This is a genomic window from Kineococcus deserti, assembly GCF_050871945.1.
Classification (GTDB): domain Bacteria; phylum Actinomycetota; class Actinomycetes; order Actinomycetales; family Kineococcaceae; genus Kineococcus.
On the sequence record NZ_JBJLSI010000039.1, the window covers coordinates 1 to 43688 of the forward strand.

Sequence of the window (43688 nt, forward strand, 5' to 3'; positions counted from 1 at the left end):
CAAAAGGGGGGGGGTGCAATTGTCTGGGTTTTGGGATAACGGTACGCCCCCCACCCCCCCCCCGCCGGCCGCCCCCCCCGGGGGGGGGGGGCCCGCGGTGCGACGTCTCCCGAGCGCCGGATGAGTAGGGTTCGTGGTCCGGCCCGCAAGGGCTCCCCGTGAACAGGAAGCTGACTGGTGATCCTCAAGACCTACCGCTGGTCGTTCGTCGTGACCGCGCTGGGGCTGGTTCTCGCAGCCTGGTACGGCTTGTCCGCCCACCTGGGCATCGGACAGGCGATCGCCCTCGTCCTCATCCTCTCGATCCTCGAGATCAGCCTCTCGTTCGACAACGCCGTGGTGAACGCGACCATCCTGGAACGGATGAGCGACTTCTGGCGGAAGATCTTCCTGTCCGTCGGCATCATCATCGCCGTCTTCGGCATGCGGCTGGTCTTCCCGATCATCCTCGTCAGCGTCACCGCCGGCCTGGGGCCGGTGGAGGTGATCCGCCTGGCCCTGCAGGGCGGGGACCCGGAGACGCCGGGCACCTACGGCTACGAGCTCCACGAGGCGCACCCCACCATCGCCTCCTTCGGTGGGATGTTCCTGATGATGCTGTTCCTGAACTTCATCTTCGGGGAGAAGGAACACCACTGGCTCGGGCCGGTCGAACGCCTGCTGGAGCGCGTGGGCAAGCTCGAGTACGTGCAGGTCATCGTCGCCGGCGGGGTGCTGCTGATCGTCGCCGAGACGTTCGCCACCGACCACGGCCGCACCGTGCTGGCCTCCGGGCTGGCCGGCATCGTGACCTACCTGCTCGTCAACGGCCTCGGTGAGCTGTTCAACGTCGAGGAGCACGTCGAGCACGGCGAGCACGGCGAGCACCCCGAGGGCGCGGCGGCCGAGGGCGCCGGAGCCACGGCCAGCGGCAACCGCGGACCCAGCGGTGCGGCGAAGGCCACCGGAAAGGCGGCGTTCTTCCTCTTCCTCTACCTGGAGGTCCTGGACGCGTCCTTCTCCTTCGACGGCGTCATCGGCGCCTTCGCCATCACCTCCGACCCGGTCATCATCGCCATCGGGCTCGGTGTGGGCGCCATGTACATCCGGTCCATGACGGTGCACCTGGTCGAGGAGGGCACGCTGGCCCAGTACCCGTACCTGGAGAACGGTGCGCTGTGGGCCATCGGCGCGCTCTCGGTGATCCTGCTGCTGAGCATCGAGGTGGAGATCCCCGAGGTCGTCACCGGCCTCATCGGCCTGGCCTTCATCGTGGCCTCGCTCATCAGCTCCATCCGCTACAACCGGGCCCACCCGGAAGAAGCGCACGTCGAGCGGGACGCGGTCCACAGCAGCTGAGCAGCGGGCACGGCGCGAGCGGAGGGGAGTGGCGACAGGCAGGAGGGTGATCGGTGAGCGGGACGAGCGGGCGACCGGCCGAGGAGGTCCACAACTTCCTCGGCCGGCCCGGACGCCGGCGCAGCACGCGCACGTTCGCCGACCACCTCAACCCGCCCCGCCCCTCCGCGGCGCCCCGCGCCACGCCACCTCCTGCCCCGCGCCCGGCCCCAGCCCTGACCCCCCGCCCGACACCCAGACCGACACCCCGGGCCGCCCCTCGCCCGGCCCCGGCCGGACCCGTGAGCCCCGCGACGGCGGCACCGGTTCCCGAGGCCGCGGTCGGGCAGGCCCGGGCCAGCGAGCGCCGCGTCGTCCTGGACGACGAGGCGCCCGTCGTGACCATCCCGGCGGCCGAGCGCAGCTCCGGCAGCCTGCGGTTCACCCTGCAGTGGGAGCAGCAGGTCACCTCCTCGGGGTTGCACCGTTCCTCCGACGTCCACCTGGGGTGCCTGTGGGAGACGCGCGAGCGTCACGCCGGTGCCCTGCAGTCGCTGGGTGACCTGCTCGCGGCCCCCGGTTTCGGCGCGCGTCAGGTGCTGCGCCTGGGCGCGCGCAGCGAGCAGGCGGGCGAGGAGGTCCTGGCCGACGCCGGTCACCTGCGCCTGATGCGCCGGATGGTCTTCTACGTCTACGCCGTGGGCGCGCAGCCGCCGGACTACCGGCGGCTGGCGCCGCGGCTGACGATCGGCCGCCGCGGCGGTGGCACCGTCCAGATGTGGACGGGGGAGCCGCCGGCCGGTGCCCGCACGTGCGCCATCGCCTCCATCCACGACGTCGGCGGCGACCTGGTCGTGCGCCGCGAGAACGAGTTCTTCCCCGGGCCCGTGCGCGAGGTCGCCCTCGCCTACGGTTTCGACGACCTCGACTGGAACGCCGAGGGCACCGTCCCCCGTCCCTCCTGACCAACCGCTGTCTGTGTGAAAGGAAACGCACGTGGCCGTCAGTCTGAACAAGGGTCAGAAGCTGTCGCTGTCGAAGGCCGGAGGCGGTGACCTCACCCGCGTCTACATGGGCCTGGGCTGGGACGCCGTCGCCAAGGGCCTGTTCCGCAAGAAGTCGGTCGACATCGACCTCGACGCGAGCGTCCTGCTGTTCGACGCCGCCGGCAAGCTCGTCGACGAGGTCTGGTTCCAGCAGCTGCGCAGCAAGGACGGGTCGGTCACGCACACCGGCGACAACCTCACCGGTGAGGGCGAGGGGGACGACGAGATCGTCTACGTCGACCTGCCCGCCGTGCCGGCCAACGTCACCTCGCTGGTCTTCACCGTCTCCAGCTTCACCGGGCAGAACTTCTCGCAGGTGCAGAACGCCGTGTGCCGGCTCGTCGACGCCGCGCAGCCCCAGCAGGTCGAGCTGGCCCGGTACGAGCTGTCCGACGCCGGCCCGCACACCGCGCAGATCATGGCCAAGCTGACCCGCGAGGGCTCGGGCTGGGCCATGACCGCGATCGGTGCCGCCGCCAACGGCCGCACCATCCGCGACCTGCTGCCCGCCGTCACGCCGCACCTGTAGAGCGGCAGGGACTTCGTGCGTCACTTCGCCACCCTCGACGAGGAGCAGACGCAGCGGTTGTTCCTGCACCCGCCGCAGCCCGTCGACGTCACCGCCGGCCGCGACGAGCTGGCGGTGGCGCTGGGGGCGACGCTGTACTGCCCGGCCACCCGCGAACGCCTCGCCGGGGACCTGCTCAAGCTGGCGCGGCGCGGTGTCCTGTCCGCCGTGGCGTGCCTGGAGGACTCCGTGCCGGACCACCGGGTGGCCGAGGCCGAGGAGATCCTCGTCCGTGAGCTGGCCGGGCTGGCCCGCACCCCGGGCTGGTGCCAGGCGCCGCCGCTCATGCTGTTCCTGCGCACCCGCACCCCCCGGCAGCTGCTCGACGTCGTCGAGCGTGCCGGCGTCGGGCTGGACTGCCTGCGGGGTTTCGTCCTGCCCAAGTTCGGCGGGGCCGGTCAGCCGTCCCCGCACGAGTGGCTGGAAGCGGTGCAGCAGGCCTCCGAGCGTGCCGGCCGGCGGCTGTGGGCCATGCCGGTGCTGGAGAGCCGGGACGTCGCCCACCTCGACACCCGGCACACCGCGCTGTTCGCGATCCGCGACGTGCTCGACGAGCACCGCGACGTCGTGCTGGCCGTGCGCACCGGGGCCACCGACCTGTCGGCCGCCTACGGGTTGCGCCGTCCGCGGGGCTCGACGGTGTGGGACGTGCGGGTCGTGGCCGACGTGCTCGGCGACGTCATCAACGTGCTGGGCCGCGCCGACGGCAGCGGGTACCCGATCACCGCCCCGGTGTGGGAGCACTTCACCTCCGGGGAGCGGGTGTTCCGCACCACCCTGTCGGTGAGCCCGTTCGCCGAGTCCGGGTCGGAGGAACTGCGCGAGCAGCTCATCGCCGAGGACCTCGACGGGCTGGTGCGCGAGCTCGTCCTGGACCGCGTCAACGGCCTGCAGGGCAAGACCGTCATCCACCCCTCGCACGTCGCCGTCGTGCACGCCATGTCCGTCGTCACGCACGAGGACTACTCCGACGCCACCGACGTGCTGGCCCAGACCGGTGGCGGGGCGATGGCCTCGGCCTACCGCAACAAGATGAACGAGGCCGGACCGCACCGGGCCTGGGCCGAGCGGGTCCTGCTGCGCGCCCGGGCGTTCGGGGTGGCCCGCGAGGACGTCTCCTACGCGCACCTGCTGCAGGCGCAGGACGACGCCTGGCGGGCGTTCCGGTCCTCGCAGGAGCAGGAGCAGCAGGAGGAAGCGCTCGCGTGACGATCGAGACGACCGGTACGACGCAGCGGTGGGTGGGCGACCGGCTCGGGGTCCGGCTCGGCGGGCCGCCCGGGGTCGACGGGCTGACGGTGCACGACCTGCTGGGCCTGGCGCTGCGGCGCAACCCCAAGCGCGCGCACCTGCTGGTCAGCCGCGTCCTGGGCAAGCACGTCCCGACCGACCCCCGGCTGGTGCGCGCGGCCGGGTTGCGGCTGGGCGCCCAGGTCGCCGGCGTCCTCGGGGTGCCCGACGCCCCCGGTGCCGATCCCGCCCTCTGGCGCGCCGCCCTGGAGGGGGACGAGGCGGCCACGACCGCCGTCCTGGCCGGGGCCGTGCGCGGTCCGGCCCGCCCGGACGCGCTGGTCGTCGGCTACGCCGAGACCGCCACCGGCCTGGGGCACACCGTCGCCGACGCCCTGGGCTGCGCCGGGCTGCACTCCACCCGTCGCGACGTCCCCGCCGCGCTCGACTACGCGGGGTTCGAGGAGGAGCACTCCCACGCCACCGGTCACCGGCTGCTGCCGGCCGAACCGGCCGTCCTGGCGGCCCTGGCCGACCCCGCGGCGCCCGTCGTGCTCGTCGACGACGAACTGTCCACCGGCCGGACCGTGGCGAACACCGTCCGGGCCCTGCACGCGCTGACCCCGCGCCGGCACTACGTCGTGGCCGGATTGGTGGACATGCGCTCGGCGGCCGACCGGGCCCGGCTGGCCGAGCTGGCCGACGAGCTCGGCACCCGCGTCGACGTGGTCGCCCTGGCCGCCGGGTCGGTCGACCTGCCCGACGACGTGCTGACCCGCGGTGGCGAACTGGTGGCCTGCGTGCAACCGGTCGTGCCCGCGCCCCGCCCCGTGCCCGCGGCCGTCCCCGTGCGGGTGGACTGGCCGGCCGGGGTGCCCACGACGGGGCGCTTCGGCACGGCCGGGGTGCACGCGGAACGGCTGGCCCCGGCCGACCTGGTCAGGCACCTGCTGCCCGAGCTGGAGGCGGGGTCGCAGGTCCTGGTGCTGGGCTCGGAGGAACTCATGCACGCCCCGCTGGCCGTGGCGACCCAGCTGGCCGAACGGTTCCGCGGGACGGTCCGGTTCTCCTCCACGACCCGTTCCCCGGTCCTGGCCGTCGACGACCCGGGCTACGCGGTGCGCAGTTCGGTGGCGTTCGTCTCGCACGACCCGGCCCAGGACGGGCCGGGGATCCGGTACGCGCACAACGTGGCCCGTTCCCAGCCGTGGGACGCCGTCGTGCTGGTGGTGGACTCGGCCTCGGACCCGGCGCGCCTGCACGACCCCGAGGGCGTGCTGGCCGCGCTGGCCCCGCACGCCACGCGGCTGCTGCTGCTCACCCTGCCCGCCGACGTCTGGAGCCACCCGTGAACCCGCCCGCACCGCTGTCCGGCCCGCGGTTCGGCAGCTACCTGCCCGACGAGGTGAGCTGGCTGCTCACCGACCTGTCCGGGGCGCAGCTCGAGGCGCCGGCCGAGGAGCGGGAGGAGGCCATCCAGAACGGCGGGGCGCACTACGCCGAATCGCTGCCGGTGGAGTACCAGCCCAGCGCGCAGTACCAGCAGCTGTTCCTCGACGCCCTGGCCCGCACCGCACGGCGGGTGGCGCTCGGGGTGGGGGTGGTGGCCGAGCTGCTGCGGGCCGAACGGGGGGAGGACCTCCTGCTGGCGTCCCTGGCCCGGGCGGGAACACCCGTCGGGATCCTGCTGCGGCGCTGGGCGATCCGCCAGGGACTGCACTGGCCGCACGTCGCGGTCTCGATCGTGCGCGGCCGCGGGATCGACGAGGTCGCGCTGCGCTGGATCGCCGAGCACCACGACCCGGCGGGAGTCGTGTTCGTCGACGGCTGGACGGGCAAGGGCGCCATCGTGCGGGAGTTGTCGGCCGCCCTGTCCCGCTTCCCCGGTTTCTCCGACGACCTCGCGGTGCTGGCCGACCCGGGCCGGTGCGTGCGCACCTTCGGCACGCGCGAGGACTACCTCATCCCCTCGGCCTGCCTGAACTCCACGGTGTCCGGGCTGGTGAGCCGGACGGTGCTCAACGACCGGCTGCTGGAACCCGGGCAGTTCCACGGGGCGAAGTTCTACGCCGACCTCGCGCCGGCCGACCTGTCGGGCCGGTTCCTGCAGGAGGTGACGTCCTGGTTCGACGACGTCGCCGCGGAGGTCCCGGCGGCGGTCGAGGCGGTGCTCTCGGGGGACCGGGAGGCGTCGTTCACCGGCTGGGCCGAGGTCGAGCGGGTCAGCGAGCACTACGGCATCGGCGACGTGAACCTCGTCAAACCCGGGGTGGGGGAGACGACGCGGGTGCTGCTGCGGCGCGTCCCCTGGCGCGTCCTGGTCCGCCCCGAGAGCGAACTGGCGCACCCCGGCGACCTGGCGCACGTGCGGCTGCTGGCCGACCAGCGCGGCGTGGTCGTCGAGGAGGTCCCCGGGCTGTCGTACTCGGCGATCGGGCTGATCCACCCGCGGTTCACCCGCGGGGCCACGGGCGCCGACGGGCGAGCGGCTGTGACGGTGTGAGAGGGGTGCTCGCCGCCAGCGACCTGGACCAGACGCTGGTGTTCTCCGCCCGCTCCGCGCAGGCCGACGTGACCGGCCTGGTGGAGGTCGAGGAGTACCGGGGGCAGAACATCTCCTGGGTCACCCCGCTGGCCTGGAAGCTGCTCGGGGAACTGGTGGCGTCCGGCCGGTTCGTGCCGGTCACGACGCGCACCCCCGAGCAGTACGCGCGGATCCGCTGGCCCTCCGCCGCGCCGCGCTACGCGATCTGCGCCAACGGGGGAGTCCTGCTGCACGAGGGCGCCGCCGACGCCGCGTGGACGGCCACGGTCCGCGAGCGGCTGGCCGGCTGCGCGCCGCTGGCCGACGTGCACGCCGAACTCCGGCGGCTGGCGGCCGCGCTGGTGGCGGCCGTCCCCGGGTCCGAGGACCCGGCGGTGCGGGTGGTCCCGGACCTGTTCGCCTACGTCGTCCTGCGCGAGGGCCAGCGCCCCGAACTCGAGGGTTCCCGCCTGGGCGACCTGACGGTCCTGCTCGACGGGTGGGGCTACACGGTGTCCCTGCAGGGCCGCAAGCTGTACGCCGTGCCCCGGCCGCTGACCAAGTCCGCGGCCGTGGCCGAGGTCGTCTCCCGGTGCGGCGCGGACGGTTTCGTGTCCGCGGGGGACAGCCTGCTCGACGTGGACCTGCTGGTCGCGGCCCACCAGGCCCGCCGCCCGCGGCACGGCGAGCTGCTGCGTGCCGGCTGGGAGCACGCCGGGGTGGAACTCACCGGGGGCGTCGGCGCCGCCGCGGGCGAGGAGATCGCCCAGTGGCTGCTCACCCGGGTGCAGGACTGACCTCGCGGCGGCGGTGGGCCCGCAGCACCGCCGCCACCGCGAGCACCGCGGCGGACCCCACGGTCCAGCGCACCGGGTCCGGCCCCGGCGGCAGGACGACCACCTCCACCGCGGCGCCGACGGGCACCACCAGTGCGGCCAGCAGCCCGCGGACACCGGGAAGCAGCCCGCGGACACCGGGACGGCGGATCTGCGAGCCGGCGAACCCCAGCGCCGGGCACAGCAGCAGACCGGCCGCGAACCAGAACACCGCCCCGTCCCCGGCCGAGGACACCGGGACGTCGCGCACCAGGGCGTCGACGACGTAGAACGCCGACAGCCCCACCGTGGCCGCCAGCCCGCCCGCCACCACCGCCAGGCGCGGGGTGCGCACCACGGCCCCGGCGGCCACGGCCAGTCCGGCCCAGGCGAACCCGGCGTTCAGCACCACGCCGGCGAAGCGCAGGGGCGCCGCGGCCGCCCCGTCGAGGAACGCGTTGAGCGTGCCGAAGACCACCGCCAGGGCGAGGGCGGACAGCAGACGTCGGGACGGGACCACCCGTCGACGCTACGGAGGCGCCAGGGTCACCGGTTCCCCGTCCGCACGACCAGCCGGCTTCCCACGCCGGTCCTGCACACCTGCGGGGGGACGATGGTGCTCGTGGACGGGGCGGGGCAACCGGGAGGAACGGTGCGGGCGGTCGAGCGCGGGTCCTGCCGGCGCCGCGGCCTGCTCGCCGTGCTGCTGCTCGACGCCACCTGCGTCGCCGCGCTGGGTTGCGCGGCGGGGCTGACCCGCTGCCGTCCCGCGGGACCGGGGTACCGGGCCGTCGCCGTCACGGCGGCGGCGAGCCTGCTGCCCGGGGCCGTCGCGGTGGGCCGGGAGTGGCGTGCGCACCGCCCCGGCGCCGGCGGACGGCACCGTGCGACCGGCACCGTCCTGCTGTTCGGCGCCGGGGTGGTCGTCAACACCGTCGGGACGCTGCGCACCGCGGCCCGGTTCGGCCTCCCGGGCCGCGGGCGGGGGCGGGCGCCCGCCGTCAACGCGGCGCTGGCGGTGGGCGGCGCCGCGATCGGCGTGCCCTACCTGGCCCTGGTGCGCGCGTTGCACCGGTGAGCGTCGGACCGCCGTGCTCAGCCGGGCAGGGCGGCCAGCGCCGCCGGCGCCTCGTCGAGGACTGACAGGTGACCGGCGCCGGGAACGGTGCGGAGCACCGCACCGGGGACGGCCGCCGCCAGCCGGCGGGCGTGCCCGACGGGCAGGACGCGGTCGGCCTCGCCGTGCAGCACCGTCACCGGCACCCGGACGCTCCCCAGGTCGAACCCCCACGGGTTCACCGTGGCCAGGTCGTCGTCGACGAGACCGCCCGGGCCGTCGGCGCTCGCCTCGGTGACGACGCCCCCGAACCACCCCCACGGCCCCTGGAGCACCGCCCAGTCCTCGCCGGTGAAGTCGACGCCGCCGCTGCCACCGGCCGCCTCGAAGTCCTCCTTGGCCACCCGGCCCCGGGTGGCGGCGCCCAACGACTCGATCGAGTGCGGCCCCATCCCGGCGAACCACTCCGGGCCGTCGCAGGGGGCGGCACCGGAGATCGACAGGCAGGCCGAGATCCGGTCCGGCAGCAGCGCCGCGCAGGCCAGGGCGTGCGGCCCGCCGCCGGAGTGCCCCACGGTGACGCAGCGCTCGATGCCCAGGTGGTCCAGGACGGCCCGCACGTCGGCCGCCACGCTCGCCACGTCGCGGCCCGGCCGCCGCGGCGTCCGGCCGTAGCCGGGGCGGTCGACGCCGATCCACCGCGTGCCCGGGTGCAGCAGCGGGGCCGGGGGTTCGCCGGTGTTCGGGGTGCCGCCGTGCCAGAGGACCACGGGTCCGGCGCCACCCGTGTCGTGCACGCCGAGCGCCGAACCGCCGGGGGCCGCGACCTCGAGACGCCTCACGGGAAGAAGGGTTCCAGCACCGCCCGCCCGGCGTCCAGGTCGATGCCCTTGGCCGCGACCCACGCGTCGGAGTAGTAGGTGTCCAGGTAGCGGTTGCCGTCGTCGCAGACGAGCGTCACGACCGAACCGGGCCGGTCGGCCCGCCGCATCCGGTCGACCAGCCGCAGCGCCGCGGACAGGTTCGTGCCCGTCGAGGCCCCGGCGCGGATGCCGGTGCGCTCGAACAGCATCCGCATCGCCGCGATCGACTCGGCGTCGGGGACCGAGAGCACCTCGTCGATGACCGACGGCACGAACGAGGGTTCCACCCGGGGCCGGCCGATGCCCTCGATGCGCGACCCCGCGGCCGTCACGTCGCGCGAGCCGGTGCGCCAGGCCTGCGCGAACGCCGAACCCTCCGGGTCGGCGACCGCCAGCTTCGTGGCGTGCTGCTGGTAGCGGCAGTACCGGCCGATGGTGGCGCTCGTCCCGCCCGTCCCGGCGCCCACGACGATCCACTCCGGCTCCGGGTGCGGTTCGAGGGCCATCTGCTCGAAGATCGAGCAGGCGATGTTGTTGTTGCCGCGCCAGTCGGTGACGGTCGAGGCGGTGGCGAACTGGTCGAAGTAGAACCAGCCGTCGCGCGCGCCGAGCTCTTCGGCGGCCGCGTACACCGCGCCGGGGTCCTCGACCAGGTGCAGCCGCCCGCCCTCCCGGCGGATCAGGTCGAGCTTGGCGGCCGACGTCTGGGCCGGGACCACGGCGACGAACTCCAGGCCCAGCAGCCGCGCGAAGTAGGCCTCCGAGACCGCCGTCGACCCGCTGGAGGCCTCGACCAGCGTCGTGTGCGGGCCGATGTCGCCGTTGGCCAGCCCGAACAGGAACAGCGAGCGGGCCAGCCGGTGCTTGAGCGAGCCGGTGGGGTGCACGGACTCGTCCTTGAGGTAGAGCCGCACACCCCACGAGGCGGGCAGGTCGAACACGCGCAGGTGGGTGTCGGCGCTGCGGTTGGCGTCGGCCTCCACGATCCGCACCGCGCGGTGGACCCAGTCACGATGGTCGGCCATCGGACGACGGTATCCGACGGGCGGAGCGCCCCACGCGAACGCACCTCACTTGATGGCGCCGCGCGTCACCCCGCTCATGACCCACCGCTGCGCCAGCACGTAGACGACGATCGTGGGGGCCATCGCCATGAGGTAGGAGGCGAAGGCGACGTTGTAGTCGGTGCTGAAGGCCAGCTGGAAGATCTTCTGCAGCACCGGGATGGTCTGCAGGGTCGGGTCCGCGGTGATCAGGGACGGCATCATGTAGTCGTTCCAGCTCGCCAGGAAGGCGAAGATGCCGACCGTGGCGTTCATCGGGGCCAGCAGCGGGAAGACGATCCGCCAGAACACCTGCCAGGTGCTCGCGCCGTCCATGCGGGCGCTCTCCTCCAGCTCGCCGGGGATCGAGCGCAGGAACGCCGAGTAGAGCAGGACGCTGAACGACATCTGGAACAGGATGTGCAGCAACGCCACCCCGCCGGGGTTGTCCAGCCCCAGGACGGCGGTGAGCTTGACCTGCGGCAGGGCGATGACGGGGAACGGGATGAACATGGCCGCGAGCAGGTAGACGTAGGAGTAGCGGAACAGCCGGTGCTCCCAGTTGCGCACGATGGCGTAGGAGGCCCAGCTGGCCAGCAGCAGGCAGCCGGCCACGCTGAACGCGCTGATCGCCAGCGACACGGCGAAGCCCCGGCCGAAGCTGGTCAGCGTCCACGCGTCGGCGAAGCTGCCGAAGTTCAGCGGCCAGGGGAAGGAGAACCCCGATCCGGCGACGGCCTCCTCGGGTGTCTTGAAGGCCATCGAGACGGCGAAGTACAGCGGGACCAGGACGGTGAGGGAGCACAGCGCCAGCAGGGCGGTCAGGCCCCAGCCGCGGTGGACCTTGCGCCCGACGACGGTGAGGTCGTGGTGGGAGCGGGCCTCGCGGGCGACGCTGGAGACGGTGGCGGGGTCGACGGCGGCCATCAGAGCGACACTCCTCGGCGACGGATCAGCTGCAGTTGCAGGACGGAGATGACGACGGTCAGGACGAAGAAGACGACGGCGTTGGCCATCTGGTAGGCGTAGTCGCCGCCGGTGAACCCCGAGAAGATCGTCATGGCGACGCTGCGGGTGGCGGTTCCCGGCCCACCGTCGGTGAGCCCGACGATGATGTCGTAGGCGTTGAGGAAGTTCTTGAACCCCAGCACGGTGTTGATGACCAGGTAGCCGGCCATCAGGGGCAGGGTGACGGAGAAGAACTGCCGAGACGCCCCCGCGCCGTCGAGGGCCGCGGCCTCGTAGACCTCGTCGGGGATGGCCAGCAGCCCCGCCAGGTAGATGATCATCGCGCTCGGGACGGCCTGCCACGCCGTGACGATCACGACGGCGATCCAGGCCAGGTCCGGGTTGGCCAGCAGGCTCTCCTGCAGGACCGGGACGCCGGCGGCGATCTGCGGCAGCGAGGTGGAGAAGAGGTAGTTGAACACGAAGGCGATGACGATGCCGGAGATGACCATCGGCACGAAGAACACGCCGCGCAACAGCGTCTTGGCGTGGATCCTCGCGTTGAGCCCCAGGGCCAGCAGCAGCGCCACGACGTTCGTGACGACGACCGTCACGACCGAGAACCCGAGCGTGAAACCGTAGGCGGAGAGGATGTTCGGATCGGTGAACAGCACGGCGTAGTTCGACAGGCCCACGAAGTCCCAGTCGCCGAAACCGACGTAGTCCGTGAGGCTGATCACCGCGCCGACCAGCGCCGGCACGGTGATGAACAGGGTGAACAGGAGCAGCGTCGGCAGCAGGAAGAGGTAGAACGTCGGATCGGTCCGCCGGCGGGACGGCCGGCCGTGGTGGACGCTGAGGGTGTCGCCGGTCCTGCTGCCGGTCCTGTTGCGGGTCCCGCGCGGTCTGGCGGGCTGGGTGGTGGCCATGAGAACTCCGTCGTCGCTCGAGCCGGTCGTCCGGTCAGTGGGTGCTCGCGGGGCACGTCACACCGCGCCGCGCGCGGCCAGTCGCCCCCAGTCCTCGTCGAGCCGTCGCAGGAGGGTGTCGGAGTCCCCGCTCAGCACGGCGTCCTGGATGTAGTTGCCAATCGGGATCGTCGGCGGGACGTAGGTGTTGGCGCCCTGGTAGATCCGGCCGGCGTCCAGGCTCGGTTGCAGACCGGCGACCCGCGGGTCCTGCAGGGCGGGGGCGTCCAGCAGGGGGGACGTGGCCAGGTTGTCGCCGTTGTAGCGGTCGATGACCTCGGGCGACATCAGCCAGCTGATGAAGGTCCGGGCCGCCTCCGGCTGGGCCGAGGAGCGCGGGATCCACAACGACAGGTCCAGGTTGACCCGGGCGCGGGCCTCGTCGGGGTTCTCCGTGGCCGGCAGCGGGAAGGTCGCGACCTGCAGCTGCGGGTCCACCTTCGCGATCTCCCCGAGCGCCCAGGGACCCTGCAGGTACATCGCCGCCTCGCCGCGGCCGAAGGCCAGGTTGCCGTCGGCGTAGGTGCGGCTGGCGGCGTCGTCGTTGGCGAAGGAGGCGAGCTGCACCATCTTCTCGCCGGCCTCGCCCATGTCCTCGGTGAAGGAGACGTCCTGACCCTCTTTGAGGGCGGCGAAGAACGCGGCGACGTCCAGCGCGCTGCCGGTGGTGTAGTCGAACAGGCCCTGGGCCAGCGTCCACACCTCCCGCGCCGTCAGTTCCACCGGGACGACGCCCGCGGCCTGGAACGTCTCGCACGCCGTGAGCAGTTGCGACCACGTCGTCGGGACGGCCAGGCCGGCCTGCTCGAACAGGGCGACGTTGTAGATCACCCCGGCCGACGTCACCGAGTACGGCAGCACGCTCGTCTCGTCCTCGTAGGTGGCGAACTGGTCCACCAGGGCCTGGTACTTGGGGTCGACCCGGGCGGCCTCGGGCATGTCGCCCAGGTCGCTCAGCACCCCGGTCTTGACGTAGTTCGACGTCTCCAGGTTGTAGTTGTAGGCCGCGACGTCCGGCGGGTCGCCCCGCACGAACTGGGCGACCAGCGAGGTCTGCGAGGAGTCGTGCTCGACGAACACCTCGTCCTGGGACGCGTTGAACTCCTCGACGAGGCCGGCGAAGTACTCGATGACCTCGGGTTTGTTCTGGAAGAACCGGATGCTCGTGCGGCCCTCGGCGCTGGTCGGTCCGCCGCAGGCCGCCAGTGCGGTGGTCGCACCGGCGGCGGCGAGGAACGTCCGGCGGCTCGTCGGCCTGGCGTGGTGGGTGGTCGTGCTCGTGCGGGTCACGTCGGGTTCCCCTCGTCCGGTCCGCGCGGGCACCGTCGCCCGCGCGGTCGTGCGCCTCCTCAACGGGAGGGTGGTGCCTGCTCGGCCTCGAGCCACACCGTGGTGTCCGCCGGAACCAGGTTCCCGCGCACCTGCCCGCTGCACAACACGACCCGCCCCGCGGGCAGCTCGACGGGGTCGGGTCCGAAGTTCGTCAGGCACGTCCACCCGCCGGGACGGGTGAACTGCACGACCCCTTCCGGGGCCGGGACCCAGGTGAGCTCCTCGCTCACCGGCAGGCGCCGGCGCTGGGCCAGCGCCTCGCGGTAGAACTCCAGCGTCGACCCGGGAACCCCGTCCTGCCGGTCGGCGGCGACGTCGGCGAACCACGACGGCTGCGGCAGGTGCGATCCGCCGGGACCGAACCCGAAGGAGGGGCCGGCCGCGGTCCAGGGGAGGGGGACGCGGCAGCCGTCGCGGCCCTTCTGCGCCCCCTGCGAACGCAGCCACGTCGGGTCCTGCAGCGCGGCGGCGGGCAGGTCGGCCACCTCGGGCAGCCCGAGTTCCTCACCCTGGTACAGGTAGGCGCTGCCGGGCAGCGCCAGCACGAACGCCGTGGCCGCCCGGGCCCGGCGCAACCCGCCTCCGGTGTCGGGTTCGGGATCCTTGCCGTCGGACAGCAGCCAGGCGTCCAGGTCGGCGCCGGCGGGCAGGGCGTAGCGGCTGGCGTGCCGCACCACGTCGTGGTTGGACAGCACCCACGTCGAGGAACTGTCCGCCTCGCGGGCGAACCGGAGGTTGTCGGTGACGACCCGGCGGAAGGCCGCGGCGTCGAACCCGGCCTGCAGCAGGTCGAAGTTGAAGGCCTGGCCCAGCCCCAGCGGGGAGGCGTACCGGGTGCGCCGGTGAGCCGGGACCCACGCCTCGGCCACGGCCGTGCGCGGTGGGTCGTACTCGTCGAACAGCCGGCGCCACTCGACGTAGATGTCGTGGACCTCGTCGCGGTCGAAGAACCGGTGGTCACCGTCCAGCACGTCGGCCAGGTCGGCGGCCGACGGCAGCGGTTCGGTGAGGTCCTTGGCCAGCGCCATCGCCACGTCGATGCGGAAACCGTCCACCCCGCGGTCGGCCCAGAAGCGCAGGGTCCGCAGGTGGTCGGCCCGGACGTCGGGGTGGTCCCAGTTCCAGTCCGGCTGCTCGGGGGCGAACAGGTGCAGGTACCAGTCGCCGTCGCCGACCGGTTCCCAGGCCGGTCCGCCGAAGATCGCGGTCCAGTCGCTCGGCGGCAGCTCGCCGTCCGCACCGCCGCCGCGGCGGAAGACGTACCGCTCGCGCTCGGGGGAACCGGGGCCGGCGGCCAGCGCCTGCCGGAACCAGGCGTGCCGGTTGGAGGAGTGGTTCGGCACGATGTCGACGACCAGCTTGATGCCGGCCTCGTGCAGGGTGCGCACGAGCTCGTCGAACTGTTCCAGGGTGCCGATGCGGGGGTCGACGGCGCGGTGGTCGTCGACGTCGTAGCCGCCGTCGGCCAGGGCCGAGGGGTAGAACGGCGAGAGCCAGACCGCGTCGACGCCGAGCCGGGCCAGGTGCGGCACCCGGGAGGTGATGCCGGGCAGGTCGCCGATGCCGTCGCCGTCGGAGTCGGCGTAGCTGCGGGGGTAGATCTGGTAGACGACGGCGTGCCGCCACCAGTCCCGGTCTGCGGTTCGTTCGCTCACGCGGGTCTCCGGTGATCGGTAGTTGATCTGAGGCCTAAATCTAGGCGACGGCTAAAGTCTGCCCATGGACGTGCGGCAGGGTCAAGGGGTCCGCGGGAACGGTTCGGTGACGCGCCGGCTGAGGGACGACAACGCGCTCGCGGTGCTGCACCACGTCTGGGACCTGCCCGTCGGACCCGACGGGACCGAACCCGGGGTGACGGGATCGGACCTCATGGCCGCCACCGGGCTGTCCCGGGCGACCGTGCACGACGTGTGCGACGAGCTCATCGAGCGCGGCTGGCTGCGTGAACTGCCCAACGAGCGGGCCGCCGGCGGCTACACCAAGGGCCGGCCCGCCCGCCGGTACGGGTTCGACGTGCACGCCGGGGCCGTCGTCGGGGTCGACGCCGGCCAGCACCGCATCGCCGCCCGGGTCGCCGACCTGCGCGGGCGGATGCTGGGAGAGACCTCCCGCACCGTCGACCACGACCTGTCCACGCCCGTCGCCGAACGCCTCGAGGTGGTCGCGCGGACCGTCGAGGAGGTCGTGCGTGCGGCCGGCGCGCCGACGGTGCTGGCCGTCGCGCTCGGCGTCCCGGCCCCCGTGGGAGCCGGCGGCCGCACCGAGTTCTCCGGCAACCCGTACTGGGAGCTCATGAACCCCGGCCTGGTCGCGCACCTGCAGGACCGGTTCGGCTGGCGGGTGCTGGCCGACAACGACGCGAACCTGGCGGCCCTGGCCGAGGGGTGGATCGGCAGCGGCCGGGGGGTCCGCAACCAGGTGACCCTGCTGGCGGGCGAGCGCATCGGCGCCGGGATCGTCGACGACGGCCGGCTGCTGCGCGGGGCGCGCGGCGGGGTGGGGGAGATGCGCTACCTCGACCTCGTCAGCGGCGTCGGGTCGGCCGACGGGCTGGGCAAGGTGCTGCGCGACCTCGCCCACCGGGCGGGGGGTTCCGGCGTCGCCGAGGAGGTGGTGGCCGCCGCCGCGGCCGGGGAGGAACTGGCCGGTTCGCTCGTGGAGGCGGCCGGGGAACGGCTGACCCGCGTCGTGGTGACGCTGGCCAGCCTGTTCGACCCCGAACGGGTCGTCGTCGCCGGCGGAGTCGCCGGGGCCGTGGGGCTGGTCGAGGTCGTGAACACCGAACTGCCCCGGTTCCTGGACCTGCCGCGGCCCCTGGTCGTCGCCTCGACGCTGGGGCGCGACGTCGTCGTGCTGGGGGCGCTGCGGCGCGCGCTGGACGAGGTCCGCGCGCAGGCGCTGTCGATCGCGCTGCGCTGAGCGCCGTCAGAAGGAGTGCTCGGGGCCGGGGAAGGTCCCGTCGCGGACCTCGGTCGCGTACTGGCGTGCCGCCTCGACCAGCTCGGTGCGCAGGTCGGCGAACTTCTTGACGAACTTCGCGGTGCGCTCGCTCAGGCCCGCGAAGTCCTGCCAGACCAGGACCTGCCCGTCGGTGCCGCTGCCCGCGCCGATGCCCACCGTCGGCACCGCGAGGGTCTTGGTGACCTGCTCGGCCACGTCGGCGGGGACCATCTCCATGAGCACCGAGAACGCGCCGGCCTCGGCGAGCGCCCGGGCGTCGGTCAGGACGCGGTCGGCCGCCTCGCCCCGGCCCTGCACCCGGTACCCGCCGAGGGCGTGCTCGGACTGCGGGGTGAACCCGATGTGCGCCATGACGGGGATCCCGGCCTCGACCACGGCCCGGACGCGTCCGGCCCGGGCGGCGCCGCCCTCGAACTTCACGGCGTGCGCGCCGCCCTCCTTCATCATCCGCACCGCGGAGGTGACGGCCAGCTCGTCGGAGGCCTCGTAGGAACCGAACGGCAGGTCGGCCACGACGAAGGCGTGCGGGGCGCCCGCGACGACGGCCCGCACCAGCGGCAGCAGGTGGTCCAGGGTGATCGGGATGGTCGTCGGCATCCCGAACACGGTGTTGGCCGCGGAGTCGCCGACGAGCAGCGCGGGGATCCCCGCCTCGTCGAACAGCGCCGCGGTCATGGCGTCGTAGCTGGTGAGCATCGACCACTTCTCGCCCGCCTCCTTCCACTGCTGGAAGTGGTGGACGCGGGTCCGGCGGCGGCGGGCGGGTGCTTCGGTGGCGTACGACATGTCAGTCCTGCCCTGCGCTGAGGTCGGTCTTCGTCTCCACGGGGGGCGTGAGCGACTCCTGGGCGGTGGGTTCGCGCCAGCGGTTGGTGATGGGCAGCCGCCGGTCGCGGCCGAAGGCCTTCAGGGAGATCTTCGGACCGGGCGCGAACTGCCGCCGCTTCCACTCGGCGCGGTCGACGAGGGTCACCACGGAGTCCACCAGGGTTCCGTCGAAACCGGCCGCGAGCATGTCGGCGCGGCCCTTGTCGCCCTCGACGTAGTCCTCCAGGATCGCGTCGAGGACCTCGTACGGCGGCAACGAGTCCTGGTCGGTCTGGTCGGGACGCAGTTCGGCCGACGGCGGCTTGGAGATGGTGTTCTCCGGGATCGGCGGCTGCTGCCCGCGCGCGACCGCCTCGGCGTTGCGCCAGCGCGACAGTTCCCACACCAGCGTCTTGGGGACGTCCTTCAGCGGCGCGTACCCGCCGACGGAGTCGCCGTACAGCGTGGAGTACCCGACGGCCAGTTCGCTCTTGTTGCTGGTGGCCAGCGTGAGGTGGCCCTCCTGGTTGGCCAGGCCCATGAGCGTCGTGCCGCGCACCCGCGCCTGCAGGTTCTCCTCGGCCACCCCGTGCAGCGGGACGGTGGCCAGGAACGCGTCGACCATCGGCGCGATGGCGTACTGCCGGTACTCGAAACCGCAGCGGTTCGCCAGGTCCTGCGCGTCGTCCTTGGAGTGCTGGCTGGAGTACCCCGAGGGCAGCGAGATGCCGACCACGTTCTCCGGGCCGATGGCGTCGCAGGCCAGGGAGGCGACCAGCGCGGAGTCGATGCCACCGGAGACGGCGATGACGACCGAGCGGAACCCGTTCTTGCACACGTAGTCCCGCAGACCCAGCACGATCGCGGCGTGCACGTCGGCGACGTCGGGCAGCGGCTCGTGCACCTCGGCGGGACGCGGCTCGTAGGCCGGGACGGGCTCGGTGCTGACCGTGACCCGCTGGACGTTCTCCTCCCAGCCCGGGGTGGCCACCCCGTCCGGCAGGTCCAGGTCGGTGACGACGAGCGACTCGCGGAACTGCGGCCCGCGCGCCAGCGTCGTGCCGTGCTGGTCCACCACGAGGGAGTCGCCGTCGAAGACGAGCTCGTCCTGCCCGCCGACGGCGTTGACGTAGGCGATGGGGCAGTCGGCCTCGGCGGCGCGGCGGGCGACCAGTTCGAGGCGCACGTCGTCCTTGTTGCGTTCGTACGGCGAGGCGTTGAGGACGGCCAGCAGCCCCGCTCCGGCGTCACCGGCCCGCTGCACCGGCCCGCCGTCCTGCCACAGGTCCTCGCAGATCGCGACGGCCACGTCCACGCCCTTGACGCGGACGACGAGCAGGTCCCGGCCGGGGACGAAGATGCGGTACTCGTCGAAGACGCCGTAGTTCGGCAGGTGGTGCTTGGCGTAGCGCGCCACGACACGACCACCGTGCAGGACCGCGGCGCAGTTCTGCGGCAACCGCCGCGACCCGCCGGCGTGCGCCTCGGAGGAGTCGACGTACCCCACGACGACCGTGACGTCCCCGTTGCCGTCGTCGGCCAGCTCCCGCGCCAGCCGCCCCAGCGCCTGCCGGGAGGCGTCGACGAACGAGCGCCGCAGCGCCAGGTCCTCCACCGGGTAGCCCGTCACCGCCGTCTCGGGGAACAGCACCAGGTGCGCCCCGTCGGCCGCCGCCTCCCGCGTCCACTCCCGGATCGTCCGGACGTTGCCGTCCAGGTCGCCGACGGTCGTGTCGATCTGGGCCATGGCCACGCGCAGCTGGGGCATGGGGCCAGCGTAGTGAGCGGGTGGGGGAGTGGAGCTCCCGGTCGGGTCGTGGGGCAGCCTCACCCGCGCCCGTCCGTCGCACCCATCGGTGTCACCACGTCGAGCGAGCCGTGGGTGTCCCGAGCCGGTCGTGGGAGCGACGGTTCCGGGACACCCACCGGGGATCCGACACCGTCCAGGTGCCGCAGTCGCCGGATCACCGCCGTGTCCACAGCCTCCTGACCGACGCGGCCGTCCACAGCTGGACGGTGCGGACCCGCACACCACGACTGCGCGCCGCAGTCTGCGTCGCATGCTCTCCGTCCCCGAGGTCCTCCGCTCGACACTCCGCCAACAGCAGGGCCTGCTGACACGGCCCCAGCTCCACGGCGCGGGCGTCACGTCCGCACAGGTCCGGTGGGCACTCGGTCGGCACTGGCGACTGGTGCACCCGGACGTGTTCGCCACCACGACCGGGCGGCTGGACCCGGGACAGCTCCTCCTGGCGGCGTCCCTCTTCGCGGGACCCGGCGCGCGTCCTCGGCACCATCGAGCGTGCCCACCTGGCTCTGCGGGGAGCGCGCCGGCCCGCTGTCGTGGCGCGTCCCCGCGTGCCCGTCTGATCTGGCGGGGTCGTGGAGGGAGGCGTGGGTGCACCGGGACGTCGCCCTGGCGCCCGGAGCGGGACACCCACGCCTCCCTCCACGTGATGACACCGATGGGTGCGACGCGTGGGATCGCTTCGCACCGGGGCGGCGGGACGCGCGGCGGGGCGTGCGCGGGGTCCGACACGCCGATGCGCGATGATGACCGCGAAGACCCACGGGGAGGCCGGTGACCGCCGGCGGCCCGGCGAGCGGAGCGACGGAAAGGGTGCCATGGACCGCCAGCAGGAGTTCGTGCTGCGGACGCTGGAGGAGCGGGACATCCGCTTCGTCCGGCTCTGGTTCACCGACGTCATCGGGACGTTGAAGTCGGTGGCGATCGCGCCGGCCGAGCTCGAGGGGGCGTTCAGCGAGGGGATCGGGTTCGACGGCTCCGCCATCGAGGGCCTGTCGCGGGTCTCGGAGTCGGACATGCTGCTCAAGCCCGAGCCGTCGACGTTCCAGGTCCTGCCGTGGCGCACCACCGACGAGCACCAGGGAACCGCGCGCATCTTCTGCGACATCCACACCCCGGACGGTCAGCCGGCACGTTCGGACCCGCGGTTCGTCCTCAAGCGCGCCCTGGACCGGGCCGCGCAGAAGGGCTTCACCTTCTACACGCACCCCGAGATCGAGTTCTACCTGTTCAAGGGCCCGCTGGAGCGCGGAGCGACGCCGGAGCCGGTCGACTACGTCGGCTACTTCGACAACCACCCCGGCAGCACGACGACCGACTTCCGCCGCACGGCGATCTCCACGCTGGAGAGCATGGGCATCTCGGTGGAGTTCAGCCACCACGAGGGCGGGCCGGGGCAGAACGAGATCGACCTGCGCTACGCCGACGCCCTCACGACGGCCGACAACATCATGACCTTCCGCACCGTCCTCAAGGAGGTCGCGGGCGACCAGGGCGTCTACGCCAGCTTCATGCCCAAACCGCTGGCCGGGGAGCCGGGTTCGGGCATGCACACCCACCTGTCGTTGTTCGACGGGGACGCCAACGCCTTCTACGAGGCGGGCGCGGAGTACCAGCTGTCCCGCACCGGGCGGCAGTTCATCGCCGGCATCCTGCGGCACGCCGCCGAGATCACCGCGGTGACCAACCAGTTCGTCAACTCCTACAAGCGGTTGTGGGCCGGCGGTGAGGCGCCGAGCTACATCTGCTGGGGCCACAACAACCGCTCCGCGCTGGTGCGGGTCCCGATGTACAAGCCGTCCAAGGGGCAGTCGGTGCGCATCGAGTACCGCGCGCTGGACTCGGCCGCCAACCCGTACCTGGCCTTCGCGGTCCTGCTGTCGGCCGGCCTGAAGGGCATCGAGGAGGAGTACGACCTGCCCGACGGCGCCGAGGACGACGTCTGGTCGCTGACCGACGCCGAACGCCGGTCGATGGGCATCGAACCGCTCCCGCAGAGCCTGGAGCACGCGATCTCGGTCATGGAACGGTCCGAACTGGTCGCCGAGACCCTGGGCGAGGGGGTGTTCGACTTCTTCCTGCGCAACAAGCGCCAGGAGTGGGCCGACTACCGCTCCCAGGTGACGCCGTTCGAACTCCAGCGGTACCTGCCGCTGCTGTGACCGGGGGAACGTCGCGGTGACCACGACTCCGGGCCGGCGCTCGTCCGCCGCCGCGCAACTGGTCCGGGCCGGTTTCGCCGACCCGGACCGGGCGCTGCGGCTGCTGCGGGACCCGGCGCTGGCCGGGGTCGTGCGCGCCGAGGGTGAGCTGGAGTTCGGCGACGGCACCGCCGACCTCATCCGCGCCCTGGGCCGCACCGCCGACCCCGACCAGGCCCTGCTCGGGCTGGTGCGCTGGGCCGAGGCCCTCACGGCCGGCAGCGACCGCGACTCGCCCCCCGGCGACGTCGAGGGCGAGGCGGCCGCGCTGAACCTGCTGCGCGCCGGCGACGTTCCCGCCGTCGTCGGCACCCGGGCCCGGCTGCTGGCGGTGCTCGGCGGGTCGATGGCGCTGGCCGACCACCTGTGCCGTCACCCGCGGCACTGGACGGTGCTCGTGTCGGCGGTCCCACCGGACCCGGCCGAGCTGCGCACGGAGTTCCTCGCCGCGGTCGGCGCCGACCCCGGGGCTCCCGTCCCCGTCGCGACGACCGGACGCTCCGGCCGGACCCCCACCGACGCCCTGCGGGTGACCTACCGCCGCCGCCTGCTCGGGCTTGCCGGACGCGACCTGGCCTCGGCCGACCCGTTGAGCGTCCTGCACGTCACCTCGGCCGAACTCGCCGACCTGGCCGCAGCGGCCCTGGAGGCCGCGCTGGCGATCGCCCGGTCCGAACTGCCCGGCCACGACCCCGCCGACGGGCCCGGGTCCTGGCGCGCGTGCCGGCTCGCGGTCATCGGGATGGGCAAGACCGGCGGCCGCGAACTGAACTACCTGTCCGACGTCGACGTCGTCTACGTCGCCGAACCGACCGCCGGCGCCGCCGAGGACGACGCGCTGGCCGTGGGCACCAAGCTGGCCGCCGGCCTGCAGCGCATCTGCTCGGCCCCCACCGGTGAGGGGTCGCTGTGGGAGGTCGACGCGGCCCTGCGCCCCGAGGGCAAGTCGGGGCCGCTGGTCCGCACCCTGGCCAGCCACCTGGAGTACTACCGCCGCTGGGCCAAGACGTGGGAGTTCCAGGCCCTGCTGAAGGCCCGGCCCGTCGCCGGCGACGCCGAACTCGGCTGGGACTACCTGCGCTCGATCGCGCCCATGGTCTGGAGCGCCAGCGAACGCGAGGGTTTCGTCGGCGAGGTGCAGGGCATGCGCCGCCGGGTCGAGTCGCTCATCCCCTCCAAGGAGGCCGACCGTCAGCTCAAGCTCGGGGTCGGGGGCCTGCGCGACGTCGAGTTCAGCATCCAGTTGCTGCAGATGGTCCACGGCCGCAGCGACGAACGGTTGCGGCGCAGCGCGAACACCCTCGAGGCGCTGGACTCCCTGGCGGCGTACGGGTACGTCGGCCGGCACGACGCCGGGGAACTGGACCGCGACTACCGGTTGCTGCGTTCCCTGGAGCACCGCATCCAGGTCCACCGGCTGCGGCGCACCCACGTCATGCCGGTCGCCGAGTCCGACCTGCGCCGGCTCGGCCGCTCGCTGGGGTTGCGACCGGATCCGGTGCAGGCCCTCGAGGACGTCTGGCGCGGCACCCGCCGCGACGTGCGGCGGCTGCACGAGAAGTTGTTCTACCGGCCGTTGCTGACCGCCGTCGCCAAGCTCCCGGCCGCCGACGCCCGCATCGACGCGCACCTGTCGCCCGAGGCGGCCCGCGAACGCCTCGCCGCGCTGGGCTACAGCGACCCCGCCGGTGCCCTGCGCCACCTCGAGGCGCTCACGGGCGGGGTCAGCCGCCGCGCCAGCATCCAGCGCACGCTGCTGCCGGTCCTGCTCGCCTGGTTCGCCGACGGCGCCGATCCCGACGCGGGGCTGCTCGCCTTCCGGCGGGTGTCCGAGGCGCTGGCCGGGACCCAGTGGTACCTGACGATGCTGCGCGACGCCGGGGCCGCGGCCGAACGGCTCGCCTACGTGCTGTCGGCGGCGCGGATGCCGGTCGAACTGCTCATGCGCTCACCCGAGGCCGTCTCGGTGTTCGCCGACGACGAGCGCCTGGCCCCCGAGGACGTCCACGAGGTCATCGCCGACGCCGCGGCCGCCGCCGGCCGGCGCGAGGAGGTCGGCGCCGCGGTCCTGGCCGCGCGCGGTGTGCGGCGTCGCGAGCAGTTCCGCACCGTCGTCGCCGACCTCGTCGGGGTGCGCGACCTCGCCGGGGTGGGCCGGGCGCTGGCCGACGCCGACCAGGCCGTCCTGGAGGTCGCGCTGGGCCTGAGCGTGCGCGAGGTCGAGCGCCGCTCGGGCGAACCGCTGCCCACCCGGCTGCTCGTCGTGGGCATGGGCCGGCTGGGGGCGGGGGAGACCGGCTACGGCAGCGACGCCGACGTGCTGTTCGTGCACGACCCGCTGCCCGGCGCGGACGAGAACCGGGCCCAGCGGGCGGCCACCGACGTCGTCGCCGAACTGCGCCGCCGACTCGGCGCGCCCGGTCCCGAACCGGCCCTGGAGGTCGACGCGGACCTGCGCCCGGAGGGCCGCAACGGCCCGCTGGTGCGCTCGCTGTCCAGCTACCGCGCCTACTACGAGCGGTGGTCGCTGTCCTGGGAGGCGCAGGCGCTGCTGCGGGCCCGGCCGGTGGCCGGGGACGCCGACCTCGGTGAGCAGTTCCTCGAACTGGTCGACCCGCTGCGCTGGCCGGCCGGTGGCCTGTCCGAGGCCGACGTGCGCGAGGTCCGCCGCATCAAGGCCCGCGTCGAGGCCGAACGACTGCCCCGCGGCGCCGACCCCTCCCGGCACCTCAAGCTCGGTCGGGGCGCCATCTCGGACGTGGAGTGGACCGCCCAGCTGCTGCAGCTGCAGCACGCCGCCACCCACGAGGGCCTGCGGACGGTGTCGACGCCGGGTGCGCTGCGCGCCGCGGCCGCCGCGGGACTGCTGTCCGGCGACGACGCGGACGTCCTGCTCACCGCCTGGGACCTGGCCTCCCGGGCCCGCAACGCCGTGGCGTTGTGGCGCGGGAAGTCCGGGGACTCCCTGCCCACCCAGGCCCGCGACCTGGACGGGGTGGCCCGCATGTTCGGGTTCGAACCGGGCCGTTCCCGCGAGTTCGAGGAGATGTACCTGCGCACGACGCGCCGTTGCCGCGCCGTCGTGGAGCGGGTGTTCTACGGCCGCACGGGGTCCTGAACCGTCGGGGACGGCGTCGGGGGCAGCGTCAGGGACGCAGCAGCGGCACCACGTCGGCGGTGAACTGGGACAGGAACCGCGACTGGTCCTGACCGGGGGCGTGGAACACCAGGTGGGTGAAGCCTGCGTCGACGTACTCCTGCACCCTGGCGGCGACGTCGGTGGGATCGCTGGAGACGATCCAGCGCTTGGCGACCTGCTCGATGGGCAGTTCGTCGGCCAGCCGGGCCATCTCGACCGGGTCGTGGACCTGCGCCTTCTGCTCCGGCGTCAGGGACAGCGGCGCCCAGAACCGGGTGTTCTCCAGCGCCTGGGCCGGGTCCTCGTCGAAGGACAGCTTGATCTCGATGGTCCGGTCGATCTGCGCCTCGGTGCGACCGGACGCCTCCAGGCCCTCCTTCAGCGCGGGCAGCAGGGTTTCGGAGTACAGGTCCATGCCCTTGCCGGAGGTGCAGATGTAGCCGTCCCCGGCGCGGCCGGCGTACTTGGTGACCCCCGGCCCGCCGCCGGCGATGTAGATCGGGACCTGCTGGGCGGGGCGGTCGTAGACGGTGGCGTCGTGCAGCCGGTAGTACTCGCCCTCGAAGGTGACGCGCTCCTCGGTCCACAGCTCCTTGATGAGCCGGACGGCCTCGCGCAGCCGGGCGAAGCGTTCCCTGGTCTCGGGGAAGTCCACGCCCACGGCGTGCTCGTTGAGGGCCTCACCGGTACCGATGCCCAGGATCGCCCGGCCCGGGGCCAGGCAGCCCAGGGTGGCGAAGGCCTGGGCGATGACGGCGGGGTTGTAGCGCAGGGTGGGGGTCAGGACGCTGGTGCCCAGCTGGACGCGGGAGGTCCTGGCCGCGACCCAGGGCAGCCAGACCAGCGCGGAGGGGGCGTGACCGTCGACGTGGCGCCAGGGCTGGAAGTGGTCGGAGATCCAGACCGAGTCCAGGCCCTGGTCCTCGGCCTGCACGGCGAAGTCGGCCAGCTGGGTGGGGGCGAACTGCTCGGCGGAGGCCTTGTACCCCAGCTTCAGGGGCTGACCGTGCGTGTCGACCATCGTCCTCGCCTCTCCTCGGTCCCGGCCCGATCCTCGTCGTCGTCCAGGGTGGGCCCACGCTAACGCCCGCCCCACCCTTCCCCGGGGCCGGGTGCGTGCGGTACAAGATCAGCACCCACCACCGCAGGAGGACCGTGCGCACCCTGGAGCCGAGTGTCGAGGTCGTCGAGTTCACACCGACGCCCGAGCAGTACGCCTGGACGTTCGGCGGGGTCGCCCCCGTCGCGCGGGTGCGGCCGGGCACCGCGCTGCGGTTGTGGAGCGACGACGCGTTCTGCGGCCGGCTGCGCTCGGTGACCGACCTGGCGAGCGCGTCGTTGCAGATGCCGTACGTCAACCCGCAGACGGGGCCGTTCTTCGTCGAGGGCGCCGAACCCGGCGACACCCTGGTGCTGCACGTCGTCGACGTCGAACCGGCCCGCAGCTGGGGTGCCTCGGCGCTCATCCCGTACTTCGGTGGCCTCACCTCCACCGACCGCACCGCGACGCTGCAGCCGCCGCTGCCCGAACGCACCTGGATCTACGAGGTCGACTCCGCAGCGCGGACGGTGACGTTCGCCTCCGGGGAGTTCTCGCTGCCGCTGCCGATCGAGCCCATGCTGGGCACGGTGGGGGTCGCCCCGGCCGCCGGGGAGGTGCGCTCCTCGCTCGTCCCGGACTCCTTCGGCGGCAACATGGACACCCCTGAACTGGGGCCCGGCACGACGGTGTACCTGCGCGTCAACGTCGAGGGGGCGCTGTTCTCCCTGGGCGACGGGCACTACCGCCAGGGCGAGGGGGAGTCCTGCGGAACGGCCGTCGAGGGGGCCGTGAACTCCCTCGTCGTGGTCGAGCTGCTGAAGGCGCGCTCCGGTGTGGTCGCGCCGGCCTGGCCGCGGCTGGAGAGCGACGCGCACTGGACGGTCGTGGGATCGGCCCGGCCGCTGGAGGACGCCTGGCGCGTCGGTCAGGTCGAGGCCGTCGCGTGGCTCGGGGAGCTCACCGGGCTGGACACCCTCGACGCCTACCAGCTCCTCTCGCAGATCAGCGAGGTGCCGCTGGCCAACGCCGTCGACGTGAACTACAGCGTGGCGACGAAGATCCCCAAACGCCTGCTCCCGACCACGGTCGCGGCGTACGGCGGCGTGCACGAGCGGATGCGCGCGCTGACGCGCTGAGAGGAGGCCTGAGTGGACCTGCAGCTGGAGGGCGCCAAGGTCCTGGTCACCGGGGGAACCCGGGGGATCGGGGCGGCCATCGTCGCCGAGTTCCTCGCCGAGGGCGCCGACGTGGCGATGTGCGCGCGGACGGCGGCCGACGTCGAGGTGGCCGTCGCGACGGCGAACGGTCCGGGAACCCTCACCGGTGCCGTCGTCGACGTCGCCCACCGCGACGAGGTGAGCGCCTGGGTCGAGGAGGCGGCCGCCGAACTCGGCGGCATCGACGTCGTCGTCGCCAACGTCAGCGCCATCGCCGCCGCGAACGACGTCGAGTCGTGGCGGTTGTCGCTCGACGTCGACCTCATGGGGACGGTGTCGCTGGTCGACGCGGCGTTGCCGCACCTGCGCCGGGGCGGAGGCGGGGCGATCGTGACGATCGGCAGCGTGTCGGGGCGAGAGGTCGACGCGTTCGCCGGGCCGTACGGGACGGTGAAGGCGGCCCTGGTCGCCTACACGCAGGGGCTGGCGTTCCAGCTGGCGGCCGAGGGCATCCGGGCGAACACGGTCTCGCCGGGGAACACCTACTTCCCCGGCGGGGTGTGGGAGCTGACCGAGCGCAACGACCCGGACTTCTTCGCCGAGGCGCTGGCGCTGAACCCGACGGGCCGGATGGCGACCCCCGAGGAGATCGCCCGGCCCGTCGTGTTCCTGGCCAGCCCGGCCGCGAGCTTCGTCACCGGCACCAACCTCGTGGTCGACGGGGCGCTGACCCGAGGCGTGCAGTTGTAGGCGCCCTGGACCCAGCCCCGACTCAGCCCCGACTCAGCCCCGACTCAGCCCGTGACCGCCAGCGGGGAGGCCAGGACGGCTTCCAGGAGGGCGTCGCGCGGGGGCGCGGGCGGGACGACGGGTGGGCGGTGACCGGTGGGTGGCCCCGCGGGCGCTCCCACCGGCGGCGCCGTCCGCAGCCGCAGCACCCGCGGGACCAGGGCCTCGATCGACTCCGGGGCCGACAGCAGGTTCATGTGCTGCCCGACCGCCCGTCCGATCACCGGGTCCCTGCCCGCGGCGGCCAGGACGTCCGAGCGCGTCACGGTCCCCGCCGGTGAGGCCGGGACGGGGGCGTGGTGCAGCGCCGCCCGCCACACCGCCGACCGCTCCCGGTCCAGCGTGCAGGTGTCGTCGAACCAGCCCCGCAGTTCGCCGTCCCGCCACGCGTCGTGCTGGGCGCGCCACGACTGCGGATCGCCGGGGGAGTCGGCCACGGCCGTGGCCAGGCGCAACGCCGAGGCGACGGCCAGGGACGAACCGCGGCCGAAGTGCGGGTTGGTGGTGCAGACGGAGTCGCCGACGGCGTGCACCCCGAGCGGAACCCCCGTCGTTCCGCGGGAGAACCGGTTGCGCAGGCCGGCCATGACCAGGACCTCCGAGACCGGGGCCGAGCGCGCCGGATCGGCCCACTGGGCGGCCAGCGGGACGGCCGCGACGGCCCGCTCGAACAGCGGTTCCTCGCGCAGCCGGGCGAGGCCGTCGTCCTCGGGCAGCCGGGTGAAGGTGATCGTGAAGTAGCCGTGGTCGTGCGGGAACACCAGGAGGGTGTAGCCGTCTCCCTCGGAGACCGAGACCACCGCGCGGTTGACGGTGCCGGGCTCGGCGCCGGGGTGCAGCCGGTAGCGGCGGGAGGTGTAGACCTCGTCGCAGGGCTCGTCCCAGACCTCCGGGGAACCCCCGACGTCGACGCCGAGCCGGCCCCGGCGTCCGGTGGCGTCCACGACGAGGTCGGCCGGCAGCGACCCGCCGTCGGTCAGCCGTACCGCGCGGACCCGGCCACCGGCCGCGTCCAGCCCGCGGACCCCGGCGCTCACCGTCCGGATCGCCGGGTGGTCGGCGAGGGCCCCGTGCAGGACCCGCTCCAGGAGGCTGCGCCGCAGCCACGCGCTCCGGGCCGTCGGGCCCAGGGGCACCGGGACGGCGCCAGCCTCGTCCAGCCGGCGTGCGACGTCGGGCAGGCCCGCGTCGAGTTCGGCGAACATGCGGGCCTGGAAGGCGTGCGGCTGGTGGAAGTGCGGAACCCCCCGTCGCCGCCAGGCGTCCACGTCCGCCGACCGCTCGGGAGGCCGGCCCTCGTCGCGTTCGACGACGACGACGTCGTGACCCTGGTCGCCCAGCGCGAGGGCCGCGGTCGCCCCCGCGACTCCGGCACCGGCGACGACGACCTGCTGACGCTGCTGTGGACGCACTCCGCTGCCCCGTTCCCCTCCGGGCGGAACCAGGTCGGTGCCACCCTCCCGTGCTCCGGTCCGCCGGCCGCGGCGTGCTGACGGCACCGGAACCCTGCAGGTTCAGCCTGCCGCTGGCGCAGCACTGACACATCCCCACGAATCCACCGGATTTCGGGGCCGAGCAGGGGTGGTGGCGAGCATCATCCGTGTGCATCGGGCGCGTCGTGAAGGACCGGCCCGGAAGTCGCCGAGGGGGTGGGGGGATGGCTGGTGCTGCACGAGTGCGGTCGGACCGGACGTGTTGCGCGCGAGAGCACCTGACGGACCGGGAGGTGGCGGTGCTGACGCTGGTGGCGCGGGGGGCGGGGGACCACGCGATCGCCTCCGAACTGCACCTGAGCCCGCACACGGTCAGTTCGTACGTGGTGTCGTTGCGGGCCAAGCTCGGCGCCGCGTCGCGGCCGGAGATGGTCGCGAAGAGCTACGTGCTGGGGTTGCTGCTGGCCGAGGTCTGGCCACCGGTGGCCGGGGTGCTGCGCTGCGTGGCGGGAACCGGCGTGTAGAGCGCACGTCAGAACGCACCAGAGCCGCCGCCCGCGGGGCGGGCGGCGGCTCTGGTGCTGCCGTGAGGCGGAGGACTACCGACGATCAGATGTCGTAGTAGAGCTCGAACTCGTGCGGGTGCGGACGCAGACGGATCGGGTCGATCTCGTTGGTGCGCTTGTAGTCGATCCACGTCTCGATGAGGTCGGCGGTGAACACGCCGCCCTCGAGGAGGTAGTCGTGGTCGGCCTCGAGGGCGTCGAGCACGGAACCGAGGTCGTACGGGACCGTCTTGATGTTCGCGTGCTCCTCGGGCGGGAGCTCGTAGAGGTCCTTGTCGACCGGGTCGGCCGGCTCGATGCGGTTCTTGATGCCGTCCAGGCCCGCCATCAGCTGGGCCGCGAAGGCCAGGTACGGGTTCGCCGACGGGTCCGGCACGCGGAACTCGATGCGCTTGGCCTTCGGCGAGTTCCCGGTGATCGGGATGCGGATGCACGCCGAGCGGTTGCGGGCCGAGTAGACCAGGTTGACCGGAGCCTCGTAGCCGGGGACCAGGCGGTGGAAGGAGTTCACCGTCGGGTTGGTGAAGGCCAGCAGCGACGGGGCGTGGTGCAGCAGACCGCCGATGTACCAGCGGGCGAGGTCGGACAGGCCGCCGTAGCCCTTTTCGTCGTAGAAGAGCGGCTCGCCGTCCTTCCACAGCGACTGGTGGCAGTGCATGCCCGAGCCGTTGTCACCGAACAGCGGCTTGGGCATGAAGGTCACGGTGTGACCGTTGCGCAGCGCCACGTTCTTGATGATGTACTTGAAGAGCAGCAGCTGGTCGCCGGCGTTCTTCAGCGTGTCGAACTTGTAGTTGATCTCGGCCTGGCCGGCGGTGCCCACCTCGTGGTGCGCGCGCTCGACCTGCAGGCCGGCCTTCTCGAGTTCGACGACCATCTCGTCACGCAGGTCCGAGAAGTGGTCGATCGGCGCGACGGGGAAGTAGCCACCCTTGTAGCGCGTCTTGTACCCGAGGTTGCCACCCTCCTCCTTGCGGCCGGTGTTCCACGCGGCCTCGATGGAGTCGATGTGGTAGTACGACTCGCGCTGGTTCGTCTCGAACCGCACGTCGTCGAAGATGTAGAACTCGGCCTCGGGGCCGAAGAAGACGGTGTCGGCGATGCCGGTCGTCTTCAGGTACGCCTCGGCCTTGGCCGCGATGTTGCGCGGGTCACGGCTGTACGCCTCGTCCGTGAACGGGTCCACGATCGAGTGGTTGATGACGAGGGTCTTCTCCTTGCGGAACGGGTCCAGGAAGGCCGACGTCGGGTCCGCGATGAGCTTCATGTCCGACTCGTGGATGGCCTGGAAGCCGCGGATCGAGGACCCGTCGAACATCTGGCCCTCGGACAGGGCGTCGACGTCCACCGTGCTCGCGGGGACGGTGAAGTGCTGCATGACACCCGGCAGGTCGCAGAACCGGATGTCGACGAACTTCACGTCTTCGCGCGCGATGAAGTCGATGACCTCTTGGGCGTTGCTGAACATCCAACCTCCAGGAACGGATTCGGCTCGGTTGTCGAGCCTCCGCGGACGCGCTGACCGTAGGGGCACGATGTTTCGCGCGTGTAACAGCCGCGTTTCCGGCACCTTACCGACGTGCCGGGGGTGCGGTCGACGACGGGGCGGGTGAGTCGGCTCACCCGGTCGGCCCACGTACCCTGGGCGCGTGGCCGATCCGACGAAGCCCTCCGCCGACGACCAGCCCGCCGGCGTGCGCCTGGGCCTGCCGCGCGAGGGCCCGGGATCGGTGGCCGGCTGGGGCCGGCGCTTCCTGGGCCTGCTCGTCGACTGGGTCGTCGCGACCGTCGTGGCCCGCGCCTTCCTGAGCGGACTGGGGCGCGACCTGGGGCCGCTGCTGGTCTTCTTCCTCATGCACGTGCTGCTGGTGTCCACGATCGGCATGAGCATCGGCCACGCCGTCACGGGCATCGCGGTGCGCCGCCTCGACGGCCGTCCGGTGGGCTTCGCCCTCGGTGCGGCCCGCGCGATCCTGCTGACCCTGGTCATCCCCGCCGTCGTCTACGACCACGACCGCCGCGGCCTGCACGACAAGGCGGCCCAGGTGGTGGTCGTCCGGCGGTGATCCTCTCCGCTGAGGGCGGGCGGCTCCAGCTGTCCCGCTCCCGAACGCCGACGAGGCCCACGGCTGGTCCGCACGTGGGTGCGATCCAGCCGTGGACCTCGTCGGCGTTCAGGAGCGGGACGTCGCCGCCTACCTCAGCGGCCGCGCATGGCCCGACGGTCGGGGCGGGCGCGCATCGGGTCGATGCCCTGCGGGACCGGCGGGCGGATGCCGCCGAGGGCGCGGATGCGCTTGTGCACCGCGGCGACCTCGGCCTTGGTCAGCTGCGGCTTGAGCTTCTGCACGCGGGAGGCGAGCTTGCGCAGCGGGACCTCGTTCTCCGACCCGCCGTCGCCGACGGTGAACACGTGCACGGGCACGTTCGGGGCGACGCGGGCGACCTTGCGACGCTCGGCCTCGAGCAGCTTGCGCACCCGGGTGGGCGGACCGTCACCGACCAGGACGATCCCGCCCCGGCCGATGCCGCGGAAGACCATGTCCTGGGTGCGGGCCTCGGCCGCGACCGGCTCCTGCTCGATGGTCCAGCCGCGGCGGATCGAGGACAGCGCCGCGCCGGCGGCGCCCTTCTGGCCCTCGAGGTTCATGTACGCGGCGCGCTCGGCGCGGCGGCCGAGCAGGAACATCCCGGCCAGCACACCGACCAGCACGCCCAGGATCGTGAAGTAGATCGGGTGGTCGACGAGCAGACCGACGACCAGACCGAGCACGATCGGGCCGACGAGGGCCAGCAGCAGCCACCACTTGGCCGACGGGTCGACCCGCACGGTCATGTCGTAGACCTGCTTCAGCTGGCGCGTGCGCTTCCACCGCTGCTTCTTCGGCTTCGGCGCCGCTGTCGCGCCGGCCTTCTCCCGTCGTGCCATGGGCCAAGGATAGGCCCGCACAGGCTCCCGCCGGTTCAGCGGGCGAGCAGGCTGGAGGCCTCCTGCGCGGCGGGGGACTCCTTGTCCAGGTGGGCCAGCTGCTCGGGGATCGCCACGCCGCGGTGACGCATGGCCTGCGCCCACAACCGGCCCGCGCGGTAGGAGGAGCGGACCAGCGGCCCGGCCATGACCCCGGCGAAGCCGATCTCCTCGGCGGCGGTGGAGAAGTCGACGAAGGCTTCGGGCTTCACCCACCGTTCCACGGGGTGGTGGCGCGGGGTCGGCCGCAGGTACTGGGTGATCGTGATGATGTCGCAGCCGGCGTCGTGCAGGTCCTGCAGCGCGGCCAGGACCTCCTCGTCGGTCTCGCCCATGCCCAGGATGAGGTTGGACTTGGTGACCAGCCCGGCGTCACGGCCCTGGCGGATCACGTCCAGCGACCGTTCGTAGCGGAAGGCCGGGCGGATCGACTTGAAGATGCGCGGAACGGTCTCGACGTTGTGCGCGAAGACCTCCGGCGCGGCGTCGAAGACCTGCTGCAGCAGCTCGGGGCGGCCGTTGAAGTCCGGGACGAGGATCTCCACACCCGTGTGGAAGTCGCCGTCCGAGTTGAGCGCGTGGGTCTGCCGGATCGTCTCGGCGTACAGCCAGGCGCCGCCGTCGGCGAGGTCGTCACGCGCGACGCCGGTGATGGTGGCGTAGCGCAGCCCCATGGTGCGGATGCTCTCGGCGACCCGGCGCGGTTCGTCCCGGTCCAGCGGCGAGGGCTTGCCGGTGTCGATCTGGCAGAAGTCGCAGCGGCGGGTGCACTCCGAGCCGCCGATGAGGAAGGTGGCCTCGCGGTCCTCCCAGCACTCGTAGATGTTGGGGCAGCCCGCCTCCTCGCACACGGTGTGCAGTCCGCCGGACTTCACCAGGCCCTTGAGCTCGGTGTAGTCCGGTCCGGTGCGGGCCTTGGTGCGGATCCACGACGGCTTCCGCTCGATCGGCGTCTCGGCGTTGCGCGCCTCGATGCGCAGCATCCGCCGTCCCTCGGGTGCGATCGTCACGCGGCCAGCCTACGTGGCACTCAGCCCCGCGTCGTCCACCCCTGGGGGTCCACTCCGCCGGGGACGTCGGCGTCGGGGTCGTAGGGGGTGCGGGTCAGCCGGAAGCTGGCCAGGTCCAGGTGCGAGACCGCACCGGCGGCGTCGCGCACCGGGCGCAGCAGCTCGCCCGCGTAGTAGTTGTCCAGCCCGCGCCACAGGTCCTCGCCGGCCCGCACGAACCGCGAGGCGCGGCCGCGGCCGTTCAGGCCGGCCAGGTCGAACCCCTCGGCGGTGGCGCGGACGAGCAGGGGGGCCGGCCCCCAGTACCAGGGGCCGACGAGTTCGAGGACGTCGGCGGGCACCTCGCGCGGCACCCAGGGACGCGGGGCGTGCGGTTCGGCGTCGGTGAACGTGGACAGCAGCCGGGTGGGCAGGTCGCCGAACCCGGTGGTGGAGTTGGTCAGGGCGACGACCCCGTCGCCGGTCTCGACGTCCACGCGCAGCATCGCGACGAACCCGGGCATCGAGCCGGAGTGCCCGGCGAACCGGCGGCCACCGGCGTTCCACAGCTGCAGACCCAGCCCGTAGCCGGCGCTCCAGGCCGCGCCGCGGGCGTCGTCGACGCTCTGCGGTTCCCACATCGCCTCGACGCTGCTGCGCTGCAGCACGTCCGACGTGCCCGCGACGACGGCGGCCCAGCGGGCCAGGTCCGCCACCGTCGACCAGACCTGCCCGGCCGGGGCCATCGCGCCGGCGTCGTGCTCCGGTTCGGGCAGCACCACGTCGGCCCACGGGTGGACGGCCAGACCACGGGCGGCGGGGGCCTGCGGGCGCATCGAGGTGCGGCCCATGCCGAGGGGTTCGAGGAACTGGCTGCGCACCACCTCGCGCCAGTCGCTGCCGCGCAGCCGGCCGACCAGTTCGCCCAGGACGCCGTACCCGACGTTGGAGTAGTGGAAGCGCTGACCCGGCCGGTGCCGCACCGCGCTCTCACCCAGCAGCGGGCGCAGCGAGTCCCAGTCCCCGCCGGGGGTGCGTTCCCACCAGGGGCCGTCGGTCTCGGCCTGCACGCCGCCGGCCTGGCCGAGCAGCTGGGCGACCGTGACCCGGCCGACGCCGTCCTCGAGTTCGGTCAGGTAGCGGCCGACGGGATCGGCGAGGTCGACCAGCCCGTCCTCGGCGGCCCTGAGCACGGCCGCCGCGACGAAGGTCTTGGAGATCGAGCCGACGCGGTACTGCGCGTCCTGGGCCGCGGTGCCGTCGTCCAGGCCCGTCGTGCCGCACCCCCCGCTCCACACCAGCTGACCGTCGCGCACCAGGCCGGCCGCCACGGAGGGCAGGCGGGCGCTGGACTGCTCGGCGGCCAGCAGGTGCTCGAGGCGGCGGACGGTGCTGGGCAGCAGAGGCGTGGTGCTCACGTTCCGACCCTGCCAGAGGAGGCCGGGTGCTGACGCGGCAGGATCGGGGTGTGGATCTGCGCATCTTCACCGAGCCCCAGCAGGGCGCCAGCTACGAGACGTTGCGGAAGGTGGCCGTCACCGCCGAACAGGCCGGCTTCTCGGCGTTCTTCCGCTCCGACCACTACCTGACGATGGGCGGGGACGGACTGCCCGGCCCGACCGACGCGTGGACGACGCTCGCCGCGCTCGCCCGCGACACGACCTCCATCCGGCTGGGCACCCTGGTGACCTCGGCGACCTTCCGCCACCCCGGCGTGCTGGCGATCCAGGTCGCCCAGGTCGACGAGATGTCCGGCGGCCGCGTCGAGTTCGGTCTGGGCACCGGCTGGTACGAGGAGGAGCACACCGCCTACGGCATCCCGTTCCCGCCGATGGCCGAGCGCTTCGACCGCTTCGAGGAGCAGCTCGCCGTCATCACGGGCCTGTGGGAGACGCCGGCGGGGAAGCGGTTCGACCACAGCGGCAAGCACTACACGCTGGTCGACTCCCCGGCGCTGCCCAAGCCGGTGCAGACGCCCGTGCCGGTCGTCGTCGGCGGGTCGGGCAAGAAGCGCGGGGCGGCGATCGCGGCCCGGTACGCGCACGAGTTCAACGCGCCGTTCGCCTCGGCCGAGGACACCGCGGGAGCCTTCGGCCGGGTTCGTGAGGCGTGCTCGGCGCTGGGCCGGGATCCGCGGTCGCTGACGTACTCCTCGGCGCTGGTGCTGTGCGCCGGCCGGGACGAGGCCGAGGTCACCCGCCGCGCCGCGGCGATCGGCCGGGAGGCGGAGGAGCTGCGGCGCAACGGGATCGCCGGGACCGTCCCGGAGGTCGTCGACGCGATCGGGCGCTACCGCGAGGCCGGGGTCGAGCGTCTCTACCTGCAGGTGCTGGACCTGTCCGACCTCGAGCACCTCGAGCTCGTCGCCGCCGAGGTGGCGCCCCAGCTGTCCTGAGGGGCGTCCGGAACCTGCCCCACCCGGCGCCGTGGGACCGGCGCGGGTGGGGTCAGCCGGGCAGGTCCGCGGCGGGCAGGAGGTCGGCGACGACGTCGGCGGCGTCGGTCACGGAGACCCGGCGGCCCGCGCGGGCGCTCAGCGACGTCGCGCCGGCGTCGGGCAGGCCGCAGGGGACGATGTGGCTGAAACCCCGCAGGTCGGTGTCGCAGTTCAGCGCGAAACCGTGCATGGTGACGCCCTTCGCGACCCGCACACCGATCGCGGCGAGCTTGTTCTCGGCCCGCCATCCCGGTCGCAGGGGTTCGTCGGCGGTCCACACCCCGGTCCGCTCGGGAACCCGGTACCCCTGCACCCCGAACCGTGCGGCGACGGCGACGAGCAGGTCCTCCAACCGCCGCACGTACCCGACGACGTCGAGCGGGGCGCGCAGCCGCACCAGCGGGTACCCGACGAGCTGCCCCGGGCCGTGCCAGGTGATCCGGCCACCGCGGTCGACGTCCACCACCGGGGTGCCGTCGTCGGGACGTTCCCAGGAGTTCGTGCGCCGGCCGGCGGTGTAGACCGGCGCGTGCTCCAGCAGCAGCACGGTGTCGGGGGCCGCGCCCGCGACGACCTCGGCGTGCCGGCGGCGCTGCAGTTCCCAGGCCTCGTGGTAGTCGACCAGGGTGGTCCCCAGGCCCACGCGCTCGACCACCAGTTCGCGCACCTGCGTCACGCCGTCAGGGTACGTCGTGCCCCGGCGGGAACCGGCGGCAACCGGTGGGAACCGGCCGCCGGGAACCGGATCCCGGCCCGTCGACGTCAGGTGCTCGTGCCGTCGTCCGTCGTGGCGCCGGTACCACCCGCGGAAGCATCCGTGTCACCCGAGGTGCCGCCCTGCTGGCCCGACTGCCCACCGGAGCCGCCGCCCAGGCCGGGCGGCGTGCCGGGCTGACCCGAGAACCCGTCCGGTCCCGGGAACTGCCCGTCGGTGCCCGGGACGAGTTGCCCGGTCTGACCGGTGGCGGTCCCGGCGTCCGCGGTGGCGTGCCCGACGGCGTACCCGCCCACCCCGCCACCGAGCAGCAGCACCACGCCGGCCCCGGCCAGGGCGAAGGGCACCCACCGCTTGCGGCGGCGGCCGTCCGCCACCGGCGGCTGCACCGCCGGAGCCTGCGCCCAGTACTGCTGGGTCCAGGCGGCCTGCGGGGAAGCCGGCCGTCCGGCCGCCGGACCACCGGCGAAACCCGTGGGGCCGGAGGCCACGACGGTTCCCTCGAGGGGCTGGTCGGGTTCCTGGGTGGGGGAGTTGCGGTTCATCGGACGTCCTCCTCGCAAGTGCTGACCACCGCACTGTCGGCCCTCCCACCGCACGCGGCCCCTGACGCAGCTGTGGCCGACCTGTGCGTTCTGCGGAAGGACCGTCGGGCAGCGCGGCGAGGCTCCGGTGGGACCACGGCTGTGCGGGCCCGGCGAGGAGGGCGTTCCCCTCCGGTGGGCGTCAGAGGCGGCGGGGTTCGATGCGGGTCTCGACGACGTCCCCGCCCGGGCGGTCGCCGTCGCGGTGCACCACGTAGGCGCCTTTGCCGGCCACCTCGGTGACGGCCTCGACGAGTTCGGTGTCCTGGTAGACCAGGCCGACCCCGTCGTCGCTGCAGTGCGTCTCGGGCAGCACCCCGGAGCCGACGAGTTCGTGCACCAGCGGCCGACGGCGTTCCTCGGAGTCGTAGTGCACGCCGTTGCCGTACGGCAGCAGGCCGAGTCCGTTCGTCACCGGACGCAGGTCCAGGCCGAAGGAATCGGTGGTGCCACCGGTGAACCAGCAGATCGAACCCGCGCTCACGCCGCCGAGCACGACGCCGGCCTCCCACGCGGCGCGGAACGCCTCGTCCAGGTGGTGGACGCGCCAGACCGCGAGCAGGTTCGCCACCGAACCGCCGCCGACCCACACGACGTCGGACTCCAGCAGGGTACGGGCCGGGTCGTCCACGCTCGGCATCGGGAACAGGTCCAGCACGGTCGTGCGGAAACCCGCCCGCTCACCGGCGGCGTGGACCTCCGCGGCCCACGACCGCTGGTCCCCGCCGGCCGTGCCCAGGTAGGTGATGCGCGGGCTGCGGCCCGCCGGAACCCGGGCGAGTTCCACGGCCAGGTGGGCCGTGCCGGCCCAGTCGAGGCCGCCGCGCTCGCGCCGGGTCCAGCCGCCGGAGGTGGCGACGATGGTGGGACGTTCAGCTGGCACGTTTGAACCCGTTGCGCCCGAACGCCTTGCCCAGCACGGCGTCGGCGGCGCGGCGGCCGGAGACCAGGGCGCCCTGCAGCGAGGAGTTCTCCCGGTGGTCACCGGCGAGGAAGACCCCGTCGCCGGCGTCGACGGACTTCGGGCCCTCGAACGGCGGGGCCACGACGGGCAGGGCGTGCGGGATTGAGTGCGCGGCCACGCGGACCCACCCGGCGGTGTCCACGCCGTACACCCGGGCCAGCTGCTCGCGGACCCGGCGGTCGACGTCGGTGCCGGTGTCGGTCCCGAGCAGCTGGGCGCTGACCAGCGAACCCGGCCCACCGGGGACGTAGCCGGGCGCGACCGCGGAGATGACGGCCGAGTTCACGACCGGACCGGAACGGTCACCGTCCAGGTGCAGCAGCTTGGCCCGCGAGGAGGGGGCCGGCGAGGTCGTCGTGCTGTACCAGATCGTCGAGATCGCGTGGGCGTCCGGCGCCTTCACCCCCGGCACCAGGTGGGCCGCGGTGTGCGCGTCGGTCGCCACGACGATCGCCTCGCAGTTCACACCGCCCGCGACGGTCTCCACCACCAGCGACCGCGGCGCGAAACCGATGTGCCGCACCTTCGTGCCCGTGACCACGCTGCGCGCCGGCAGGGACGCGGCGAGCTGGTCGGGAACGGCCTGCATGCCGCGGGCGGGCAGCCCGGGGGTGCCGCGCAGGAAACTGCGCACCAGCAGGTCCACGAACCGGCGCGACGTCGTGCCGTCGACCTCGCCGAGGACGCCGGCCAGGAACGGTTCGACGACCGACCAGCGCAGTTCACCGTGCACCTCGGCCGCGTCCAGGGCGTCCGACCAGCCCGAGTCCGGGCCCTTGAGGTCCCCGGCGGAGGTCGTCCTGAGCGCCCAGCGGGCGACGGCCGCCTTCTCCCGGGCCGACCCGAGCGGGAACCGCAGGGCCTCCAGCACCGCCGTCGGGTGCCGGCGCGGGTCGCGCAGCGCGCTCACCCGGCCGCCCCGGTGCACCGCCAGGCCCGCGTCGAAGGGCTGCAGGTCCAGGGCCTCGAGGTCGAGGACCTTGGCGACCTCGGGGTAGGCGGGGTTCAGCAGCTGGAAACCACGGTCGACGCGGAACCCCCCGACCGTCTCGGACCGCACGCGCCCGCCGACGGTGTCCGCGGCCTCCACGACGAGGACGTCGACGCCGGCCGCGCTGAGGTGCTTGGCGGCGGCCAGGCCGGCCACCCCGGCGCCGACCACGACGACCTCGGCCGCCGATCGCAAGGCCGACGCGTGCGGGGACTCCGCTCCGTGCGGGGTGGGCGAGGTGTCATCGGGAGTGTTGCCAACGGTCACCCCCTGAGCGTATCGACCCTGTGGACAACGAGCGCGGCAGCTCCCGCCGTTGCGTCACCCTGTGCTGGTGACGACCATCGATCCGATCACCGGCCCCGTCCCCGGGCTCTCCGGGGCCGCCGGGGCCGCCGGGGTGCCGAGCCCGCTGCGGCAGTGGCGGCGCGCCACGCTGTCCGCGCTGGGCGACGACCCGCGCCGTCGCCCGCCGGTCGTGGACGGGTACGAGGTCGGCCGGCTGCTGGGGTCCGGTGGGTCCAGCGTGGTGTGGGCCGGCACCGGGGTCGACGGGGTCGAGCGCGCGCTGAAGGTGCTCGCCCCCGACGCCACGACCGACCTGCTGGCCGAGCTGTCGATGCTGCGCCGGGTCCGGCACCCGCGCGTGGTGGCGGTGCACGACATCTCCCGGGACACCTCCGGCGATCCCGACGGCCGGCCCGTCCTGGTCCTGGACCTGGCCGCGGGCGGCTCGCTGGCGGGTCTGCTGGCCCAGCGCCGGCGGCTGTCCGCCGGGGAGGTCTCCGGGCTGCTGGCCGTCCTGGGCCCGGCGCTGGAGGACCTGCACGCCGCCGGTGTCGTGCACGGGGACATCGCCCCGGGCAACGTGCTGCTCGACGCCCGCGGCGAGCCGCTGCTGGCCGACCTGGGCGTGGCCCGCGCCCTCGGCCGCTCGCACGGCAGCGTCCTGGGCACCCCCGGGTTCGCCGACCCGGCCGCGCTGGCCGGGGCCGGGGTGAGCGCCGCCTCGGACGTCTACGGGCTGGCGGCGCTGGCCTGGTACGCGCTGACCGGCGCACCGCCCACGGCCGCCGGGGTGCTGGGGGCCCGCGTCGAGCACCGCCGGGCCGTCAGCGACCTGTCCGCCGGCAACGGCGCCCCGGTCCTGACCGCGCTGCGGGAAGGCCTGCACCGCAGGCCGTCCCGGCGCCCCACCCCGGGCGAGCTGGCCGCGGCGGTGGGCGCGGCCGCCCGGCCTCGCCCGGTCCGCGGGCTGCACCTTCCCGCCGGCAGGCCCTCGCCGCACGGATCCCCGGCAGCCGAGGTGCCCCCACCACCGGGGGCGACCCGCCAGCTGTCCGCGGCTGCCACGACGGCTGCCACGACGGGTTCGCGGCAGGGGGCTCAGGAGGTGGCGGTCGCGCCGCCACCGGCGAGCGCCCGAGCTTCGGCGCCTGCCGAGCGCTCGCGCCGCCGGCCGGCCGGCGCGCGGGGTCCGGTGCGGCCGACCCCCGCGCCGCGGCGCCTCCCACGACTCCTCCTCGCGGTCGGAGCACTGCCGGTGCTCGCGGCGGTGGCCGTCGTCCTGGCGCTGCGCGCGGCCGGCGATCCGGCACCGGCACCGGCGCAGGCCGCGCCCGTCGCCGCACCGGTCGCCGCACCGGCACCGGAGGGAACCGGCGAGCCCGCTCCCGCCGAGCCGGCCCCCGCCGAGCCGGCCGGGGCTCAGGTGCTGCGCGGCGAGGACCCGCTCGCGGTGGTCACCGAACTGGCCGACCGCCGCGCCCGGGCCCTGTCGGCCGGCCAGGGCGGGGCGCTCGACCTCGTCGACGTGGCCGGCTCGGCCGCCCGCGCCGCGGACGAGGCGGTGCTGGCCGACCTCGCCGCGGCCGGGTCGTCGTTCGAGGCGCTGGCCTTCCACGTCGGCGCGGTGCGCGAACTCGAACGCACGGACTCGGACGGTGGGCGCTGGGTCCTCGAGGCCGACGTCGTGACCGCCGAGCACGTCGTCGTCTCGGCGGCGGGGACCCGCACGACCGTCCCCGCGGGCGAGCCGAGGACGTCGCGGCTGACGCTGCAGCGCGTGGCGGGGGAGTGGCGGATCAGCGCCGTCGGCTGACTGGCCGCCCTGCGCCGCCGGCAGCGGGTCAGGCCGTGGCGAGCCACTTCGCGATGGCGGTGACGTCGGGGTGGCGGAACTGGAAACCGGCGTCCTCGAGCACCCGGGGGACCACCCGCTGGCTGCCCAACGGTTGCCCGGCGAACTCCCCGAGGGCGACTTTCAGGGCGACCCCGGGAACCCGCAGCCTCGCCGGCCGGTGCAGGGCCTCGCCGAGCGCCGCCGTCACGGCCAGGTTCGTGGCGGGTTCGCGGCACACGAGGTTCACCGGGCCCGAGACGGGACGGGTGAGCAGGAACTCCAGGGCGGCGAGTTCGTCGGGCATCGAGATGAGGCTCCACCACTGCCGGCCGCTGCCCAGCGAACCGCCCAGGCCCAGGCGGAACAACGGCATCAACTGCCCGAGGGCCCCGCCGGTGGGGTTGGCCAGCAACCCGGTGCGGGCCAGGGCGACCCGGATCCCGCCGGCCGCCGCGGGGGCGGTCGCGGCCTCCCAGTCCTGCACGACCCCGGCGAGGAAGTCGGTCCCCCACGGGGAGTCCTCGGTCAGGACGGTGTCACCGCCGTCGCCGTAGGCGCCGATGGCCGAGGCGTTGACGAGCACCTCGGGGCGTTCGTCGAGGGCGAGCAGCGCGGCGACCAGGGTGCTGGTCGTCTCGGTGCGCGAGCGGGTGATGACGTCCTTGTAGGCGTCGTTCCAGCGCCGGTCGCCCACCCCGGCGCCGGAGAGGTTGACGGCCGCGTCCAGGCGCCCGAGCCGTTCGGGGTCGAGGGAACCCGTGCTGGGGTCCCAGCTGATCTCGTGGGGTTCACGTTCGGAGCGGCGGACGAGGACGAGCACCTCGTGGCCGGCGCCGCGCAGGTGCGCGACGAGGTGCCGGCCGATGAGACCGCTGGCTCCGCTGACGACGATGCGCATCGAAACTCCCAAGCTGGTTGCGGAAGCGGAACAGCCCCGCTCCCAAGGGGAACGGGGCTGCTCCGACGGGCCCGGTCAGAGGCCGAGTTCACCCTCGAACTCGCCGGCCTCGATGCGCTTCTTGACGGTCTGCAGGAAGCGCGCGGCGTCGGCGCCGTCGACGATCTGGTGGTCGTAGGACAGCGCCAGGTACATCATCGAGCGGATCGCGATGGTCTCCTGGCCGTCGACCACCAGGACGACGGGCCGCTTGACGATCGCACCGGTGCCGAGGATGGCCACCTGCGGCGCGTTGAGGATTGGGGTGTCGAACAGGGCCCCGATGCTGCCGGTGTTGGTGATGGTGAAGGTGCCGCCGGACAGGTCGTCCGGGGTGATCTTGCTGGCCCGGGTGCGCGCCGCGAGGTCGGCGATCTTGCGGGCCAGGCCACCGAGGTTGAGGTCACCGGCGTCCTTGATCACCGGGGTGATCAGACCCTTGGGGGTGTCGACGGCCATCGAGATGTTCTCGCTGCCGTGGTAGACGATGTTCTCGCCGTCGATGCTGGCGTTGAGCGAGGGGTGCTGCTTGAGCGCCTCGACCGTGGCCTTCACGAAGAACGGCAGGAACGTCAGCTTCGCACCCTCGGTGGCGGCGAAGTTGTCCTTCGCCCGCGCCCGCAGCTGCGCGATCCTCGTGACGTCGACCTCGATGACGGTGGTCAGCTGCGCGGAGTTCTGCAGCGACTCCTTCATCCGCTGGGCGATGACCTTGCGCAGCCGCGACATCTTCTCGGTGGTCCCGCGCTTGGGCGAGACCTCCACCGTCGGGGACGGCTTGGCGGCGGGCTCCTCCGCGGCGGCGGGCGCCGGGGCGGCCTGCTGGGCGGCGGCGGCCTTGGCCTGGTCCGCGGCCTCCTGCACGTCCTGCTTGCGGATGCGGCCGCCGACGCCGGTGCCGGTGACCGACGACAGGTCCACGCCGAGGTCCTTGGCCAGCTTGCGGACCAGCGGGGTGACGTAGGTGCTGCCACCGGTCGCCTCGGGCTGCGCCGGGGCCGGCTGGGCCGGGGCCGGCTGGGCGGGAGCCGGGGCCTGGGTGGCCTGCTGCGCGGGGGCGGTGGCCGGCTCGGCCTGGGAGCCCGCCGACGGCTGGGTCGCGGACTCGGCCTGGGACCGGGCGGCCTCGCGCTCGGCCACCTCGTCGGCGAGGGACTCCTCGGCCGGTGCGGAGGCCTGCGCCGGCGGGGCCGACTGCTGGGTGGGAGCGGACTGCTCGGAGGCGTCGCCGATGCGGGCCAGGTCGGCGCCGACCTCGGCGGTCTCGTCCTCGGGGACGAGGATCTCCAGCAGGGTGCCGGCGATCGGGGAGGGGATCTCGGTGTCGACCTTGTCGGTGGACACCTCCAGCAGGGGCTCGTCCACCTC

At 73.7% G+C, this 43688-nt stretch carries 36 protein-coding genes and 1 pseudogene; 16 read left to right on the forward strand and 21 right to left on the reverse strand.

The window, feature by feature from the left end; all coding sequences use genetic code 11:
* Nucleotides 1-177: 177 nt before the first annotated feature.
* The 6 genes and pseudogenes from ACRYR2_RS21740 (at nucleotide 178) to ACRYR2_RS21765 (ending at nucleotide 7482) form a co-directional block, all read left to right on the forward strand.
* Entirely contained in the window at nucleotides 178-1338 is a 1161-nt protein-coding gene (locus ACRYR2_RS21740; RefSeq protein WP_432564980.1) for a DUF475 domain-containing protein, read from the forward strand.
* A gap of 281 nt (nucleotides 1339-1619) precedes the next feature.
* Nucleotides 1620-2282, forward strand: coding sequence for a hypothetical protein (locus tag ACRYR2_RS21745; RefSeq protein WP_432564981.1), 663 nt, complete (start codon nucleotides 1620-1622; stop codon nucleotides 2280-2282).
* Between the two features lie 31 nt (nucleotides 2283-2313).
* The gene (locus tag ACRYR2_RS21750; RefSeq protein ID WP_432564982.1) at nucleotides 2314-2892 is read left to right on the forward strand and encodes a TerD family protein; all 579 of its coding nucleotides are present in this window, start codon (nucleotides 2314-2316) and stop codon (nucleotides 2890-2892) included.
* 15 nt (nucleotides 2893-2907) lie between these two features.
* Entirely contained in the window at nucleotides 2908-4140 is a 1233-nt protein-coding gene (locus ACRYR2_RS21755) for an HpcH/HpaI aldolase/citrate lyase family protein (protein ID WP_432564983.1), read from the forward strand.
* A gap of 2 nt (nucleotides 4141-4142) precedes the next feature.
* Nucleotides 4143-6664: pseudogene (locus ACRYR2_RS21760) on the forward strand (phosphoribosyltransferase).
* Between the two features lie 5 nt (nucleotides 6665-6669).
* On the forward strand, nucleotides 6670-7482 hold the full coding sequence (locus ACRYR2_RS21765) for an HAD family hydrolase (RefSeq protein WP_432564984.1): 813 nt from the start codon (nucleotides 6670-6672) through the stop codon (nucleotides 7480-7482).
* Here the strand turns inward: ACRYR2_RS21765 and ACRYR2_RS21770 are convergent.
* Nucleotides 7463-8020 carry a hypothetical protein gene (locus ACRYR2_RS21770; RefSeq protein WP_432564985.1) on the reverse strand — a complete coding sequence of 186 codons (558 nt, stop codon included), beginning with the start codon at nucleotides 8018-8020 and terminating at the stop codon, nucleotides 7463-7465. The two genes, ACRYR2_RS21765 and ACRYR2_RS21770, sit on opposite strands and share 20 nt — an antisense overlap.
* A 132-nt stretch (nucleotides 8021-8152) precedes the next feature.
* On the opposite strand from ACRYR2_RS21770, the gene ACRYR2_RS21775 reads away from it, so the two are divergent.
* Nucleotides 8153-8578, forward strand: coding sequence for a hypothetical protein (locus ACRYR2_RS21775; protein ID WP_432564986.1), 426 nt, complete (start codon nucleotides 8153-8155; stop codon nucleotides 8576-8578).
* A gap of 17 nt (nucleotides 8579-8595) precedes the next feature.
* Here ACRYR2_RS21775 and ACRYR2_RS21780 read toward each other — a convergent pair whose 3' ends face one another.
* From ACRYR2_RS21780 to ACRYR2_RS21805, 6 genes are read right to left on the reverse strand one after another with little or no spacing between them, the layout of a single operon-like run.
* Complete coding sequence (locus ACRYR2_RS21780; RefSeq protein ID WP_432564987.1) at nucleotides 8596-9399, reverse strand: alpha/beta fold hydrolase; 804 nt, start codon at nucleotides 9397-9399, stop codon at nucleotides 8596-8598.
* Complete coding sequence (locus tag ACRYR2_RS21785; protein WP_432564988.1) at nucleotides 9396-10445, reverse strand: PLP-dependent cysteine synthase family protein; 1050 nt, start codon at nucleotides 10443-10445, stop codon at nucleotides 9396-9398. The genes ACRYR2_RS21780 and ACRYR2_RS21785 overlap by 4 nt, the downstream gene beginning before the upstream one ends.
* A 45-nt stretch (nucleotides 10446-10490) precedes the next feature.
* Nucleotides 10491-11390 (reverse strand): carbohydrate ABC transporter permease, encoded by a 900-nt coding sequence (locus ACRYR2_RS21790; RefSeq protein WP_432564989.1) that lies wholly within the window; start codon nucleotides 11388-11390, stop codon nucleotides 10491-10493.
* Complete coding sequence (locus ACRYR2_RS21795; RefSeq protein ID WP_432564990.1) at nucleotides 11390-12340, reverse strand: carbohydrate ABC transporter permease; 951 nt, start codon at nucleotides 12338-12340, stop codon at nucleotides 11390-11392. The genes ACRYR2_RS21790 and ACRYR2_RS21795 overlap by 1 nt, the downstream gene beginning before the upstream one ends.
* 57 nt (nucleotides 12341-12397) lie before the next feature.
* Complete coding sequence (locus ACRYR2_RS21800) at nucleotides 12398-13669, reverse strand: ABC transporter substrate-binding protein (RefSeq protein WP_432564991.1); 1272 nt, start codon at nucleotides 13667-13669, stop codon at nucleotides 12398-12400.
* 59 nt (nucleotides 13670-13728) lie between these two features.
* Complete coding sequence (locus tag ACRYR2_RS21805) at nucleotides 13729-15366, reverse strand: glycoside hydrolase family 13 protein (protein ID WP_432564992.1); 1638 nt, start codon at nucleotides 15364-15366, stop codon at nucleotides 13729-13731.
* 64 nt (nucleotides 15367-15430) lie between these two features.
* On the opposite strand from ACRYR2_RS21805, the gene ACRYR2_RS21810 reads away from it, so the two are divergent.
* Nucleotides 15431-16630 carry an ROK family transcriptional regulator gene (locus tag ACRYR2_RS21810; RefSeq protein WP_432564993.1) on the forward strand — a complete coding sequence of 400 codons (1200 nt, stop codon included), beginning with the start codon at nucleotides 15431-15433 and terminating at the stop codon, nucleotides 16628-16630.
* A gap of 6 nt (nucleotides 16631-16636) precedes the next feature.
* On the opposite strand, the gene panB is transcribed toward ACRYR2_RS21810, so the two are convergent.
* Complete coding sequence (gene panB / locus ACRYR2_RS21815; protein ID WP_432564994.1) at nucleotides 16637-17458, reverse strand: 3-methyl-2-oxobutanoate hydroxymethyltransferase; 822 nt, start codon at nucleotides 17456-17458, stop codon at nucleotides 16637-16639.
* A 1-nt stretch (nucleotide 17459) separates the two neighbouring features.
* Entirely contained in the window at nucleotides 17460-19247 is a 1788-nt protein-coding gene (locus tag ACRYR2_RS21820) for an NAD+ synthase (protein WP_432564995.1), read from the reverse strand.
* Nucleotides 19248-20104: 857 nt separating this feature from the next.
* Between ACRYR2_RS21820 and ACRYR2_RS21825 the strand changes: the two genes are divergently transcribed.
* A complete protein-coding gene (locus tag ACRYR2_RS21825) occupies nucleotides 20105-21448 on the forward strand; it encodes a glutamine synthetase family protein (RefSeq protein WP_432564996.1) in 1344 nt (447 codons plus the stop codon).
* Between the two features lie 16 nt (nucleotides 21449-21464).
* Entirely contained in the window at nucleotides 21465-24605 is a 3141-nt protein-coding gene (locus ACRYR2_RS21830; RefSeq protein WP_432564997.1) for a bifunctional [glutamine synthetase] adenylyltransferase/[glutamine synthetase]-adenylyl-L-tyrosine phosphorylase, read from the forward strand.
* A gap of 28 nt (nucleotides 24606-24633) precedes the next feature.
* Here ACRYR2_RS21830 and fgd read toward each other — a convergent pair whose 3' ends face one another.
* Entirely contained in the window at nucleotides 24634-25647 is a 1014-nt protein-coding gene (fgd, locus tag ACRYR2_RS21835) for a glucose-6-phosphate dehydrogenase (coenzyme-F420) (protein WP_432564998.1), read from the reverse strand.
* Between the two features lie 134 nt (nucleotides 25648-25781).
* Between fgd and ACRYR2_RS21840 the strand changes: the two genes are divergently transcribed.
* Both ACRYR2_RS21840 and ACRYR2_RS21845 read left to right on the forward strand, forming a co-directional pair.
* Complete coding sequence (locus ACRYR2_RS21840) at nucleotides 25782-26804, forward strand: acetamidase/formamidase family protein (RefSeq protein ID WP_432564999.1); 1023 nt, start codon at nucleotides 25782-25784, stop codon at nucleotides 26802-26804.
* A gap of 12 nt (nucleotides 26805-26816) precedes the next feature.
* The gene (locus tag ACRYR2_RS21845) at nucleotides 26817-27575 is read left to right on the forward strand and encodes an SDR family NAD(P)-dependent oxidoreductase (RefSeq protein ID WP_432565000.1); all 759 of its coding nucleotides are present in this window, start codon (nucleotides 26817-26819) and stop codon (nucleotides 27573-27575) included.
* A gap of 44 nt (nucleotides 27576-27619) precedes the next feature.
* On the opposite strand, the gene ACRYR2_RS21850 is transcribed toward ACRYR2_RS21845, so the two are convergent.
* Complete coding sequence (locus ACRYR2_RS21850) at nucleotides 27620-29026, reverse strand: NAD(P)/FAD-dependent oxidoreductase (RefSeq protein WP_432565001.1); 1407 nt, start codon at nucleotides 29024-29026, stop codon at nucleotides 27620-27622.
* A gap of 245 nt (nucleotides 29027-29271) precedes the next feature.
* On the opposite strand from ACRYR2_RS21850, the gene ACRYR2_RS21855 reads away from it, so the two are divergent.
* Nucleotides 29272-29571 (forward strand): response regulator transcription factor, encoded by a 300-nt coding sequence (locus ACRYR2_RS21855; RefSeq protein ID WP_432565002.1) that lies wholly within the window; start codon nucleotides 29272-29274, stop codon nucleotides 29569-29571.
* Nucleotides 29572-29656: 85 nt separating this feature from the next.
* Here ACRYR2_RS21855 and glnA read toward each other — a convergent pair whose 3' ends face one another.
* Complete coding sequence (gene glnA / locus ACRYR2_RS21860; protein ID WP_432565003.1) at nucleotides 29657-31081, reverse strand: type I glutamate--ammonia ligase; 1425 nt, start codon at nucleotides 31079-31081, stop codon at nucleotides 29657-29659.
* Nucleotides 31082-31262: 181 nt separating this feature from the next.
* Between glnA and ACRYR2_RS21865 the strand changes: the two genes are divergently transcribed.
* The gene (locus ACRYR2_RS21865) at nucleotides 31263-31679 is read left to right on the forward strand and encodes an RDD family protein (RefSeq protein ID WP_432565004.1); all 417 of its coding nucleotides are present in this window, start codon (nucleotides 31263-31265) and stop codon (nucleotides 31677-31679) included.
* A gap of 134 nt (nucleotides 31680-31813) precedes the next feature.
* Here the strand turns inward: ACRYR2_RS21865 and ACRYR2_RS21870 are convergent, their stop codons facing one another.
* From ACRYR2_RS21870 to ACRYR2_RS21880, 3 genes are read right to left on the reverse strand one after another with little or no spacing between them, the layout of a single operon-like run.
* Nucleotides 31814-32542, reverse strand: coding sequence for a DUF4191 domain-containing protein (locus ACRYR2_RS21870; RefSeq protein ID WP_432565005.1), 729 nt, complete (start codon nucleotides 32540-32542; stop codon nucleotides 31814-31816).
* Nucleotides 32543-32577: 35 nt separating this feature from the next.
* Entirely contained in the window at nucleotides 32578-33591 is a 1014-nt protein-coding gene (lipA, locus tag ACRYR2_RS21875) for a lipoyl synthase (RefSeq protein ID WP_432565006.1), read from the reverse strand.
* A gap of 20 nt (nucleotides 33592-33611) precedes the next feature.
* A complete protein-coding gene (locus ACRYR2_RS21880) occupies nucleotides 33612-34988 on the reverse strand; it encodes a serine hydrolase domain-containing protein (RefSeq protein WP_432565007.1) in 1377 nt (458 codons plus the stop codon).
* A gap of 50 nt (nucleotides 34989-35038) precedes the next feature.
* Between ACRYR2_RS21880 and ACRYR2_RS21885 the strand changes: the two genes are divergently transcribed.
* Nucleotides 35039-35965: an LLM class F420-dependent oxidoreductase gene (locus ACRYR2_RS21885; RefSeq protein ID WP_432565008.1), complete on the forward strand. Its 927-nt coding sequence runs from the start codon at nucleotides 35039-35041 to the stop codon at nucleotides 35963-35965.
* 52 nt (nucleotides 35966-36017) lie between these two features.
* Here ACRYR2_RS21885 and lipB read toward each other — a convergent pair whose 3' ends face one another.
* The 4 genes from lipB to ACRYR2_RS21905 all read right to left on the reverse strand — a co-directional run bounded on the left by lipB (nucleotide 36018) and on the right by ACRYR2_RS21905 (nucleotide 39528).
* The gene (gene lipB / locus ACRYR2_RS21890) at nucleotides 36018-36674 is read right to left on the reverse strand and encodes a lipoyl(octanoyl) transferase LipB (RefSeq protein WP_432565015.1); all 657 of its coding nucleotides are present in this window, start codon (nucleotides 36672-36674) and stop codon (nucleotides 36018-36020) included.
* A 95-nt stretch (nucleotides 36675-36769) separates the two neighbouring features.
* The gene (locus tag ACRYR2_RS21895; RefSeq protein ID WP_432565009.1) at nucleotides 36770-37267 is read right to left on the reverse strand and encodes a hypothetical protein; all 498 of its coding nucleotides are present in this window, start codon (nucleotides 37265-37267) and stop codon (nucleotides 36770-36772) included.
* A gap of 181 nt (nucleotides 37268-37448) precedes the next feature.
* On the reverse strand, nucleotides 37449-38189 hold the full coding sequence (locus tag ACRYR2_RS21900) for a Type 1 glutamine amidotransferase-like domain-containing protein (protein ID WP_432565010.1): 741 nt from the start codon (nucleotides 38187-38189) through the stop codon (nucleotides 37449-37451).
* The gene (locus ACRYR2_RS21905; RefSeq protein WP_432565011.1) at nucleotides 38179-39528 is read right to left on the reverse strand and encodes an NAD(P)/FAD-dependent oxidoreductase; all 1350 of its coding nucleotides are present in this window, start codon (nucleotides 39526-39528) and stop codon (nucleotides 38179-38181) included. The genes ACRYR2_RS21900 and ACRYR2_RS21905 overlap by 11 nt, the downstream gene beginning before the upstream one ends.
* Before the next feature lie 67 nt (nucleotides 39529-39595).
* Between ACRYR2_RS21905 and ACRYR2_RS21910 the strand changes: the two genes are divergently transcribed.
* A complete protein-coding gene (locus tag ACRYR2_RS21910; RefSeq protein WP_432565012.1) occupies nucleotides 39596-41362 on the forward strand; it encodes a protein kinase domain-containing protein in 1767 nt (588 codons plus the stop codon).
* A gap of 28 nt (nucleotides 41363-41390) precedes the next feature.
* Here the strand turns inward: ACRYR2_RS21910 and ACRYR2_RS21915 are convergent, their stop codons facing one another.
* Both ACRYR2_RS21915 and sucB read right to left on the reverse strand, forming a co-directional pair.
* Nucleotides 41391-42281 (reverse strand): TIGR01777 family oxidoreductase, encoded by an 891-nt coding sequence (locus ACRYR2_RS21915; RefSeq protein WP_432565013.1) that lies wholly within the window; start codon nucleotides 42279-42281, stop codon nucleotides 41391-41393.
* Between the two features lie 75 nt (nucleotides 42282-42356).
* Nucleotides 42357-43688, reverse strand: a 1332-nt coding sequence (gene sucB, locus ACRYR2_RS21920) for a 2-oxoglutarate dehydrogenase, E2 component, dihydrolipoamide succinyltransferase (protein WP_432565014.1), incomplete at its 5' end; no start/stop codon positions are given.

What these genes read in the sequence shown, in the direction of transcription:
- ACRYR2_RS21785 (WP_432564988.1), bottom strand. Translation starts at nt 10,445, where the DNA reads ATGGCCGACCATCGTGACTGGGTCCACCGCGCGGTGCGGATCGTGGAG.
- ACRYR2_RS21790 (WP_432564989.1), bottom strand. Translation starts at nt 11,390, where the DNA reads ATGGCCGCCGTCGACCCCGCCACCGTCTCCAGCGTCGCCCGCGAGGCC.
- ACRYR2_RS21795 (WP_432564990.1), bottom strand. Translation starts at nt 12,340, where the DNA reads ATGGCCACCACCCAGCCCGCCAGACCGCGCGGGACCCGCAACAGGACC.
- ACRYR2_RS21810 (WP_432564993.1), top strand. Translation starts at nt 15,431, where the DNA reads ATGGACGTGCGGCAGGGTCAAGGGGTCCGCGGGAACGGTTCGGTGACG.
- panB (WP_432564994.1), bottom strand. Translation starts at nt 17,458, where the DNA reads ATGTCGTACGCCACCGAAGCACCCGCCCGCCGCCGCCGGACCCGCGTC.
- ACRYR2_RS21820 (WP_432564995.1), bottom strand. Translation starts at nt 19,247, where the DNA reads ATGCCCCAGCTGCGCGTGGCCATGGCCCAGATCGACACGACCGTCGGC.
- ACRYR2_RS21825 (WP_432564996.1), top strand. Translation starts at nt 20,105, where the DNA reads ATGGACCGCCAGCAGGAGTTCGTGCTGCGGACGCTGGAGGAGCGGGAC.
- fgd (WP_432564998.1), bottom strand. Translation starts at nt 25,647, where the DNA reads ATGGTCGACACGCACGGTCAGCCCCTGAAGCTGGGGTACAAGGCCTCC.
- ACRYR2_RS21855 (WP_432565002.1), top strand. Translation starts at nt 29,272, where the DNA reads ATGGCTGGTGCTGCACGAGTGCGGTCGGACCGGACGTGTTGCGCGCGA.
- glnA (WP_432565003.1), bottom strand. Translation starts at nt 31,081, where the DNA reads ATGTTCAGCAACGCCCAAGAGGTCATCGACTTCATCGCGCGCGAAGAC.
- ACRYR2_RS21870 (WP_432565005.1), bottom strand. Translation starts at nt 32,542, where the DNA reads ATGGCACGACGGGAGAAGGCCGGCGCGACAGCGGCGCCGAAGCCGAAG.
- ACRYR2_RS21895 (WP_432565009.1), bottom strand. Translation starts at nt 37,267, where the DNA reads ATGAACCGCAACTCCCCCACCCAGGAACCCGACCAGCCCCTCGAGGGA.
- ACRYR2_RS21915 (WP_432565013.1), bottom strand. Translation starts at nt 42,281, where the DNA reads ATGCGCATCGTCGTCAGCGGAGCCAGCGGTCTCATCGGCCGGCACCTC.